The following is a 57,496-nucleotide window of genomic DNA, read 5'->3' on the forward strand; positions in this document are numbered from 1 at the left end:
GCACCAGCAGCAGGACGCCGACTGTCGCGGCGCACACGTCGAAGGCACGTTTCAACATGGCAGCAGCTCATGCAGGGCATGGATGACGCGCTCCTGGCTGGCGTCCGTCATGCGGGTGTAGAGGGGCAGCGTCAGCATCGCGCCGAAGGCGGCTTCGGCGACCGGGAAGCGCTCGGGTGCGGACACGCAGTTGTCGCGCCAGTAAGGCTGGCGGTGCAGGGGAATGAAGTGCACGCTGGTACCGATGCCGAGTTCCGACAGCCGCACGATGAGTTCGTCACGCTGCAGCGCCGCGTCCTCGCGCAGGCGCACCACGTACAGGTGCCAGGCATGGGTACTGTCGCCCTCGGGGCGCGGCGGCAGGACCAGGGGCAGTCCTGCCAGGGCTTCGTCGTAGCGCGCGGCGAGACGCTGGCGCTGCTCGAGGAAGCGATCGATCTTCTTGAGTTGTTCGATGCCGATGGCGGCGGCAATATCTGTCAGGTTGTACTTGAAACCGGCCGCCACGACTTCGTAGAACCAGGCGGGCGTCTTCGAGACATAGCGGTCGAACGCATCCTGGCTGATGCCATGCAGGCGCATCAGGCGAATGCGGCGGGCAAGCTCGGGATCGCGCACCACCACCATGCCGCCTTCGCCGGTGGTCATGGTCTTGTTGGCATAGAAGCTGAAAACGGTAATGTCGCTCTCGAGCGTACCCACCAGGCGGCCGCGGTAGCGCGTCGGAAAGGCGTGCGCCGCATCTTCGACCACGCGCAACTCATGGCGCCGTGCGAGCGCGAGCAGGGCGTCCATGTCGCAAGCCATGCCGGCGTAGTGCACTGGTACGATGGCACGGGTGCGCGGCGTGATGGCCGCCTCGACGGCGCGTGGGTCCATGTTCAGCGTGACAGCGTCGACGTCGACCAGCACCGGCTGCGCGCCCAGGTAGCGCACTACCTCGGCGGTGGCGGTAAAGGTCAGGGTCGGGACGATCACCTCGTCGCCTGGCCCGATGCCCAGGCTCTCCAGCGCCAGGTGCAGGCCGGCGGTGGCCGAGTTGACCGAGATCGCCTGCACGTCGGCGCCGAGATAGTCGCGAAACGCCGCTTCGAAACGGCGTGCCGTGGGGCCGGTGGTGACCCAGCCCGAGCGCAGGCATTCAACCACGGCGGCGATTTCTTCCTCGCCGATGTCGGGCAGGGCGAAGGGCAAAAATGGAGGAGCGGCGGTAGCGGTGGCAGGCGCGGCGGCGAGCGTAGTGGCAGGCGTCGCGGCGGGTTCGGCAAGCTGGTGGTCGTCCATGGTCAGTCTCCTGCGCATGCAGTCAAAAAGCGTTCCCCGAGTACCGGGTAGGTAAGGTTGTCGAGGGCGTAGCGCTGGCCGCGCTGTCCCATGGCCTCGCGTTCGGTCGCGCTGCACCCGGCCAGCTGCACGATGGCGGCTGCCAGCGCATGCGGGTCTTCGGGCGCGAGCGTGATCCCGCAGCCGGCATCGGCAACCGGATCGTTGCCGGCTTCGACGGCATGCAGCACCGGGCGCGCCGCCATCATGTAGTCGATCAGCTTGTTCGGCGCAATGCCGAAGCGGTACAAGGGCTGGCGCTGCCAGCCGATATAGGCGAGGTCGAAGCGGCGCAGCAGGGCCGGCACCTGGTGTTTCGGCACCGGATCGAGGAAATGCACGTAATCCAGGCCCATGGCCCGGGCGCGGAGTTGCAGGCGCTGTTTCTCCGGTCCGCCACCAGCCAGCACGAAGGCGACACGGCGGCCGCGCAACAGCGCCGCCGCCTCCAGCAGGGTGTCGAGGGCGTTGGCCAGGCCATGGGTGCCGGCATAGCCGAGGATGCAATCGGCCGAGGCGCGCGCCGCTGTCAGGACCTCCTCCGCCTGCTGGGGCAGGCCCGTGTCGATGCCCAGCCACTCGGCCGGATCGGCGCCGTTCGGGACAATGTGCAGCTTGTGTGGCGCCATGCCGTGCGCCTCCAGGTGGGCGCGCACTTTCGGCAGGATCGACACGACGGCGTCGGCATGGCGGCAGGCATGGTTCTCCGCTGCCTGCAACAGCATGATGAACGGATGCCAGCGCGAATAGCCACCCAGCTCCATCGGCGACAGTGGCCACAGGTCGTGCACTTCGAACAGCAGGCGGGCGCCGGCCAGGCGCGCGATCCGGTGAGCGGGCCAGATGTCGAGCGGATAGGTGCTCGAGGCGATAACGACGTCGGGGCGTTCGCCGCGCGCCAGCGAACGTCCTTCGCATACCAGGCGCCACACGAAGCTGAGCATGTTGAGGATGCGCTTGATGCCGTTGCCGCGGTAGGGGGGGGTGGCAAACCAGGTGTAGTCGACCCCGTCGATATTCTGGTCGAGCCGGTCGCGGCCCGCCATGTCGGGCGCCTGCGCGCGGATGTGCGATTGCGATGACGCGACGATGCGCACCCGGTGCCCCTGGCGCACCCATTCGCGCGCCAGGTAATACGGCCGGAACTCCATGCCATGGCGTACCGAGCCCGCATAATGATTGATCAGGAGGATGTTCAGGCGCGCCATGCGATCTCCTCGGCCAGTCGGCGCAGGTTGCAGCGCGTCGTTTCCACCCAATTCGTTTCCCACTGCAGCGGGTGGGTCAGGAAGCAGATACGGCCGTAGCGGCCGAACGCATCGAATGGCGAGAGCGGCGTGTAGTAATGCGGATGCTCGCGGTCGCTGATGTACATGTCGAAGTGACGCAGCAATTCGCTATCGTAGGACTCGCATTCGATGCCGCAGCGGCGGCGCACGGCGGGGTCGCGCAGCAATTCGTGGTTGATCACCTTCAGGCGGCGGTTGGCGAAATCGCCATGGCTGGCGACGGTTACCATTTGCATGCCAAGGCGCTCGGCGATGCTCTGGAAATTACGGACGAATTGTTCGCGGATTTCAGGAAAGCGGCGCCTGATTTCGTCCGCGCAGCGAATCCGGTGGCGCTTGGCATAATCCGCCACTTCCTCGTAGTGGTAGCTCGCTTCGCTGCCGGCAGCTTCAATCTCGCGCATGAAGCCGAAATCGAGCGTACTCAGGCGAAAGTAATAACTGGCTTTGACGCCGTACTTCGCTTCGATCGCGAACATTTTCTTCGCCGTGCGCAGGTCGCTGTCGATGTCGTGCCGGTGCACCAGTACCTTGCGCGCGCCGGCCCCAATGGCGGGTTCGCGATGAAAATCGCGCACCGACAGCTGGGCATAGCCGGCATCGCGCGCGCGTTCGAGTAGTGCCGCATAGATACCGAGGCGCGATGGCATCAGGTAATCGGCGTACAGCCGGTGCAGGACCCTGTTCATTGAAGGGCGTACTTCGCGCGATAGGGGCGGAAGCCGAGGATCTTCTTGAACGTCTGCAGACCGGGCTGGGCGCCGAAGAAGGTGTCGTACATCAGGTAGCGCACGCGCTGTTCGCCGAGCAGCTCGGACACGATATCGACCACCATCATGTGCATGATGCCGTCGTTGTTGCGGATGCCAATCAGTTGAGAGAAGGAAGCAAAATTGCCGTAGTGACCGAGATTGGCATAAGCAACCATCCGGCCTTCCGGATTGAATACGCCGTAATAGCGGAAGTGTTTGAGCGTCTCGAAATGCGACGGTTTTTCGCGGTATTTCGTATCCATCGGCCGCCCCTGGCGTTCTTCCAGCGAGGTATTGATGGCATAGATATCGTCGATATGGGCGTTACGGTCGATGTGGCGCAGCTGGTAACCGCGGTTACGTGCGCGCTTGGCGTGATGGGCGCCGGCGTTCTTGCCCTTGATGAGTTCCAAATATTGCTGCTCGTTGGGGACAGCGTTCAGGTCGAGCAGCGCCGCGCCGACTGTTTTGTTTCGTATCAGCTTATAGCGCGGATGCGGTTTGGTGTAATAGCGGTAGGTCGCTCGGATATCCGCCGGATCGAGCGCTTCATGAAAATGCAATTCGGCCACGGGAAGGCGCAGTATTTCAGTGAGCAGCTTGTAATGATGGGAAATAATTTTCATGTTGTACGCTCGATAAGATGAGACACACGATAAGACTGAAGGTACGGGTACTTATTGAAACGGATTAAATAAGGCGCTTTCCACGAAAAGATATTTCTGCTCCAACCATCCAGTGAATTCTTTCTCCGAAGAAGTTATGATGATTGGAAATTATTTCTTCTTGTGTTGAAAATAGCGATCCCGGAGGCCGGTTGCGTTTTTATCGCTGTGATGAAAAACGGTCAGGAAAGCTTGGCAATACCAATGCCATGCGGATACGCTGACGGCCGGGCAAGCGCTACACGCTCTCGTAGAAACTGATCAGCTTTTTTGATTCGCGCCTCCAGTTGTAATGCTGCTCCACCGCGCGCCTTCCGTTATCGCCCATGCGCGCCGCAAGTGCCGGGTGCAAGACCAGGTGATCGATGGCGGCGGCAATCGCCGCTGGATCGCCCGGGTCGACGCAAACGCCGCAGCCGTGGCGTTCGACGATGTTGCGCCACAGGGGAAAGCGCGAAGCGATGACTGGAATGCCGGCTGCCATGTACTCGAACATCTTGACGGGCAATGCATCGAGATAATTGGCCACGGGATGCAGCGTTACCAGCCCGGCGACGGCGCGGCGCATGACACCGCTGACACCTGCGCGGTCGAGGTAGCCATGGCGCAGGATGCGCTCCCATCCTTCATAGCCGCGCACCTCGGATTCGAGCGCAGGCTCGGCAAACTGGCCGGCCAGTGCCAGGCGTGCATCGGAACGCAGCAGGGCGCAGGCACGTACCAGTTCGCGAATGCCGCGGATCGCGGAGATGCTGCCGACATAGCAGACCTCGTTTCCTTTCTCGCTCCAGTCCGGCTCGCCTTCGAATTCGCTGACGACCGGGTAATTGTTGATGTCGATCGAACGTGCATTGATGGGTGCGAATTTATTGCGGATGGTCGGAGTCGCCGCGATGACGCCATCGAAGCGGCGGCAGGCGAAACGTTCATACGCGCCGAAGGAATTCGACAGCAGGCGTGCCGACGCCTTGCCGAGATACGGTTTGGCCAGTAATTGCGTCGGTACGTCTTCGTGCGAATCGAAGATGACCTTGCGTCCCATGCGCTTGAGGCTCAGCCCGACTGGGATCAGTTCCGGGTCGTGCAACTGGTACACCTCGGCGTCAGCCGCGACCGCGGCCTCGAACACCCGGCGCGTGGTGCGCAGCATGCGGTTGACCCGGCCCGACAGGCGTCCGACGTCGACGATGCGGACGCCATCGCGCTGTGCCGGACCGGCGCCATCGGCGACCACCAGCGTTACGTCGAAACCATGCTCGGCCAGGCTACGGCACTGCTTGACGAAAATCCGGGTGTCGTGGCGCGGATGGGCGGAGGTCAGGTGTGCGATTTTTCGCATATTTCCTCTCATAAAAATAGCGGGAGCTGGCACCGAGCGTGGCGCCGATCAGCATGTCGGTGAAATAGTGCGAGGTCAGCAACAGCAAGACGGTGACGCAGGCCATCGAAAAGCCCAGCAGGAAGATGCCGCAGTGGCGCGGCGCGAAGTATTCGCGAATGAACATCGGGATGATCGGTACCACGGTGACCAGGCACAGGTACGCGATGCCGAAAAAGCCGAGGTCGACCCAGGCCGACAGTACGTTGTGCGAGTAGTAGCCCGGCTTGTAGCTGGCGTAATCGCCGAGCAGGGGATGCGCCAGGATGGTCTGGACCGCGTGCACGGTCAGGTGATGGCGCTTGTTGGCCGAGGTCGACTGCGACAGGTCGAGCAGTTCGAGGATGCGATTTGCGGGCAGTGCGGCGAGGATCTGGTCGAAGTACAAATGGATGACGAAAAACAGGATGATTCCGCACAGCAGGAAGTGCAGCTTGTGCCGCGAGTAATAGAACTCGATGATGGGAATGGCGAACATCAGGGCGGCGAACTCGCTGCGGGCGGTATTCAGGAACAGCGTCATCGCTCCCGAGGCGTACAGCACCAGGCGCAGCGGCATCGCGCGGGTAAAGGAAATGACGGTGAGAAAAGTAATCAGGTAGGAACGGGCGAAGCCCTGGTAGGTCGCCAACGCATCGGCGTCCTTGGCGATGCCCATCGCGCCCAGGTAGAACACGCCGTCGACCGAGAACGAGACGGCGATGGTCGTCATCGCGGCCAGGCTGAGCAGGCCGACGATGCGAAAGCGCGCACTGTCGAAGTCGAGGAAGCTGGCGATCACGAACATGTTGAAGATGAACAGGATGCCGAGGATGTGATTGCCGACGATGGTGCGGTTGGCGCCGGCGGCGGCGTTGACCACGATGACGGCGACGAAATAGATCAGGAACAGGCAGAGGTGCAGGTCGACGGCATGGAAGCGGCGCGGGTCGCGCTGCATCCGCTTCAGGTAGATCAGCCCGAGCGGCACGGCGAACAGCAGTGAGATCGGTGCGAAATAGCCGCCCAGGAAAGCACCGGTGGTGCCGGTTCCGAGCAGGGTGTGATAGAAGAAGAATCCCGGGAACAGCAGGAAAAACGCGGCGAGCAAGATCCACTGTTCGCGCCGCGCGATCTTGAGGGAACGGGCGGAAGTCATGCTGCGGCCAGCCGGTTCTGGGAGCACTGCCACGACATGTGCAGGTAGACCAGGTAGAGCGTGGAATAGCCGATCGCGAACCAGAGCAGGTTCTGATGCAGGGTTCCCGGCATCAGGAAGGCCGTGATCGTCACTGCGCACAGGGTCAGCTGCCACCACAGGTCGACGTTCTGTTTGCCGGTCACGAAAAACACATAGCTGAGCGGACTGGCGACGAAGTTGAGGAAGTAGAGCGGCGCCAGGATCTGGGCCAGCTCGCCCGCTTCACGCCAGGCGGGGCCGAACACCCAGGCGAACAGGGTGGGCGAAAACAGCAGGAGCACGAGCGACGGCGCCAGGCCCAGCAGCATCAGCACCTTGAAGGTGTAGCGGTACGCTTGCTTGCAATTGCCATGCGTTTCGAATTCATGCACCGACTGGCGCTTGAATACTTCCAGCACGGAAGCGGCCAGCAGCGAGATCGGCGCGGCCAGCACGCGCTGGGTCAGCGCATACAGCCCGGCGGCCAGCGCGCCGTGGCGTACGCCGATCAGGAACAACGGCAAATGCCCGACCATGTTGTTGAGGAGGTTCGACGGCAGGGCGAAGCGCCAGAACTTGCGGTGACGCACCAGGTAGGCGCGGGCATCGGCGTCGAGCGTCAGGCCGATACGTGGCGCCGGCGGATGCAACAGCCGGCGCGCCGCGACGAGACCGATGCTCAGGCCGATCAGCTGGCCGGCCAGCAGGCCCGCTCCGCCGATCCCCGAGGCCAGTAGCAGCAGTTGCGCCAGCGCGATCGTGCCGGCGCCGACGACCTTGGCGCGCGCGGCGGCACCGAATGCGTTATGGGAAGTCGCATAGGCCAGTGTCGTCTGCATGTGCGCCGTCAGCCAGGTGCCGATGCCGACCGTCAGCAGTGCCGGCCAGGACAGCTGGCTGATGCCCGGCACGCCGAGCAGGTGCGCCAGCGCCGCCAGCAGCGTCACCAGGAAGGCGGTGATGGTGGCGGTGTAGAGGACGAGACTGAAGCAGGTGCGCTGCTGTTCGTGCTCGTGGTCGAGGATCATTGCCGTTTCCATGCGCAAGGTGGCGCCGATGGCCGCGACCGCGACCATGGCAACCCACAGGCTGAACGCACCCATGTCGGCGGGTGTGCACATGCGCGTGATCAGCGGTGCGGCCAGCAGCGGCAGCGCCTGGGCGCCGAGGGCGCCGCCCAGCACGGTGATCACGTGTTTCCAGAAAGTCGGCAAGCGCAGCTTCATACCGATTCGTCGGCGAAGTCGAGGGTTGGAACGGGAACGCGCAGGGCACGCAGCAGGGACTGGGCTACTTGACGCGCCTCGGCATCCGGGAGGTAGGGGCCCATCGGCAGGCTCAGCACGCGCGCGGCCATGCTGCTGGCCACCGGGCAGGCGTCCGCGCGGCTCAGGTGGGCATAGGCCGGCTGCAGGTGCATCGGCACCGGATAGTGGACGGCCGTCGGGATGCCCGCCGCATGCAGTTCGGCCTGGATGCGCTCGCGCTCTTCGACCACGACCGTGTACTGGGCATGGACGTTGGTGCGGTCGCGCGCCTGCCCCACCAGTTGCACGCGCCCGGAGAGCAGGGCTTCGTAGCTGTCGGCGGCGCGCTGGCGCTGGGCCAGCTCCCAGTCGAACCGTTCCAGCTTGGCCAGCACGATGGCGCATTGCAGGGTATCCATGCGCCCGCCGACGCCCACGCGGGTATGCACGTAGCGGCGCGACTGGCCGTGCACGCGAATCTCGCGTGCCGCCGCGGCGATCGCATCGTCGCTCGTGAACAGGGCGCCGCCATCGCCATAGCAGCCGAGCGGCTTGCTGGGAAAGAAACTGGTGCAGCCGACTGTCGAGAGGTTGCAGCTTTTCTTGCCGCGGTAGGTGGCGCCGAAGCTCTGGGCCGCGTCCTCGATCACGGCCAGTCCATGGCGGGTGGCGATCGCGTTGATTTCTTCCATGTCGGCCGGCTGGCCATACAGCGAGACCGGCATGATGGCGCGGGTACGCGGGGTGATCGCTTCCTCGATCAGGCCGGGGGCGATGTTGCAGGTGGCCGGATCGATGTCGACGAATACCGGCACGGCGCCCAGCAGTACGATGACTTCGGCGGTGGCGATGAACGAGAAGGGCGTCGTGATGACTTCGTCTCCGGGGCGGACACCGAGCGCCATCAGCGAGATCAGGAGCGCTTCGGTACCGGAGGCAACGGTGATGCAGTGGCGCGCACCGGTGTAGGCGGCCAGCCGTGCTTCGAGCTCGGCCACTTCCGGCCCGAGGATATACTGGCCGTGGTCGAGTACGGCCGTGATGCGTTCGTTGATCCGCTCGCGCGAGGCCTGGTACTGGGATTTCAGGTCGATGAATTCCATGGTGTCCGCTATCAAGGTTGAGCTGCAGGAACGAACATGCAAACGCCGTCCTGCAGCAGGTAGAGGTCGCCCGAATGCGGGCACAGCGCTTCGCCATTGCCTTCGATGTCCAGCGGCAGGCGTTCGCCGAAGCGGCTCATCCAGCCGATCTGGCGCGCCGGCACGCCCGCCATCAGGGCAAAGGCCGGTACGTCGCGCGTGACCACCGCTCCGGCACCGATGAAGGCGTACTCGCCCACCGTGATACCGCAGACGATGGTGGCGTTGGCGCCGATGGTGGCGCCGCGCCGCACCAGCGTGCGCCGGTATTCGTTCTTGCGCTGCACCGCCGCACGCGGATTGTGGACATTCGTGAAGACCATGCTGGGGCCGCAAAAGACGTCGTCTTCGAGTGTGACAGCGTCATAGACCGAGACGTTGTTCTGGATCTTGACGTTGTCGCCGATGCGGACGTCGTTGCCGACGAAGACGTTCTGCCCCAGCGAGCAGCCGGCGCCGATGCGCGCGCCGCCGCACACGTGGGCGAAGTGCCAGACGCGGGTGCCGGCGCCCAGCGTGGCGCCGGGGTCGACGATGGCGCTGGCGTGGACCGGGGAATCGATGATGGGCCGGTCCATCTCAGTACTCCAGCGGCAGCGCGACGCGCTTGCCGTCGCGCGCGGACATGTAGGCGGCGACCAGCACCTCGAGCGATTTCAGGCCTTCGCGCCCGTCCGTTTCGGGTTCGGCCTCGCCGCGCAGGACCTTGATCACGTTGTCGTAGTAGAGCGGATGGCCGAAACCGTAGACCGAGGTGGTTTCGTAGCTGGCGTCGCGCACCTTGGCGTCGTCCGGGTCGGGCTGGGCGAATTCCCATTGCTGCACTTCATTGACGGCCACGCCGCCGATGCGCACGGTGCCGTGCTCGCCCAGGATCGTGATCGAGCCTTCCAGGTTGCGCGGGTAGGTGAGCATGGTGACGTTCATCGAGCCGAGCGCGCCATTGCGCCAGCGCAGGCTGATGACTCCAGTATCCTCGACCTCGATGTTGCGCGCCAGCGTGGCGGTATAGGCTTGCAGGCTTTCGACCGGGCCGATGATCCAGTCGATCAGGTCGACATAATGGCTGGCCTGGTTCATGAAGGCGCCGCCGTCGAATTCCCAGGTGCCGCGCCATTTGGCGCTGTTGTAGTATTCGTCGGGACGGGTCCAGAACACGTTCAGGTTGACCATGTAGATGCGGCCGAAGCGTTTTTTCTCGACCGCGCTCTTGAGCAGCTGCAGGGTGGCATTGCGGCGGTTCTGCTTGACCACGAACAGGCGCACACCGGCGGCGTCCGCGGCCGCGACCATGCGCTTGCCGTCTTCCCAGCGCGTGGCCATCGGCTTTTCGGTGATGATGTGGCGGCCGGCGCGGGCGATCTGGACGGTCTGCTCGGGGTGCAGGCCGGACGGCGTGGTGACGATAAAGGCGTCGGCGTCGCAGTGGGCCAGCATCTGGTCGAGGCTGCCGTAGGCTTCGGCCCCGGTCTTCTCTGCAGCCTCGGCAAGCGCACGCGGATCGATGTCGCACACGCCGACCAGTTCGCAGCGATCGCGGTGCTGGCGGATGGCGTTGAAATGGTTGTTGGCGATGCGGCCGCAGCCCACGAGGGCGAAGCGGATCTTGCGGTCGACGATAGCAGGGGGGTAGTTACGCATGATCTTCTCCGGTAGATGGGCTCAGGCCTTGACGACGTGGGGCAGGCGTTCGAGGTACACGCCCCGGGTGTCGACGATCAGGTTGGCGTAGCGGCGGATCATGTCGTAGTCGAAGGCGCTGTGGCTGGTCGCCAGCAGCACCAGGTCATAGGAGGCGAGCGCATCGGGCGTCAGGGCCACGCTGGAGAGCTCGAAGCGGTGTTCGCGCATGCGCGGGAAGACGGGCACGTGCGGGTCGGAGTAGTCGACGTGGGCGCCCTTGTCGCGCAGGATCTCCATCAGCTCGACCGAAGGGGACTCGCGCATGTCCTCGACATCCTTCTTGTAGGCGATGCCCAGCACCAGCACGCGGCTGCCCATCACCGAGCGCCCGCGCTGGTTCAGCGCATCGGTCACCTTGCCGATCACCCAGTGCGGCATGTCGCTGTTGATCTCGCCGGCCAGCTCGATGAAGCGGGTGTGGACGCCGTACTGGCGCGCCTTCCAGGTGAGATAGAACGGGTCGATCGGAATGCAGTGGCCGCCCAGGCCGGGACCCGGGTAATACGGGGTGAAACCGAAGGGCTTGGTGGCGGCGGCGCGAATCACCTCGTGGATGTCGATCTCCATCTTGTCGGCGATGATCTTCATCTCGTTGACCAGGCCGATGTTGACCGCGCGGTGGATGTTCTCGAGCAGCTTGGTCAGTTCAGCGGCGCGGGTCGAGCTGACCGGCACCACGCGGTCGATCGCGGCGCTGTACAGGGCGACGCCGGCTTCCAGGCAGGCGCTGGTACTGCCGCCGCACACCTTGGGAATGGTGCGCGTTTCGAAATGCGGATTGCCCGGGTCTTCGCGTTCCGGCGAGAACACGAGGAAGATTTCGCGTCCCACCGCCAGGCCGCGCGACTCCAGGCGCGGACGCAATTCTTCCTCAGTGGTGCCGGGATAGGTGGTGCTCTCCAGCGAGATCAGCTGGCCCGGGCGCACGAAGGGCAGCAGCGCGTCGGTCGTGTCGAGCACGAACGACAGGTCGGGCTCGCGATAGGCGTTGAGCGGGGTCGGCACGCAGATGATCAGGGCATCGGGTTCGTTGGCGCGGGTGAAATCGGTCGTCGCCTCGAATCCCACCGTACGCGCGGACTCGATCGCGGCCGCCGGGATGTGCTCGATGTAGCTTTCGCCGCGATTGAGCTTGTCGGCCTTGGCCGTGTCGATGTCGATCCCCAGCACGCGGAAGCCGCACGCCGCATAGCGCAGCGTCAGGGGCAGCCCGACGTAGCCGAGTCCGATGATGCCGATGACCGCGGTGCGGTCGCGCAGTTTTGCCGTGAGTTGCTGCAGGTGGGCCGATTGTTGTTCGTCGCGCATGTGTTCCTCGCCAACTATTAATGGTGGGTGGGTGAAGATGAAGAAGGGATGCTGTCGCTAGATGCGAAAGGGCACGAATTTGTGGATGAGGCTCAGCCGCGCCTTGCCGGCTTCGAGTTCGGGTTCGGGCGTCTGGGCCGGGGTGCCGGCGGGTACCTGGGGCGTGTATTCGCTGACGATGGCCTTGACCATCGATTCGATCATGCCGCGCTCATGCGTTTCGCAAGCCATCATCAGGCAGGTGATGCAGGTCTCGAGCACGCTCGGGCGCAGGGCGTTTTCCTTCATGCGCATGATGCGAGGATGCTCGCTCGGGAACACGGTGCCGTCGGTCAGCAGTTCCTCGTGCAGCTTTTCGCCCTGGAACAGCCCGACGAACTTGACTTCGATGTCGCCGTCCGGGTTTTGCGGGGTTTTTTCGGTCAGGCCGGACATGGCGAGCAGGGTGCGCGCCAGTTCGACGATGCGTACCGGTTCGCCCATGTCGAGCACGAAGACGTCGCCGCCCTTGGCCATGGCGCCGGCCTGGATTACGAGCTGGGCCGCTTCCGGGATCAGCATGAAGTAGCGCGACACCTCGGGATGGGTGATGGTCAGCGGCCCGCCACGGGCGATCTGGCGCTGGAACAGCGGAATCACCGAACCGGAAGAGCCGAGCACGTTGCCGAAGCGGACCATGCAGAAAGTCGTGCTCCCGCCATGCTTGGCAGCGGCCGCCTGGAAGATCAGCTCGGCGATACGCTTGCTGGCGCCCATGATGTTGGTCGGGCGCACCGCCTTGTCGCTCGAGATGAGCACGCAGGTTTCCACGTGGTGGCTGGCGCAGGCGGCAGCGACGACCTGGGCGCCGAGCACGTTGTTGCGCAAGCCTTCGACGATGTTCGATTCGACCAGCGGCACGTGCTTGTAGGCGGCGGCGTGGTAGACCGTGTCGACATGGTTGTCGGTCAGGATGCGCTCGACCAGGTCGGCATTGCAGACCGAACCGAGGTGGGCGTCGATGCGCAGGTCGGGAAAGCGTGTGCACAATTCCTGGCGAATCGTGTACAGCGCGAACTCCGAGTGGTCGAGCAGGTGCAGGCGGCTCGGGGCCAGGGTGACGATCTGGCGGCACAGTTCGCTGCCGATGGAGCCGCCGGCGCCGGTGACGAGCACCGTCTTGCCGCGCACGCAACGGGCAAACAGGTCGAGCCGCGGCGGCACCGGCGGGCGGCCTAGCAGGTCTTCGAACTTGAGCTCGCGGATCGAGTCGCGTGGGCGTACCCGGTCGTCGGCCAGGTCGACCAGCCGGCTCAGGATCTTGGTGGTGACGCCGGCGCCGGCCAGGCGCTGCATGATGTCGCGCAGGCGTTCGGCCGGCATCCCGGGGACGGCGATGACGACGGTGCGGATGCCGTGCGCGGCGACCAGGTCGGCCAGGCGGTCGGTATGGAACACGCGCAGCCCGGCGATGGTGCGGTCGTTCAGGGCGCGCTTGTCGTCGAAGAAGCACACCGGGCGGTATTCGTCGCTCGAGCGCATCGTTTGCGCCAGGCGCGCACCCGGCTCGCCGGCGCCGTAGATGGCGACCGCATCCGAGGCGGGACGGCGCGTGCTGTGGTTGCGCAGGAAGTTGCGCATGCCGATACGCGAGGTGACGACATAGGAAAAGACGATGAACCAGTAAATCGCCAGCGCACTGCGCGGAAACATCGCGTCGTTGATCGCAAACAGCACCACGTACGCGCACAGCACCGCAATCCCGAGCGCCAGGCCGGTGGCGCTCAATAAGCGGCCGTCGATAAAACGAATCACGGCGCGATACAGGTCGGACATTGAAAATGCGGCGATCGTGACCAGGGCGACAATCAGATACGACGCCGGTCCGTAATGCGATGCGAGTTTCAGGTCGCCGCCGCGTAATAACATCGCGATCAGAAAACAGAGCGGCAATGCGACCAGGTCGATACAGACCATCAGCGCGATTTTGGTAGTCCGATGCAGCGATACCATTCCGGCGCAAAATTGGCTCAATACTCGGGTGGATATAGTTGGCATGGTGCGCGTTACTCGGTCGGGTGGATGGCGATAGCAGCGGTTATTAAATAAAAGGCTAATGAATAAACGACCAGTGAATAAACGACTGGTAAATGAACAAATGCGTAAAATCGAACAATGTATTAAGAAAGATGCCGCCGGAAATAATTAATGCGCAAACGGATTAATGGCGGCACTTAGACTTATGGCTGTTGAGTAAGTTTATTATCTGCCTCAGTGAGATTGCTGAGTTTGACCCTGCTCAACCGACAATTCCGAATTAAAACGAAATAGGCTGTTTATTTAATTTAGGAAATGCAATTAAGAAATAATCGCATGGCCATCGGCAATAGATTTCCGATAGGAATATAAAACGATGGAAATTGCGCTTGTAAAGACAGAAAGCGAATGTGCGGTGGGCGAGGTGCGCGGAAAGGAGAATCGGCGCGGAACTCAGTCCGGCATGGAGGCGAATGCGCAGTAGTTCTGGGAAGGGGCCGCGCGGCAGCCTGGAAGGAAATGGAAACAGGCGCGCACCGCCGGCACGCGCCTCGGCGGCGTCAGGTACCGGGACGCGGCTGCGGCGCCATCGGCGGCACCACGATGTTGTCGTTCAGGCGCAGGAACTTGAAGCCGGCCAGGCGCTGGCCATTCTTGCCCTCGCGCGCATTGCGTGCTTCGCGTTCGGCGGCGCGGGCGATGAACGAATCGAAGCTTTCCTCGCGCACCTTCGGCTCTTGCGAATGCAGGAAGTGGCGTTCGCCGTTCGGGCCCAGCACCACCAGGCCGACGTGCGAGGCCCAGTGTTCGCCGTTGCGGGTCGAGATCACGTTGACGAAGTCGCCTTCCTGCAACTGGCTGGCGATCGCCGCCACCTGCTCCTTCGGCACATAAGTCTGGCGGCTGGTTTCGACCGGGATGGCGCGCTCGGTGTTGTGGCGTGTCTTGAGGAAGCGCGCACGGTCGACGCGCATGGCGTAACTCGGTCCATTGGCCCCGGCCAGCGCGGCGCTGACGTCGGTGACGAGCCAGCGGTTGGCGACGTTCCAGTCCATCTCGGTGTAATGGTTGCGCGTGGCTACGCCGATCACGCCGTCGCGGTAGCGGATGCGCTGCAGCATCCAGAAAAATTCTTCCCAGGAGCGCGACAGGGCCATCGCGTAAGTGTGTTCCGCGAAGACGACGCAATCGCTCTGCTGCAGGCTGAACATCGGCAAATCGTCGTGCACTTCGAACGGGAACTCGCCCAGCAGGTTCAGCACGTAGGGCTGGCCCAGGTTCTTGCGGCCGATTGCGGCGATCCGTTTGCGCAGGTCGGGCTCGGCCTGCTGCGCCCAGGCGACGTAGCGCCCGGCCTCGACCGGCGTCATCTGGAAGATCTGCTTTTGCAGCACGGCCTCGATGGGCGGCGCCGCGGTCGGCGCGGCCGGCGTGGTGGCAGGTGCGGGCGTGGAAGTCGCCGCCGGGGGCAGGGTGGACTGGCTGGCGCAACCGGCGAGGGCGGCGGCAAAGATCAGGGGGGCGAAGCGCATGCAAAGGTCTCCATGTTGTGTTTGCAAGACGCTAACGCGGCTGCGCGCCGTTTGACAATCACTATTTGTCGTCCACCTATAACTTGAGTGTTGCGTAGGTCAAACATTCCTTCAAGTTATGGCTCAAGGCTTACAAGTAATTTTCCAGTTATTTACTTATAGCTAATACTATCAATATGGCAGGGACCGCCTGCCGCCTGCTGCACACCATACCTATATCCAGGAGAGAGAAGAATGTTCAAACAGAAGCCGCTGGCAGCTGCCGTTTCGATGGCGCTGTGGAGCCTGACCGCCTTGCCGGCCATGGCCCAGACGACAAGCGCGGAAGCCCCGGTGCAGACCGTCGAGGTGACCGGCATCCGCGCCTCGATGGCCAAGTCGCTCAGCGTCAAGAAGAACGCAACGGCGAACGTCGAGGTCATCACGGCGGAAGACGTGGGCAAGATGCCCGACAAGAACCTCGCCGACTCGCTCCAGCGGCTGGCCGGCGTGGCCGTGCGTACCGATTACGACGAAGCCGAAAAAGTGTCGATGCGCGGTACCAATCCGGACATGTCCCTGATCCTGTTCAACGGCCACACCGTGTCCGGCGGCGACTGGTACGTCGCCGACCAGGGTTCGAGCTCGCGCTCGACCAGCCTGTCGCTGATGCCGTCGTCGGTGCTGAACCAGGCACTGGTATACAAGACCTCGCAGGCCAACATCGTCGACGGCGGCCTGGCCGGCACCATCAACGTGACGACGCGCAAACCGTTGTCGCAGAAGGAACGCCTGTCGGGCCTGGTCAGCGTCGGCGCCAGCCATGCCGAGTTGCCCGGCAAGACCGCACCCGACCTGAATGCCTCGGTTACCTGGAAAAACGAAGCGAACACCTTCGGCGTGATCGCCCAGGGCTTCGCCGAAAAGCGCTTCGTGCGCCGCGACTCGGTGTCGCGTTTTGCCTACGGCACCAGCAGCGGCTGGGGCGAGATCAATACCGCGACCATGCTCGGCATCACCGATGCGTCGCTGGCCGGCACCGGCTACAAGGCGGCCGACCTGAACGGCGTACGCCTGCCGGGTTCGATGAGCTCGGAATTCGTCGAGTCCGTGCGTGACCGCAAGGGCGGCATGGTGTCGATGCAGTACAAGCCGAACCAGGATCTCGACGTCACGATGACCGGCTTCCATTCGCAGATGAATGCGAACAACAATGGCCGCCTGACCTCGGGCGCCATCTACTCGATGCTGCTCGGTAAGAACGAACCGCTGGGCGCCACCGCGGCCGCCTCGCAGAACACGTTCTCGAATGGCCAGCGCGTCTATGCGCAAATCCGCAATCCGGTGATCGTCACCGAACGCACCATCTACGGCCACGACCTGAAAGTGCTCAAGGCCGCCGACATCGTGTACCCGAACGGCACCGTGCCCCAATACATCGGCAACTCGGAAGGCTTCTACCGCGACGGCGCGCAGGCGACCAGTTCCTTCCTCGACCTGGACGCCAAGTACCGCGTCAGCCAGGACCTGACGGTCAAGGGCCTGTTCTCGGCCACGCGCGGCGTCGGCAAGACCGACCTCGACCAGGGCACCACGTTCGCCCGCTACGGCACTGGCGTCTCGTACGCGCTGGGCAGCCTGCACGATGCGCCTTACGTCAAGTACCAGGGCGCGGGCGAGAACCGTCCGGGCATCAATCCGGACGGCAGCGGCTACATGATCGTCGGCCGCACCGCATCGGGTATCAAGACCACCGACAAGGAGTTCAGCGGACAGTTCGACGCCGAATACAAGCTGAACGGCGGCTTCGTGCAGTCGATCGAGAGCGGCCTGCGCCACGCCGACCACAAGCGCTTCAGCGGCCGCTTCGGTCCGGCTTTCCGCACCCCGCTGACCTACAGCTTCAACCCCACCACCGGCGCGATCGTCCAGCCGACGCCAACCCCGACCGAGGGCTGGCAGCCGTATCCTAGCGATTTCGGCGACGGCCTGGACGGCGGCTACTGGGACAACACCGGCTTCACCTACTCGCCGGAAGCGCTGAAGGCCTATATCGCGGCCAACACCAAACCGACGACGGCCGCGTTCGAACGCCGCGTCAGTTCCGAGATCGACATGCGCGAGCGCCAGAGTTCGGCTTACATCATGGCCAACCTGGAACACGACCGCTGGTCGGGCAATGTCGGCGTGCGCTACGTGCGCACCGTGGTCGATGCCCAGATCGCCACGCCAATCCCGAACCCGCGTACCTGCCAGCGCACCGAACCGGGCAAGACGCCGGTGCCGTGCGCGGCCTATCCGGGCGCGATCGTGGATGCGGGCGACGCCGTCGCTTACTACGACAACACCGCGTTCAATCCACTGTCGGGCACCATGTACTACAAGACGCCGACGCACAAGATCTTCAAGAACGTGCTGCCGAGCCTGAATCTGCGCTACGAGATCACGAAGGACATGATTGCCCGCTTCGGCGCCAGCCGCACCATCGGCCGCCAGAACTACAACGTGCTCGGCAGCGGTTTCGGCACGCCGGGCTGCGATGCCAGCGGCTGCAAGGTGACCGGTCCCAATCCTGACCTGAAGCCTTTGACCTCGGACAACGTCGACCTGTCGTGGGGCTGGTACTTCGCTCCGCGTTCGGCCGTGACGGTCAGTGCCTTCCACTCCAAGATCGACGGCTACGTGAAGACCGGTACCGTCGGCACCTCGACCATCGAGCTGACCGATCCGCGCGACCAGGTCGTCAAGACCTTCTTCATCAATACCTCGTCGCAGCAGGGCGCCAAGATCACCGGCCTGGAACTGTCTTACGAGCAGCCGTTCGGCTCGTCGCCGTTCGGCTTCACCTCGAACGTCAGCCGCGCCAAGACGAAGGTCGATGACGGCCGTCCGATGGTGGGCGCCTCGGAATGGGCGGGTAACCTTGGTGTGTACTTCGAGAACGACCTGCTGTCGGCACGCCTGGTCTCGAACTACCGCGGCGAGTACGTGAACTCGTCGACGGCGCCGTCGCCGACCGCGAACAGCCAGGGTCTGTCCGTCATCAATGGCGTGACGATGCCGACAGCGCCAACCATGGCCGCGCCGGTAACGACGCTGGCCTTCAATGTCAGCTACAACATCATGAAGAACCTGCAACTGACTTTTGATGCCACCAACCTGACGAACGTCAAGCGCGCCTACTATCGCTACAGCGAGGAAGAGCAACAGAAACTGGACGTCAGCGGCCGTCAGTTCTACCTGAACCTGAAGTACAAGTTCTGATGGAACGTCGGCTGTAAATGACAAGGGGAGCCTCGGCTTCCCTTTTTTTCAACCTTGTGTATGCCCAGTCCTACAGTACAACGCGCCCTACCGGCAGCTCATCCTTACCGCCAGTGTGCGCCACCTAACGGTGCAGCGGCTGCCGCAGGGCTATGATGAAGCCGTGTGAGTGAGGCGCCAGCGAATTCGTTCCGCAGGCCCCAAATATCTCAACAGGTTAGCCGGTCGCCTCGAGGATCGGCACCAGAATACCGGTCGATGCCAGTGGCACCGACCCTCTATAACCGGAAGCGGAGGACCGATGTCTGCATCGACCAGGAATCCACCGAAGCACCTGGTGCGCGAATACCTCGCCCGCCGGACGCGCGACTCACAGCCGCCGCCGACGCCCGAGGAAATCCGGCGCCAGCTGGGGTGGGGGATGGTGGACGAGGAGGCGCATGACAGCCGCCGCCAGGCGCAGGCAGAGGTCGTTTTCGGATAAATTGTTTTCACAGAGGAGAAGCACATGACCAAGCGTATCGGTAACAAACACGAAGCCCAGCACCGCGGCCGCGAAGAGCGCCTCGACATCCGCCGCACCAACATCGCACGCGAGGCCGTCAAGCAAGCCACCGCCCGCGCCAAGTACCGCAACCAGGTCCGCAACCAGCCGGCGATTGCAGCGGCCGCCTGATCGCTCCCGGATCTTAAAAAAGCCCGCCCGGCAACGTGGCGGGCTTTTTTTCGTCCCTCGCCGCCGTTTGCCGATTCCTTCGCCGTTCGCCGATCCTGCGCCGTCATTCGCCGAAAGGCGCTTTTCCTGCACCCGACTCCCCGCTATCGTGTATACATCACAACACGGAGGGCGACATGGGTAGCGACAACAACTATACGACGCGCAAGCAGATGATGTGGGGCCTGGTTCTGATCGTGCTCGGCGTCATCTTCCTGCTCGACCGGCTGTACATCGTCGACGCGGAAACGCTGTGGCATTATTGGCCGCTGCTGCTGGTCGTGGTCGGCATCAACCAGACCATCGGCTATCCGACCGCGCGCCAGTTCCGCAATGGGCTATGGACGATCTTCACCGGCCTGTGGCTGTTCGCGGTGTTCGAGGGCTTGTTCGGCCTGACCTTCCGCAACAGCTGGCCGCTGTTCCTGCTGGTGTGGGGCGTGCTGATGGTGCTGACGCCGGTCTTCAACCGCCGCTTTCCGCAATCGAAGGAGAATGACCATGCTCAATGATACCCCTAAGGACACCCTGGAAGACCGCCGCGCCGCGCGCCAGGCACGCCGTGCCGCCCGCCGCGCCGACCGCGCCGACCGCGGCGCCACCAGCCAGGTCTTGATGGGCGTGCTGGTGATCGCCGTCGGCCTGCTGTTCCTGCTCGATAACCTCGACATCATCGACGTCCACGACGCGCTGGCCTTCTGGCCGCTGGTCTTCATCTTCGCCGGCGTGGCCAAGCTGCTCGATACCACCTCGCCGAACGGCTACCTGGTCGGCCTGGCCGGCATCGGCATCGGCGTCACGATGATCCTGCATCGCCTCGGCATCATCTATTTTTCGTGGCGCGCGGCCTGGCCGCTGGTGCTGATCGCGGTGGGTGCGCTGGTGGTCTACCGCGCCATGACCGGACAGCGCACGGCGCGCTTCGGCATGGTCGTGGTGGGCGAGAAGGACGAGATGCGAGACAAGCTGCAGGACGTACCCGGCGCCGGGATGCAAACCGTCGACGTGACCGCGGTGCTGGGCGGCTTCGAGCGCCGGGTGCATACCCAGGACTTCCGCGGCGGCGAAGTGACGGCGGTGATGGGCGGCTGCGCGCTCGACATGCGCGGCGCCTCGATGACGGGAGAGGCGGTGCTGCACGTGTTCGCGTTCTGGGGCGGCGTGACCCTGAAGGTACCGCCCGACTGGACCGTCGTCCTGCAAGGCACGCCGATCATGGGCGGCTTCGACGAGAAGACGGTGGCGCCGCCCGACAACAGCAAGCGCCTCGTGGTGCGCGGCTACGCGATCATGGGCGGCGTCGAGGTACGTAACTAATGATGCATGGCGCGTTCGGCTCCCGCCGCAGCACCGCGCTCTATTTGGCGGCCTGGGGCCTGCTCGGGGTGCTGCTGGCCGGCCTGATGGTCGCGGCCGACGCCGCGCCCTGGGGCACGAGCCTGCTGTTCGCGGTCCCGCTGGCACTGGTCTATGGCTGCGCCAGCGGGTTTTCGGCCTATTACCTGTGCCGCGCCTATCCGCTCGCCAGCCGGCCGCTGCTCTCGGTGCTGGGCGTGTTCACCTGCACGGCAGTGTGCGCCGGCGCGCTCTGGCTTGCTGCCGGCAGCGGCTTCGCCGAAGCCCTGCGCCCACTGGTGCCGGGCCTGCCGCAGATGACGCGGGCCTTCGCCGCCCTGATGTTCGGCCTGGGCGTGATCCTGTACGGCTTGAGCGCGGTGGCGCACTACCTGGCGCTGGAATTCGAGCGTGCGCGCCTGTTCGAGCGGCGCGAACTGGAGATGAAGCTGGCGGCGCAGGAAGCCGAGCTGCGCATGTTGCGCACCCAGATCGATCCGCACTTCCTGTTCAACAGCCTGAACTCGATCAGCGCGCTGACCTCGATCGACCCCCAAGGCGCGCGCGGCATGACCTTGCAGCTATCGAGCTTCCTGCGCCGCAGCCTGGGCATGGACGCCCAGCGCAAGGTGCCGCTCGACGAAGAGATCGCGCTGGTGCGCGACTTCCTGGCGATCGAACAGGTGCGCTTCGGCGCGCGCCTGCGCTTCGAACACGCGATCGGCGCCGGGGCGGGGCAGTGCCTGCTGCCGCCGATGCTGCTGCAGCCGCTGGTCGAGAACGCCGTCAAGCACGGCATCGGCAACCGGCTCGATGGCGGGCTGGTACGGATCGACGCCGAATGCGCCGGGTCGCTCTTGCGCATCCGCGTCGAGAACGACGCCGACGAAGACGCTGCCCCTGCGGCGGCCGGCTGCGGCATCGGTCTCGCCAACGTGCGCCAGCGCCTGCTGGCGACCTATGCCCATGAGGCGAGCGTGCACTGGACGCGCCTGGATGCGCGCTTCCGGGTCGACATCGCCCTGCCTGTCGAAACCCCATCCCTGACGGAGGCTTGAATCCATGCGTGTCATCATCGTCGACGACGAATTCCTGGCGCGCGCAGTGCTGCGCGAATACCTGGCGAGCTTCCCCGCCATCGAGATCGTGGCCGAATGCGCGAACGGCTTCGAGGCGGTCAAGGCGATCGGCGAACTGCAGCCGGACCTGGTCTTCCTCGATATCCAGATGCCGAAACTCGATGGCTTCGAGGTGGTGGAACTGGCCGGCGCCCGTACCCGCTACGTGTTCGTGACGGCCTACGACCAGTTCGCATTGAAGGCCTTCGAAGTGCGTGCGATCGACTATCTGCTCAAGCCATTCAGCCGTGAACGGCTGGCGCAGGCGCTGGAGAGCGCCGTGGTACGCGCCACGCCGCCGGAGCAGGTCGAAGCGGTGGCGCTGGAAGCGGCGCGCCGCAATGGCCCGCTCGAGCGCATCCTGATCCGTGACGGCGCGCGCGTACACGTGGTGCCAACCGCGCAGATCGACTGGATCGAAGCCCAGGACGACTACGTGCAGATCAGCGCCGGCGGGCGCCCCTACCTGAAGAACGGACGCATGGCCGAACTCGAACAGGGACTCGACCCGGCGCTGTTCGTGCGCGTGCACCGCTCCTATATCGTCAACGTCGGCGCCATCGAGCGCATCGAGGCGCCGACCAAGGACAGCTGGTGCGCGGTGCTGCGCGACGGGCGGCGCGTCCCGGTCAGCCGCAGCGGCTACCAGAAACTCAAGGACCTCATGCGCTGATTATGCGATTAGCCGTTCGACCTGCCACCAGCGCGGCAGCAGCTCGCGCACCGCGGGCTGGTCGAAGCGGTCGTCGATCAGGTAGACCACGCCCAAGTCCTGCTCGGTGCGGATCACGCGCCCGGCCGCCTGCACCACCTTCTGCAAACCGGGATACAGATACGTGTAGTCGTAACCGGCGCCGAACATTGCCTGCATGCGCGTGCGCAGCTGCTCGTTCACCGGGTTCAGTTGCGGCAGGCCGAGGGTAGCGACAAAGGCGCCGATCAAGCGTGCACCGGGCAAATCAATGCCTTCGCCGAAGGAGCCGCCCAGCACCGCAAAGCCAATGCCGCGGCCATCGGGCTGGAAGCGATCGAGGAATGCGGCGCGTTCGCCTTCGCTCATGCGCCGCTCCTGGCGCCAGATCGGCACGTCGGGATACTGCTGCGCGAACAGGCTGGCCGCCTGTTCCAGGTAATCGAAGCTGCTGAAGAAGGCCAGGTAATTGCCGGGCGCCTGCGCGTACTGCTCGCCCATCAGGCGCGCGATCGGCGCCAGCGAGGCGCTGCGGTGCTGGTAGCGCGTCGAGATGCGGTTCGCCACGTGCACGGCAAGCTGGCCGGCCGTGAAGGGCGATTCGACGTCGATCCAGCCGGTGTTTTCGGGCATGCCGAGCAGGTCGGCGAAATAATGCCAGGGGCTGAGCGTGGCCGAGAACAGCGTCACCGAATGGGCGCCCTCGAAACGCGGTTTCAGGAACGGCGCCGGCACCACGTTGCGGATGCACAGCAGGCTGTCTTTACCCTGGCGCGTGAGGTCGCACAGCGAATGCTCGCCAAAGGATTCGGCCAGGCGCGCGAAGGCCATGGCGTCGAAATGAAAGCGCTGCAGCGCCGCGTCGAGCGGACCGGGATTTTCGGCGACGAAGTCGTTGATGGTGCTGGTGGCGTTGGCGAGCGCGGTGAGCAGCTTGTCGTTGGGGACGCCCAGCACCTGGTAGGGCAGCGGCGCATCCGCGTCGATCTGGCCCCAGGCGCGCGCGATCTTCGACAGCGCCTTTTTGACCAGCGGTGGCGCGGCGGCGCGGGCCGCGCGCAGGACGGTGCGATCGAGTTCGCACGAATACATCGAACGCGCGCGCGACACCATGTTGTGCGCTTCGTCGACCAGCACGCTGGCACGCCAGCCATTGGCCTGGGCCAGCGCGTACAGCATCGCGCTGCCGTCGAAATAATAGTTGTAGTCGCCGATCGCGACGTCGGTCCAGCGCGCCATCTCGCTGCCCAGGTAGTAGGGGCAGACGTCGTGCGCCAGGCCTATATCGCGCAGCGCGGCGCGGTCGAGGACTGGCACGCCGAGCGCGGCCTGGCGCGCGGCGGGCAGGCGGTCGTAGAAGCCGCGCGCCAGCGGACAGGACTCGCCATGGCAGGCTTTGTCCGGATGCTCGCAGGCCTTGTCGCGCGCGGCCAGTTCCAGCACGCGCAGCGGTAACCCGGGCGCCGCGCTGCGGATCGCTTGTGCCGCGTCCAGTGCCAGCTGGCGGCCCGGCGTTTTCGCGGCGAGGAAGAAGATCTTGTCGATGCGCTGGGCGGGCGCCGCTTTCAGTACCGGGAACAGGCTGCCGATCGTCTTGCCGATGCCGGTCGGGGCCTGGGCCAGCAGGCAGCGTCCCGTGCTGTTCGCCTTGAACACGGTTTCGGCGAGCTGGCGCTGGCCGGGGCGGAAATCGGCGTGCGGAAAGCGCAGGCCGGCCAGGGCTGCGTCGCGCGCCTCGCGGTGGCGCAGTTCCTGTTCGGCCCAGGCGACGAAGCGTCCGCAGGCGTCTTCGAACATGGCCTCCAGTTCGGCGGCAGTGCGCGTTTCGCGCAAGGACGTCTCCAGGCCGCTGCCGATCTCGTAGTAGACCAGCGCCAGGTTGACGCTGTCGAGTCCGCGCGCGGCGCACAGCAGGTGGCCATAGACGCGCAACTGGGCCCAGTGCAGGTGGCGGTGGTTGTCCGGCATCGACGACAACTGGCCGCGGTAGGTCTTGATTTCTTCCAGCAGGTGCTGCGCCGGGTCGTAGCCGTCGGCGCGGCCGCGCACGTGCAGCGGACCGAAGTCGCCTGCCAGGCTCACTTCGGCCTGGTAACCGTCGCCGCGGCGCGCGGTCACGACCTGGTGGCCGGCGATGCCTTCCTGCGCGGTGGGCGAGGGCGTGAAGCGCAGGTCGAGGTCACCGCGCTTGGCCGTGAATTCGCATAGTGCGCGCACGGCGACGACATAGGCCGGAGCGGTCAAGCAGCCTGCTCCCACTGCAGGTAGCACACGGCCACCGGCATCTCGTGCGTGGCGCAGTAATCGATCCAGCGCAGCTGGTTGTCCTGCAGGCGGTCGCCGGGGCCCTTGACTTCGATCATGCGGTAGCGCTTCTCGAGCGGCCAGAACTGGATCAGGTCCGGGAAGCCGGTGCGGTTGGCCTTGACGTCGGCCAGGATGCGCTCGCACCAACGCTTGACGTGCGTGGCCGGGATGCAGTCGAGCGCCAGTTCGAGCAGCGCGCGGTCGAGGTATTCCCAGGACACGAAGGGCGCCGAGATGCCGGCCTTTTCCTCGAAGTGCGCGAGGATGGTGGCGCGGTAGCGGCCGTCGTCGCACTGGGCCAGGCAATCGGCGAATTCGGCGGCGCGGCGCTGGTGGAAGTCGAGGCTGTGCAAATCGGCCGGCGCGCGGTGGAACGGATGGAAGAAGGCGCCCGGAATGGCGGCGAAGATGGCGCGCCAGCACAGTAGCCCGAACAGGGCATTCGCCAGCATGTTCTCGACATAGAACACGGGTGCTTCCTTGCAGCCCAGGTGGTCGCGCACGGCGCCTTCGACCCAGGGACCATCGCAGGGAACCGGCAGGCACAGGTCCAGGCGCAGGGGGGCGGCGGGGCGGGGCACGATCGCCTTGGGATGGCCGAGTTTGCGTGCCAGGCGCGGCTTGACGCGTGACAGGTGCTGCCGTTCGGCGTCGTTCTCGGGCGCGCGCTCGGCTTCCTGCAGCAATTGCCAGGCCTCCGGATAGCGCTCGGCCTTTTCCAATACCCGGATCGCGCGCCCGCGCGAACCCGGATAGCCGCAGCGCGTGTAGACATCGATGGCGCGCTGCCAGTCTTGCTGCTTTTCGAAATGCTGGCCGACCTGGAACAGGAATTTCTCGCGCCGGCCTTCCAGCCAGTCGTTGTCGAAGGCGTGGATCGGCAGCTCTTCCATGACATCCTCGATCGGCGCGAGGCCCTCGGCGAAGCGCTCCTTGCAGGCGTGCAGGTGCAGGTAATGGTCGATGTCGCGGCGGTCGCGGAAGCCGCGCGAGGCTTCGGAAAACTCGACCTGTTCGTAACGGAACAGGCCCAGGTCGGCGAGCACGAATTCGGTCCAGTCCTGGCGCAGGTTGCCGAAGAAAATCAGGCGCAGGCGGTCGCACAGCGGTTTCACGAGGATGCGCAGGGCGACGTCGGTGCAGCCGGCATACCAGTTCGAAAACGCGCGGCAATCGGCAAAGGATGCACGCAGGGCTTCGAGTTGATCGGCCTTGCGTGCAGTCTTTTGGAGCAGATGGGAATGGAAAGCGTCGGCGATCTCGGGCTTGGCCAGCAGGTCGAACAGTTCGTCGAGCGAGAGCACGGGGTCGATCTCGATCCAGCCTGAGGGCAGCAATTGCTGCGCCGCTGCGACCGGGCAACCGATCTCCGCATAATTCATTTTGCTGGCGCGGAACAGGTTCCCTTTTCGCATCACCATGCGCACGAACAGCGCACGCGCCGCCTGGGGCAGCGCCGGGAAGGCGGCGATGAAGGCTTGCTCTTCATCGGTGAGCAGGTCGGCATAGCGCCCGCCGATCCAATCCAGGACCTTCTGGAAATTATCCAGATAATAAAACTCGTTTTCCAGAACCCTGTTCATGATGTGCGGCGACAACTGTGCTTATGTACAGTATAGCCGCAGGGCCTGTCCAGGCCCAGACCTTTCGGCCGCGTTCAGCTGCGGCCGTGGTTTTTTGCCACATCAGGGCTTGCCCGGCTTGCGCGCGCAGTGCGGCCCCTTGCAGGCGGCGGCTGCTTCGCGCTCGCCGCGATGGCGTTCCGAATGCTGGATGATGGCCGAGATCAACGCGACGTCGCTGTCAACCGCCGTCTCGCCACTGGTAGCGGCCTTGCGCTGGCGGGTGGCGTCAGGCTTCGCTTTTGCCGTGGCGACGGGGCGCGCCTTGGCCGGCTTGGCGGCGCGGCTTGCGCTCTTCGCTGGCTTGTCCGCCTTTTTAGCGGTCGCCGGCGCTGCGGCCTTGGTCACCTTTTTCTCCGTGGCCGGACGCGCAGGAGCCACCGGCGCCTCGGCGTTGACGACCTTTTTCTCGGCAGTGACATGCTTTGCCTGGGCTGGTGGCGTCTCGGCCTTGGCGAGTGTCGGTTGCACGCTTTCCGGCGCTGGGCGCGGCGTTGGCGTCGGCCTTGCGCCCGCGAGTTCATGTGGCGGCAGCATGACCAGCGGCGGCAGGGCGCTCGCAACCGCCGTGTCCCGCGCCGGTGCGGACTCGTCGACAATGACGGCCGTGCGCGGCGCGTCGGCGGCGGGCGCCGGGGCCGGCACGGTCGGCGACGGCGGGGGAGCGTCGGCCAGCAACGGCGGCACTGGATTGGCCAGCTCGTGTTGCGCAATCAGTTCCTGCCCGGTCTGGTGATTGTCGTAGGCGAGCCACGCGACCCCGCCGGCAAGGATGCCGACCAGCGCCGCCGCCGCGCCGTAAGAGGCCAGGCGCACCCCGGACATGCGCGTGCCCGGACGGCGGGCGGAATCGCGTTCGAGCATCGCCAGAATGTTTTCCTCGCCGGCGGCGCGCCGCGACGACATCAGGTTTGGTCTTGTCGAGCCTGCTTGATTTTCGTCTGTAGGGCGCACTGCATACCTCCTAAGATGGTCGTTTCTGCTCTGATTAGAAACAATCTGGGAGAATCCATGCTGATCTTTGTCGCACTTCTGTATTTTTGCGTCGCTTGCAGCCTGATTTGGCTGGCATGTTTCCCGAGCGGCCGGACATTGATCAATCAATTGGTGGTTGGCTTGCGCAGCCGGCTCGGGCGCGTGGCGCTGCGGCGTCCCGGCGCGGGAGCGAACCTGCTGCCCGGACGGCGCGCGTTGCGCGGCCACGTCGAGGGGTTGTCGCAGTGGCTGCGCAAACACTGGATCGTACTGGCGCTTGTCGTGCCGGCGGTGGCGATTCCCTCGCTGCTGGCACTGGCCCTGCGCACGCCCGACATGCTGCCTGGCTACGAACCAATCGCAGCCTTGCCCGACGCCCAGATCGCCGCGCTCCTGCAAGGCGAGCAACTGGTGCCGCCCAGCGATCCGCCGCCGCTCGCCTTTGGTACCCAGGAAGTGGTGCAGGTGCGGCCGATGCTGGTCAACGCGAGCCGCAACTGGGGTCTGATGCATCCGGAGTTCAACCAGCGGTTGCTGCTGGCATTCAAGATCATGAAGGAAAAGCATGGCTACGACATGGCCTTGCTCGAGGGTTACCGCAGTCCGGCGCGCCAGGATCTGCTGGCCTCGATGGGCGGCGCGGTGACCAACGCGCGCGCCTTCCAGAGCTGGCACCAGTATGGCCTTGCAGCCGACTGCGCGTTCTGGCGCGACGGCAAGCTCGTGATTTCGGAAAAGGATCCCTGGGCCATGCGCGGCTACCAGCTCTACGGCGAGGTTGCCGAACAGCTTGGCCTGACCTGGGGCGGACGCTGGAAGATGATGGATTTGGGCCATACCGAGCTGCGCTTGCGGGGTGTGATGCGCCGATGAGACGCCCGTCCGAGGTTGCGAAAAGTCAAATTTTCGATAGGCAATAAATGCGAGCATTGCCTGTCTGACCTTTCCCAACTTCACACACTCCCGCCATGGCCCGTCTCTGGAAGTTCCTCATCGACAGCCGCGTGCTTGTCGTGATCGGTATCACCGCCTGCCTCGGTATCTTGTTCCTCACCGCGGAGACTTTCGAACTCGGCCTGATCTGGGCCGTCATTGTGGCGCTGGCCTTGCTGGCCCTGTGGGGCAGCTACTGGGGCTTGCGCCAGCTGTGGCGCCGCCACGCCGCCGCACGCCTGACCGCCAGCCTGGCCGCCGGCAAGGATCCTGCCGGCGAGCACGGCAAAGGCGAAGTGGCGGTACTGCGCAATAATATGTTGCAAGCAATTGCCACCATTAAGACCTCGAAGTTGGGACTGACGCGCGGCGCCGCGGCCCTCTACGAGCTGCCCTGGTACATGATCATCGGCAATCCCGCGGCAGGGAAAAGCAGCGCCGTCGCCCACTCGGGCCTGACCTTCCCGATCCCCGGCAGCAAGGCGGTGCAGGGCGTGGGCGGCACCCGTAACTGCGACTGGTTCTTTACCACCGACGGCATCCTGCTCGATACCGCCGGGCGCTATTCGGTACAGGACGGCGACCGCGCCGAGTGGTTCAGCTTCCTGGAACTGCTGAAAAAACACCGCCGCCGCGCACCGATCAACGGCATCCTGATCGCCGTCAGCGTGGCCGAGCTGACGGCCGGTCCCGCCAGCGCCTCGATGGAGCTGGCGAAAAGCCTGCGCACCCGCGTGCAGGAACTGACCGAGCGCCTGGGCGTGTACGCGCCGGTGTACGTGGTGTTTACCAAGGCCGACCTGATCGCCGGCTTTTCCGACTTCTTCCACGACGCCGAGCGCAGCGAGCGCGATCGCGTCTGGGGCGCGACGCTGCGCTACAACCGACGCAGCACGCCGCAAGACGTACTCGCCTTTTTCGATACCCACTTCGACGAGCTGCACGATGGCCTTAAGGAAATGAGCCTGGCGAACATGGCCGGCAACCGCAGCGCGCGCATGCGTCCGGGGGTATTTACCTTCCCGCTCGAATTCGCCGCGATCCGCAGCCCGCTGCGCGCCTTCCTGTCGACCCTGTTCGAGGAAAACACCTACCAGTTCAAGCCAGTGTTCCGTGGCTTTTATTTTACGAGCGCGCTGCAGGAAGGCCAGGTGCAGGATTTGTCGTCGAAGCGCGTGGCGAGCCGTTTCGACCTCGAACTGAACGACCGCAAGGACAACGATGCCGAGAAAGCCGGTGCGGGCGAGGGTTACTTTTTGCTCGAGCTGTTCCGCAAGGTGATCTTCGCCGACAAGGACCTGGTCAAGCGCTACACGAATCCGGCCAGTGCACGCCTGAAGTACGCGGCCTTCGCCGTCGCGACCGTGCTGCTGGGTGCTGCGCTGGGCGGCTGGAGCTGGGCCTACATGGGCAACGCGCAACTGGTGGCCAACGTCCAGGCCGACCTCGACAAGGTGGTAAGGCTGCAGGAGAAGCGCATCGACCTGCAGTCGCGCCTGGAGGCGCTCGACATCCTGCAAGACCGCATCGAGCAGCTCGACCAGTACCGCGAAGACCAGCCGTGGGCGCTCTCGTTCGGCCTGTACCAGGGCGAAAAGCTGGAACGCAAGTTGCGCGACGAATACTTCGCCGGCGTGCGCGCGGTGATGGTCGAGCCGGTCGCGGGTGCGCTGGAAGCCATGCTGGCCGAGGTGAATGCGAATGCCGCCGCGCTCGATCCGAACGCCAGCGCCGCGCCCGCGGCGAAACCGGGCCAGCCCTACCAGCAGGTCTCGCCGACGAATGTCCCGGATGCCTACAATGCCCTCAAGACTTACCTGATGCTGGGCGATAAAAGCCATGCCGAACCCGGGCACCTGAACGACCAGCTGACCCGCTACTGGCGTACCTGGCTGGTCGCCAACCGCGGCAGCATGCCGCACGAGCAGATGATCCGCAGCGCCGAGCGCCTGCTGACCTTCCACCTGGCGCAGATCGATGACCAGGCCTGGCCGCAGGTGACGCTGAAACTCAGCCTGCTCGATGCGGCGCGCGAGAACCTGCGCCGGGTGGTGCGCGGCACGCCGGCGCGCGAGCGCGTCTACGCCGACATCAAGACCCGCGCCGCCACGCGCTTCCCGGCGGTGACGGTGGCGCGCATCGTTGGCGATGGCGACTCGGGCCTGGTCGCCGGCAGCCATGCCGTCAGCGGCGCCTTTACTCGCGCCGCCTGGGACAAGTACGTGCAGGGCGCCATTCGCGACGCCTCCAACCGCGAGCTGCAAAGTACCGACTGGGTTCTGAAAACCGTGGCCAAGGACGACCTCACGCTCGAGGGCAGCCCGGAGCAGATCCAGAAGACCCTGGTCGACATGTACAAGGCCGACTATGCCAGGGAATGGGCCCGCTTCGTGCAAGGCGTGACCGTTACCGACCTGCGCGGATTCGAAGGCAGCGTGGTGGCGATGAACCGCTTGGGTGATCCGCAAGCCTCGCCGATCGCGCGCCTGCTGAAAGTCATCTACGACGAAACCTCCTGGGACAATCCCGCCGCCGCCCGCGCCAACCTGGGCAAGACCGAACGCACGCTGGCTGCCTGGTTCAAGGAAGTCGTGCTGCGCCGCGCGCCGGCCGATGCGCGCACCCTGGCCGATGCGGCTGGCCCGCTGGCGATGAACGGGCAAGGCGGGATGGGCCCGATCGGCCGCGAATTCGCCGGCGTCGCGCGCCTGGTCGGCACCCGCGAGAAGGAAGCGTCGCTGATGACCGGCTACCTCGACTGCCTGTCGCGCCTGCGCACGCGTTTGAACCAGCTGAAGAACCAGGGCGACCCCGGTCCCGGCGCCAAGCAGTTCATGCAGCAGACGCTGGAGGGCAGCGGCTCCGAACTGGCCGACGCCCTGAAATATGTCGACGAACAGATGCTGACCGGGATGAGCGACGCCCAGAAAGCGGCGTTGCGCCCGCTCCTGGTGCGCCCGCTGGTGCAGACCTTCGCCATGATCGTGCTGCCATCCGAGTCGGAGATCAACAAGACCTGGCAGGCGCAGGTGCTCGAGCCGTTCGAGAAGACCCTGGCCGACAAGTATCCGTTCTCACCTAGCAGCAAGATGGAGGCGACCAGCGCCGAGATCGGCCAGGTGTTCGGTCCCGAAGGCGTGGTCGCGAAATTCATCAACGCCTCGATGGGGCCGCTGGTGATCAACCGCGGCAGCATGCTGACGGCGCGTACCTGGGCCGACATCGGCATCACGCTGGCGCCGCAGGCGGTGTCGGGCTTTCCGGGCTGGGTAGCGCCGCTGTCGAGTAATGGCGTGGCGCCCTCGAACGGCGGCGCACCGCAGACCGTATTCCAGCTGCAGGCCCATCCGGCGCCCGGCGCCACCGAATACACGATCGACATCGACGGCCAGCAGCTGCGCTACCGCAACACGCCGCCGGTCTGGACCAACATGGTCTATCCGGGCCCGGGCACGGCCGGCGCGCGCATCAGCGCGGTGACCTTCGACGGGCGCACGGTGGAGCTGTTCAATGAGCCGGGCCAGTTCGGCATGCGCAAGATGATCGAGGCCTCGACCCAGCAGAAAAAGAGCAGCGGCGTGAACGAACTGCGCTGGGTCAGCGGCAACCTCGCCATCGTGGTCGACCTGCGCCTGGTCAGCAACGCGGCATCCGCCGGCAACAGCAAAGGCTTCCAGGGCTTGCGCCTGCCGACCACCATCGTCGGGCGTCCGGTGGCCGAGCCCACCATCGCCAGCCTGCCGGCCGGAGGCCAGTGATGCGCGCCGCCACGTTTGACCGCATCGGCTACTTCGGCAAGATTCCGGCGCGCAGCGACTTCGTCAAGCTCGCCCACGACGCCGCCGCCATCAGCATGCTCGACGACTGGCTCGCCGTCGTGATGCAGCGCCTGCCGTCGGATGCGCGCTGGAAGATCAACTACGATGCGATGGCACCGGTCAGTTTCGCTTTCGTCGGGCCGGCGCGCCGCCACGCGGTCGCCGGCCACCTGGTTGCCAGCCGCGACGCGCCCGGACGGCGCTATCCCTTCCTGATGATGCGCACGCTCGACGTGGTCGATCCGGCCGCCTTTGTCTCGCGCTGTCCGCTCGCCTTTGCGCCGCTCTGGTCCTTCCTGCAAGCGGCCGCGCCAAAGGTGCTGGACGCCGCCGACCCCACGCTGCACCTGGCCGGCATCAGCGATGCGGCGATCACGCTGGGCGAATCCGACGAGGCGTTGGCGGCTTTCCTGGCCAGCGGCACCGTCGGCTCGCTCTCGCGCGTGCTCGGCGGCGAAGACGCCAGCCGCGTCATCCTCGCCCTCGGCCTGCTGCTGCAGCCGGTCATGCACAGCAAACCGGCCCAGCTCGACAAGAGCCTGGTACTGCCGCTGCCCGAGGAAGAAGCGTTGCGCGCACCGGTCGCCGCTTTCTGGCTCGAACTGGTGGCGCCCTTCGTGCGCCGCGCCGCCTTCGACCTGGCTTTGTTCCTGACGGTGCAGGAAGAGCGGCCGGTGCTGGTGATCGGCTTTTGCGGCGCGGCCTCGCAGGCACTGCGCGGCATCATCGATCCGCTGGTCGGGCAGGAGCTGCAGGTGCGCCTGGAAGACACCGGCTGGATCGACGAGCAGCTGGGCCTGGACGTCGACGTGCGCGCCCTGGCCAGCTACCTCGACCAGCCGCAACTGCCCCTGAAAATGGCGCGCGAACTGTTCCTCAAGACCTTCATCGGAGACGCAACGTGAGCAAACAGATTGTCATGGCCGCCATCCTGCTGGCGGCGGGCGTGGCGCAGGCGCAGGTGCCTTCGCCACCGGCAGCCGTTCCGGCCACTGCGCTGGCCGCAACGACGGCGCCGATCGTCGTCGCCGGCACGGTGGCCGACGAAGCCGCCAAGGCGGCACTGCTGGCGCGCCTGCGCGCGGTATATGGCCACGAGCGCGTGGTCGACCAACTGGCGGTCGGTACCGTGGCGACCCCGGCCAACTGGAACGACTACGTCGGCCGCCTGATCAACCCGAACCTGAAAATGATCAGCCGCGGCCAGCTGAAGGTCGACGGCAGCACGGTCAGCCTGCGCGGCGACGTCGCCAACGAGGCGCAGCGCCAGCAGATCGCCGGCGACATCGCCAACAGCCTGAACCCGACCTACACCGTCAACAACGGTTTGCGCGTGGCTGCCTCCGAGCAGAGCGTGCTCGACGCCGCGCTGGCCAACCGCATCATCGAATTCGAGTCGGGCAAGGCGGCGCTGACGCCATCCGGCATGGCGATCCTCGACCAGATGAGCGAAGCCTTGAAAAAGCTGAACGGCATCAAGGTCGAGGTGATCGGGCACACCGACAACGCCGGCTCACGCGCCGGCAACCTGTCGCTCAGCCAGGCGCGCGCCGAAGCGGTCAAGACCTACGTCGCCGCGCACGGCATCAAGGCCGATTCGATCGCGGTGTCGGGCGAGGGACCCGACCGGCCGGTGGCGGATAATCGTACAATCGATGGCCGCGCACGTAATCGGCGCATCGAATTCAAGGTTGTCCAATGACCGCAGGCCCAGGCAAACGACACTTCCACCCTCTCTTCCTCCTTCTCTGCCTTGGCGCCGCGCCGGTACAGGCCAGCACCTGTTACGGCCGCGTCGCCCAGGGCAGCATCGCCGGTGCGGTCGTGCTGCCGGGCACCGGTCCCAATTTCGAAGCGTACAGCCAGCTCGGCGTGCGCCTGGGCCGCACCTTCGTGCACGAACGCGTGCGCGACGTGATCGACGATGCATATGCGGCGCTGGCGCAAGGACGGCCGGGCACGCGCTACGTCTATGGCGAGACCGGCCTCGCGGCGGGCGGCAGGATGCGCCCGCACCGCACCCACCAGAACGGCCTGTCGGTCGACTTCATGGTGCCCGTCCTCGACGGCCGCAACCGCTCCGTGCCCTTACCCGCGTCGCTGACCAACAAGTTCGGCTACGGCCTGGAGTTCGATGCGCAGGGCCGGGCAGGCGCGCTACGCATCGACTACGACGCGCTGGCCGCACATTTGCACGCCCTGGCCGAAGCAGCGCGGCGCCACAAGGTCGGCATCGCACTGGTCATCTTCGATCCTGCCCTGATGCCGGGATTGTTCAAGACCGCGCACGGCGAGGCCCTGCGCAAGCTGCCGTTCATGCAGGGCAAGCCGTGGATCCGGCACGACGAACACTATCACGTGGATTTTGCCGTCCCGTGCGAGCCGCTCCGCGAGGGAGCGGCCGCCAAGGCTAGGGCAGGGTGATCGTCACGTTCGCTGCGCGCGGCGGCAGCTTGACGAGGTCGTTGTAGCTGGCCAGGGCCGTCGTCGTGTCGCTCGAGAGCTTGGCGCGAAAGCCGACATAGGCCCCGAGGCCTGCCAGCGCGAACACCGAGAGCAGCACCCACAGCGACAGGTCGCTGCGCAGCGTGTTGGTGATCTGGTCGGGACGTTCGGCGTGCGGTGCGAAGCCGCGGTTCTTGCCGCGCATGCGGGCGATCTCGTCGCCCAGGCGCGCCACCAGGTAGTTCAGCTTGTCGTGGCCGTCGAGCGCGTAGCGGCCTTCGAAGCCGAGCAGCAGGCACATATGGAACACTTCGAGCGCCTGCAAGTGCACGCTGCCTTTGGCGCGCAGGTCTTCCAACCGGTGGAAGAAGTGTTCGCCGGCGAGCTGGTCGCCGAACACACGCAGCTGCAGCGGGCGCGTTTCCCAGGCTTCGCGCACCTCATAGTTCGAGCGCAGGATGATTTCGTCGACCGCCGAGCAGAAGGCATACTTGGCGGCGGTGACGTCTTCGGCGGCCACGCCGATGGCCTTGGCGTTGCGGTCGACGTCGCCGAGGAAGGCGGTCATGTGGTCGGCGAAGGCGGCCTTGTCGTGCGGGCCGCAGCCATTCTTCAGCAGGAACAGCGCATAGAAACCTTCGTACATCAGGTCGACCAGCGATTGCGGTGCGCTGCCGGCGGCGCCGCGCGACGGCGTGGGTGCGGTGCGGCGTTCGACGAGGGCGTTCATGCCGCCACCCCGACCAGGTCGAGCTGCAGGTCGCGGATCCCGTTCGGCACGTAGATCGAGATCGCCTGGGCCTTGAGCATGTTTTCGTATAACACGCCCCTGTTCTCGAGCGCGAAGTAATGGGTGTCTGGCCGCACCGGCAGCGCCGCCGGCACCTGCGGCGCATGGACCAGCTTCACGCCAGGCAGCGCCGAGAGCACGAACTTGTCGACGTCCTGCGGCGCGCCGAGCTTGAAGCGCAGCGGCACCACGTCGATCAGCTGCACGGCCGGCATGTCGGCCGACACGGCGAGATACAGCATGGTCTGGCCGTTGATCTTGCCCGAGTCGAGCGCGCCGACGTGGTAGGACGGGCGCTCATTCGACAGCGCGATCGAAAAGTAGCGGCTCGAGACGACGGTATCGAGCAGGTCGCGCAGGATCGCATCGAGCCGCGCGAACGCCGGACCGGGATCGAGGTGCGAGTAGGCCGGCAAGTCTTCGAGTTTATAGTTGCGCGAGTAGGCCATCAGGCCGCCGGCCAGCATCAGCATGTCGCCGAACAGGCGCTCGGGGTGCAGCTCCGGATGGTGCAGGTAGTGCGACAGCGCCGCATAGCCGCTGCTGGCCGTGTGCAGCAGCCAGAACGAGGACATGTCGCCGCCGCGGATCTCGACCACGTTGCGGCTCGGCTCGCGCATGTGGCCGTACAGCGCATTCACCTTGGCCAGCAGCTTTTCCATCAGGCGCGCGACGGCGCTGTGCAGGCCGGGCGCGCCGTCGATCGATACGCTCGGGGCGATGAAACCCGGGTCGACCTCGAAGCCGCCGGTGGCCACGCGGCGCAGGCGCACCAGCGGAAAACTCTCGTACGCCGCCAGGGCGTCGACGTCGGACACCAGGCGCACGGTCTTGTTCAGGTAAGTGACGCCGGCGTCGGCGGCGTGGGTGAACAGGTCCTGGGTGTCGCGCTCGTGCTGGACAAAACGGGCGTCGTCGCGCCGGGCGTCGCCACGCTCGGCGTCCATCTCGCCGCAGTTTTCGCCATGGGGTTTGAGCGCCGGCAGGGCGGCGTGGAAGGTGATCGACTGGGTGGTGGGGGGCAGGGCGCCGAGCTTGACCTGCAGCGGCAGGGCGTCTCCCTCGGGCGCGCGGTAGATTTCGCCATCGGGGAAGACCAGCGATAGCGCGTCGATGCGCAGCAGGTCGCTGGCCAGCGCCTCGTGGTCGATTGCGAGTCGGCGCACGCCCCAGGCGTAGGGATGCAGGGCGCGCGCGGTCTGGTTCAGGCGCGCCTCGTGGTAGCGGTCCTGCTGCTGGAAATGCTGGGGGCGCAAAAACAGCCCTTCGCCCCACAGCAGTTTCGATGGCATGTTCACTATGTCCTCGCGAAGAATGTTGACAGGAAAAAGTTGAGCTTGCTGGAAGGGCGCCGCGCCTCTATTGACAGCGCACAGAGCCCGGCGCCATGGTCGCCGCCGCGCTCGGCTTGGCTCCCGCGCCGGGTGACAACGCGCAGGCTTGCACCGCTACGTTGACGCCCGCGCTTTCAGCCTCGGTGGTGGCAAAGGACATGCGCCAGCGCTGCGGCGCCGGCGAGTGAAACAGCGCCACGATGCCGACGTAGGCCGCTTCGCGCGGCAGCTTTTCGACCGTGTCGTAGCGCTGGCCGGGCACCAGCGTCACGTCCTTCACCTCGAGCAGGTCGGCGCCGAAGGCTTCGCGGTCGCGGCCCGGGGTGAGAAAGGTGGCGTAGGGGGCCGCGTCGAAGGCGGCGTTCTGGCGCAGGGTATAGATGCGCGCGACCACGGCCAGCGGCCGACCGCGGGCATCGACATTCAGTTTGGGAGCGGCGTGCAGGCGCAGGGCGACGTTGCGCGGTGCTTTCAGCTGCTCGGCCTGGGCCGCCTTGCGTGCGGCATCGCCTGCGCAGCCGGGCAGGGCAGCGAGGAGCAGCGACAGACAAAAAGAGGACAGATAAAAGGAGGGAAGGGCGGGCATCAGATTCTTGCCTTTCGTAAATAACGCAAACGCCCATTTAACAGTAACGCCGCGCATGTCTTCTGCGCCGGCGCAAGGACCACCGCCTTCGCACGCCGAAACGTCGAGATGTTCCATTATTGACTAGGCGCAACTCTCGTGAAATTGCTTCCCGAAATAATGGCGGCTGGTTCAACGTTCTGGAGACCGAAATGATGTTCACACGACTGATGCCGGCCATGGCGTGCGTCGCCCTGCTGACTGCTTGCGCCGCGCCCGGCGAAGGGTCGGCCAACGTGCCGAAGGCAACGATGGAGGCGTCCATGGCCGCGGCCGACGCCGCGATTGCCGCGGGCGATCCCGCCAAGGCTTACGCGCTGCTCAAGGGCGCCGGCCAGGCCTTCCCGGCCGACAAGACGCCCTGGGTGCGCATGGCCCAGATGCGCTTCGACAGCAAGAGCTATGGCGAAGCGATCGTCGACGCACTCGAAGCGATCGAGCGCGATCCGGACGACACGATGGCCAACAGCATCGCCGCCGTCAGCGGCTTGCGCGTGTCGAGCAAGGCGCTGGGCGAGCTGACGCGCAAGAGCCGCCTGAGCGGCAACGTCAAGACCGAAGCCGAAGAGCTGGCCAAGCTGTTGCGCACGACCCTGAACGAAGACACGCTGGTGGGGGGGGGCGGAAAGAAACCCGCGCCGCGACCGAAGCCAACGTCGACAACAACTGCTGCCGCCCCTGCGAAATCCGGTTCCGGCGCGAGCGACCCGTTCGGGGCGCTCAAATAAATCTCGCGGGCCGGCGTCCGCCGGCCTGTCATCCCTTGGAGCAGCCATGGCTAAAAGTGAAAGCGTCCAGAAACGCTTGCAGAAGGTGCGCGCGCCGCGTGTGCAGATGACCTACGACGTCGAGATCGGCGACGCCATCGAGAACAAGGAATTGCCCTTTGTCGTCGGTGTGCTGGGCGACTTCGGCAACGACCCGAACGCGGAAAAGAAGCGCCTGAAGGACCGCAAGTTCGTCAGCGTCGACGCCTCGAATTTCGACGAAGTGCTGGGCGGCGTGGCCCCGGCCGTACAGTTCCGCGTCGAGAACCACCTGTCGGAAGAGGGTGGCCAGTTCGGCGTGCAGCTGCAGTTCCGCGAGATGGCCGACTTCCGGCCCGAGTCCGTGGTGCAGCAGGTCGCGCCCCTGAAGGGGCTGCTGGAAGCGCGCACCAAGCTGGCCGACCTGCGCAACAAGCTGGCCGGGAACGACAAGCTCGACGACATCCTGAGCGAAGTGCTGGGCAACACCGAAAAGCTCGAAAGCCTGCGCAAGACGGAGGGTAAATAAATGGCGGCGATACTCGAACAGGCGGTGCAGCCTGCCCAGGAACATGGAGTGGCACCTGAGCTCGACAACTCCCTGCTCGACCAGATCGTCGAGCAAAGCCGGGTGGCCGCGTCGCCCAGCGAACATGCGCGCGCACGCGACCTGATTTCCGAACTCGTCACCCAGGTGATGTCGGGCACGATGGTGGTGTCGAACAACCTGTCGGCGATGATCGACGCGCGCCTGGCGGAACTGGACCGCATGATCTCGACCCAGCTCTCGGCCGTCATGCATGCGCCCGAATTCCAGAAGCTCGAGCGCAGCTGGACCGGCCTGCAATACCTGGTCAAGAATTCGTCGACCAGCACCACGCTGCAGATCCGCATGTTCAACGCCAGCAAGCGCGAACTGGTCAAGGATTTCCAGGCTGCGGTCGAATTCGACCAGAGCACGCTCTTCAAGAAGATCTACGAAGAGGAATTCGGCACCTTCGGCGGCGCGCCCTATGGTTCGCTGGTGGGCGACTTCGAAATGAGCCGCCAGCCCGAGGACATGTACTTCCTCGAACAGATGTCGCACGTGGCTGCGGCCAGCCATGCGCCCTTCATCACCTCGGCCGCGCCCGAACTGTTCGGCGTCGACAGCTTCGGCGACCTGGGCAAGCCGCGCGACCTGGCGAAAGTATTCGACACCGTCGAATACGCCAAATTCAAGGCCTTCCGCGAATCGGAAGACTCGCGCTACGTCGGCCTGACGCTGCCGCGCTTCCTCGGGCGCCTGCCGTATAACCCGGTCGACGGCATGACGGTCGAAGGCTTCAATTACGTCGAGGACGTGGACGGCACCGACCACAGCAAATACCTGTGGTGCAACGCCAGCTACGCGTTCGCCTCGAAGCTGACGCGCGCGTTCGAAGACTACGGCTGGTGCGCGGCGATACGCGGCGTCGAGGGCGGCGGCCTGGTCGAGAACCTGCCGACCCACACCTTCAAAACCGACGAAGGCGAGGTCGCGCTCAAATGCCCGACCGAAGTGGCAATCACCGACCGCCGCGAAAAGGAGCTGTCGGACCTCGGCTTCATCTCGCTGGTGCACTGCAAGAACACCTCGTACGCCGCCTTTTTTGGCGCGCAGTCGGCGCAAAAGGCCAAGAAGTACAACAACGAGGCGGCCAACGCCAACGCGATGTTGTCCTCGCAGCTGCAGTACATCTTCGCCGTCTCGCGCATCGCCCACTACATGAAGTCCATGATGCGCGACAAGATCGGCAGCTTCGCCGCCGCCTCGAACGTCGAGGATTACCTGAACCGCTGGCTCACCCAGTACGTCCTCCTGGACGACAACGCCAGCCAGGAACAGAAGGCGCAGTTCCCGCTGCGCGAAGCGAGCGTGCAGGTGTCCGAAGTGCCGGGCCGCCCCGGCTGCTACCGCGCCGTTTCCTTCCTGCGCCCGCACTTCCAGCTCGACGAATTGTCCGTTTCCCTCCGACTGGTCGCGGAGTTGCCGCAGTCGACCAAAAGCTGATTTCCAAACCAAACCAGGAGTAAGCAAACATGGCAATTGACGTATATCTGCAGATCGATGGCATCAAAGGCGAGTCGATGGACGACAAGCACAAGGACTGGATCGAATGCACCTCGGTGAACTGGGGCGTGAGCCAGCCGCGTTCTGCGACCGCGTCGACCGGCGGCGGCCACACGGCCGAACGTTGCGAGCACAAGGAAGTCGTGTTCACCAAGCTGGCCGACCTCGCCTCGCCGATCCTGCTGCAGACCTGCTCGGCCGGCAAGACGATCCCGAAAGCGAAGCTGGAATTCATGCGCGCCGACGGCCAGGGCGACCGCATCAAGTACTTCGAGATCGAGCTGGAAAACGTCCTGATCGGCGCCATCATGCCGACGGTCGAGGAAGGCTCGATCATCCAGGAGAAAGTCGGCCTGAAATTCTCGAAGATCAAATGGAAGTACACCCAGCAAAAAGTCACCGGTGGCGCCGGCGGCAATACCTCGGGCGGCTGGGACCTGGCGACCAACAAGATCGCCTGATAGCACCAGAAGAACAGCCCTGGTACGCCGCCCGCGCGGTGCTTCGCCAGGGCATCCCATCCCGCAGGAGACCCCATGAAAGGCTTCACCCCCGGCCTGCTCGACCGCCTGATGGACGAGCGCGCCCAGGCGGGCGGCGCTTCCATGACCGCGCAAGGCTTGACGATCGACCAGATCAAGGACCACGTGGCGCGCGACCTGGAAGCCTTGCTCAACACCCGCGCCGCGCTGCCGGCCGCGCTGTTCGACCACTTTCCGCTGGCACGTGCCTCGATCCTGAATTACGGGCTGGTCGATTTCGCCGGCTTTTGCCTGAGCAGCGACGAAGACCGCGCCGCGATCTGCGCCAGCCTGACCCGCGCCATCGAAATCCACGAGCCGCGCCTGAAGGAAGTCAGCGCCAGCCTGGAATTCGTGGAGGGCAGCGTCAACCGCCTCGACTTCGCGATCCACGCGCGCCTCGAGCTCGATGCCGGCGGCGACAGCGTCGACTTCAGCGCCGTGCTGCAGCCCTCGTCGCTGCATTACGCGATCAGGAAAACGGCGCGGGCACGCACGCCCGGCGGCAAGCGCTAGCGCATTCACCGACACCGACACAAAGGACCCGACCCGCATGGACATCAATCTCAAGACCCTGATCGGCAAACTGAACGACGCCACGCGCACGGCGGCCACGCGCGCGGCCAACATCTGTGTCGGACTGGGACAGTACGAAGTCGATATCGAACACCTGTTCCTGGCACTGCTCGAGCAGCCCGATTGCGACGTGGTGGTCGCGGCGCGCGCCTGCGACATCAGCCTGTCCCGGCTGGAAAGCGACCTGCGCCAGGAAGTGGCGCGCTTCGCCTCGGGCAGCGCGCGCACGCCGGTGTTCTCGAAGCACCTGCCGATGCTGCTCGAGCATGCCTGGCTGATCGCTTCGTTGGGTACCAATGGCCCGAACACGATCCGCAGCGCGCACCTGCTGCTCGCCTTGCTGACCGAACCGAGCCTGGCCCAGCTGGCCCAGCGCGCGTCAACCCTGTTCGCCGATTTCCCGCTCGAGCGCCTGAAGCACGACCTCGACAAGTTCACGCGCGGCTCGCGCGAAGCGGTGGCCCCTGCTTCCGGCGCTTCACAGCAATACCTGCCGGGGCAGGGGCAGGGCGGCGATCCGGTCGGCGAACTCGAAGCCCAGGCGGCCGGCAAGACCCCGGCGCTGGACCAGTTCACCACCTGCCTGACTGCCCGTGCGCGCGACGGCAAGGTCGATCCGGTGATCGGGCGCGACCCCGAAATCCGCCAGGCGATCGACATCCTGATGCGGCGGCGCCAGAACAATCCGATCCTGACCGGCGAAGCCGGCGTCGGCAAGACCGCCGTGGTCGAAGGACTGGCGCTGCGCATCGTGCAGGGCGACGTGCCGGAAGTGCTGCGCGGGGTCGAGATCCACACGCTCGACATGGGCCTGCTGCAGGCCGGCGCCTCGGTGAAAGGCGAGTTCGAGAACCGCCTGAAAAACGTGATCGAAGAAGTCAAAAAGAGTCCGCATGCGATCATCCTCTTCATCGACGAGGCGCACACGATGATCGGCGCCGGCGGCCAGGCCGGCCAGAACGACGCCGCCAACCTGCTGAAACCGGCGCTGGCGCGCGGCGAACTGCGCACCATCGCCGCCACCACCTGGAGCGAATACAAGAAGTATTTTGAAAAGGATGCGGCGCTGGCGCGGCGCTTCCAGGTGATCAAGGTCGAGGAGCCGGACGAGGAAACCGCCAGCGCCATGCTGCGCGCGATGGCGCCGCTGATGGAAAAGCATTTCGGCGTGCGCGTCTACGACGAAGCCATCACCGAGGCGGTGCGCCTGTCGCACCGCTACATCAGCGGGCGCCAGCTGCCCGACAAGGCGATCAGCGTACTCGATACCGCCTGCGCCAAAGTCGCGCTCGGCCAGAGCGCCACGCCGGCGCTGCTGGAAACCGTCATGCGCCGCATCGAACGCATCGACGCGCAAATTGCCGCGCTCGAACGCGAGCAGAGCGCCGGCGGCGAACACGCGGCGCGCCTGATGCAGCTGCGCGGCGAGCGCATGGCCGCCCTGACCGAACAGGAGCGCCTCACCGCGCGCTGGGAACAGGAACGCGCGCTGACCGCCGACATCGGGCGCATGCGCGGCGAGCTCGAAGGCGGCTCGATCACCGGCACGCCGGGCCTGCGCGCCGCGATCGAGGAATTGCGCGCACTGCAGGGCGAGGCGCCGCTGGTGCCGGTGCAGGTCGACGGCCACACGGTGGCGGGCATCGTCGCCGCCTGGACCGGTATCCCGCTCGGACGCATGGTCAAGGACGAGATCCGTACCGTGCTCGGGCTGCAGTCGCTGCTCGATGAACGCATCCTTGGCCAGTCGCACGCCACTGCCGCCGTGGCCCAGCGCGTGCGCACCGCGCGCGCCAACCTGGACGACCCCAACAAGCCGAAGGGCGTATTCCTGTTCGTCGGCACCTCGGGCGTCGGCAAGACCGAGACCGCGCTGGCGCTGGCCGACCTGCTCTACGGCGGCGAGCGCAAACTCGTCACCATCAACATGAGCGAATACCAGGAAGCGCACAGCGTCTCGGGCCTGAAGGGTTCGCCGCCGGGCTATGTCGGCTATGGCGAAGGCGGCGTGCTGACCGAAGCGGTGCGGCGCAACCCGTACAGCGTGGTGCTGCTCGACGAAGTCGAAAAGGCCCATCCGGACGTGCTCGAGCTGTTCTTCCAGGTCTTCGACAAGGGCGTGCTGGACGATGCCGAAGGGCGCCAGATCGACTTTCGCAACACCATCATCATCCTCACCTCGAACACGGCGTCGAGTACGATGATGCAGGCTTGCCTGAACAAGACGCCCGCCGAGATGCCGAAACCCGATGCGCTGCTCGACGCCATCCGCCCGCAGCTGATGAAGCAGTTCAAGCCGGCCTTTCTCGGGCGCCTGGTCACCATCCCGTTCTATCCGATCGCCGACGAGGTGCTGGCCAATATCATCCGCCTGAAGCTGAACCGCATCGGCCAGCGCGTGCGCGACAACCATGGCGCCACCTTCGAGTACGACGAGGTGCTGGTAAACGCGGTGCTGGCCCGCTGTACCGAAGTCGATTCCGGCGCGCGCAATGTCGATACGATCCTGAACGGCACCCTGCTGCCCGAGATCGCCGACAGCGTGCTGGCGAATATGGCTGCGGGCGGCGCGATCGCGCGCATCAAGGTCGGCGCCACCAGGGCCGGCAAGTTCAAGTACGCGATCGAGCCGGCTTAAGGAGCCGCCATGTTCAAGGTCGAACAGTGTCTCACTCCCGTCTCCGCCGCCGCCCCGTGCGGCGAGGACCTGGCGTTCTCGCCCGAACTCGACGCCATTGCCCAGGCGCGCAAGGCCGACGATCCCTCGATCGAGCAGGGCGCCTGGGTCACCACACTGAAGGAAGCGGACTGGAAGTTCGTCACCAAGCGCTGCGCGCAACTGCTGGAAACGCGCAGCAAGGATTTACAACTGGCGGTCTGGCTGGCCGAAGCGAGCGTCAAGACGGGCGGCCTGCGCAGCCTGGGCAACGCGCTGCTGGTGCTCGCCGGGCTGTGCGAGCGCTACTGGGACGACGTCTATCCGCTGGCCGACGAAGACGGCTTCGAGCGCCGCATCGGCAACCTGGGCTGGATCGCGGCGCGCGTGCCGCAGTTGGTCGCGGAATGCCCGCTGACCGAAGGCGCGGCCTTTTCGATGCGCGACATCGAGGCGGCGCGCGCGCACGGCGCCGAGGCGATCGCCAACGTCGAAGCGGCGCGCAGCCGTACCTCGAAGGCCTTCCAGGCGGCGCTGCTAGACGACGCCAACCACTGCCTGGCGGCGCTGGGGGAGCTGGAAAAAGCAGTCGATGACCGCCTCGGCGCCGATGGTCCGGGTTTTACCGCGGCGCGCACGGCGCTGCAGAACCTGGCGCACTTCGTCACACCCGCCGCCGGCGCTGCTGCCCCGTTAGCGACCGCGTCACAGGTAGCGCTGCCGATCGCACATGCGGACGGCGCCCTGATGCCGGTCACGACGGGCCTGCCGGTGTTGGCGGGCGCGATCGCCAGCCGCGCGCAGGCGCTGGGCCAGTTGCGGGCCGTGGCCGACTTCTTCCGCCGAACGGAACCGCACAGCCCGGTCGCCTACCTGGCCGACAAGGCGGCCAATTGGGGCGAGCAGCCGCTGCACCTGTGGCTGAAAACGGTGGTGAAAGATGCGGGCGCGCTGGCCCACGTCGAAGAACTGCTGGGGATCGTGAAGGAAGAAGGTTGAAATATTCTTTCATCCAATAGCCTTGGATGAAAGAATATTGCAGGGCGGCGGTGGCCGCCCTGTTGCCGTTTACTGCGCCGGCTTGTTGTCTTGCTGCGTACTGGCTTGGGCAGCACCTGGATTGAACTGCGACGACGCCTTGGCGATCTGCTCTTCGACGTTCTTGACCGCCTCGCGCGTGGCTTGTGTCACCTGCTCGTAGCCCTTGAAGGCATTGTCGATCGCGGCCTTGATGATCTCGACCGCGTTTTCCGAACCCGGCTTGACGTTTTGCGTGACGTCGTAGATCAGCGCCGACAGCGTGCTTTTCGCTTCGGCCACGTGGACGTCGGCGGCGCGGCGGAATTCGCTTTGCATCTCGTCGATGATGACTTTCATCTGGTCGCGGTACTCGACGTTGCCGGCCATGTCCGGCGTCATGCGTGCGGAGAGGGCGTCGAAGGCGGCGCGCGCGTCGCGTGCCTGGGAAAGGTCGCGGCTGGCAGCGAGCGTCTTGTCCATGGTGCTGCGGGCGGTCGCCATGTTCAGGGCCATCACCTGTTCCAGACCCTTGACCGTTTTATTGGCCAGCATGTCGAAGGTCTGCATTTGCAGGTCGAACAGGGTTTTGGTGGCGGATGCGAATTGTTCCGGACTTGTGAACATCAATGTCTCCTCGGTGTTATGAATGCTGCGATGGGCGACGTACGGCGTGCGACGCGCGGTCTAACCACCCCATTATTTAACAACGATGCGCTTTTCGCAACGGCTGTCCCGTTGAGGAGGGAGAAGAGGGACGCAACAACGCAAAACGCCGCAAACCTTTTGCAAGGATTGCGGCGTTTTGCGCCGGCCATATCGACCAGAAAAGCTTTTGGTGCCCACGGAGGGACTCGAACCCCCACACCTCGCGGCACATGGACCTGAACCATGCGCGTCTACCAATTCCGCCACGTGGGCCTACAAATACTACGGTGCTGCTATTGCCAACAACATTCCAACAATGAGTCGTGCGCTCAAGAGCACACGCTACATGCTTACAACATACCATTTACAACGGGGTACAACATATATTGCGGAGTACTGCCAGTAGATGGTGCCCACGGAGGGACTCGAACCCCCACACCTCGCGGCACATGGACCTGAACCATGCGCGTCTACCAATTCCGCCACGTGGGCATTTAGTACAGCATTACATCGACAACGGTACTGCAAAACTTCACTACAGTTACAGCGGAGTACATCCAGTAGTTGGTGCCCACGGAGGGACTCGAACCCCCACACCTCGCGGCACATGGACCTGAACCATGCGCGTCTACCAATTCCGCCACGTGGGCATTTGTGCTTCAAACCACCGAAGCTGATACAATATCAGGCTTTCCTGTTTTTCGCTAGATCAACTTTCGCTGCTCTGGCACAGAACTTCCTGCTACCGCTCCTGCTTTTCTTCCCCTCGCACATTGCTGTCGTTGCGAAAGAGCCGAGATTATAGCGGAAGGTTTGCAAAAGTCAAAGACCCGCCTGCCTCGATTCGGAGCCGGCTATATAGCCCGACCTGCAGCCCGCACCGCAGCACGCTTCGTTAGGCGAATCCCAGGGTCCTCCGTTACACTACGCCTGACAAGGTGTCAATCCAACCATCGTGCCGGGTGCTCCGGCGTTCATCAAAAAGAATTCAAGAAAACGATTTGAAGCAACCTACTCATACCATTCCTAGCCGAGAGGAAATCCTCGGTGTCTTCCGCGATGCAGGCACGTCGCTCGATGCGGCCACGCTCGCACGTGCCCTGGGCGTCAAGCCCGCTGCCGAAGAAGTCCTCGGGCGCCGCCTGAATGCGATGGAACGCGACGGCCAGATCCGTAGCGAAGTCAACGGCAGCTATGCGCTGGCGGACGGGAGCGGCTTCATTGCCGGCAAGGTCAGCGCGCACCGCGACGGTTTCGGCTTCGTCATTCCGGACGAACCGGGCAGCGACCTGTTCCTGAACGATAAGGAAATGCAGAAAGTGCTGCATGGCGACCGCGTGCTGGCGAAAGTCAGCGGCACCGACCGCCGCGGCCGCCTCGAAGGCACGATCGTCGAAGTCGTCGCGCGCGCCAATACCCACATCATCGGCCGCCTGCTGAACGAAGGCGGCGTCTGGATCGTGTCGCCGGAAGACCAGCGCATGAACCAGGACGTGCTGGTTGCCGGTTCGCCCGGCAAGGCCAAGTCGGGCCAGGTGGTCAGCGTCGAACTGATCGAGCAGCCGGCGCGCTTCCAGAAGCCGACCGGCCGCATCGTCGAAGTCCTCGGCGAACTCGACGACCCCGGCATGGAAATCGAAATCGCCGTCCGCAAGTTTGGCGTGCCGCACGTGTTTTCGCCGAATGCGCTCAAGCAGGCCAACCGCTTGCCGAACGAAGTCGTCGACAGCGACCTGCTTGATCGCGTCGACCTGCGCGACGTGCCGCTGGTGACGATCGACGGCGAAGACGCGCGCGACTTCGACGACGCCGTGTATTGCGAGCCGATCAAGCTGGGCCGTGAAGACGGTTTCCGCCTGCTGGTCGCGATCGCCGACGTCAGCCACTACGTCAAACCGAACGACGGCCTCGACGTCGACGCCATCGAACGCAGCACCTCGGTCTATTTCCCGCGCCGCGTGATCCCGATGCTGCCGGAAAAACTGTCGAATGGCCTGTGTTCGCTGAATCCGGCGGTCGACCGTTTGAGCCTGGTGTGCGACATGGTCGTCAGCAGCGCAGGCGAGGTGCAGGCTTACCAGTTCTACCCGGCCGTGATCCACTCGGCCGCGCGCCTGACCTATAACCAGGTCGCCGACATCCTCGCCGAGCCGCAGGGCGAGGAAGCCGGCCGCCGTCCGGCCATCGTGCCGCACCTGCAGAACCTGAACGGCGTGTTCCAGGCGCTGCTCGGCGCGCGCCAGCAGCGCGGTGCGATCGACTTCGAGACCACCGAAACCTATATCGTCTGCAATGCGATGGGCAAGATCGAAAAGATCATCCCGCGCACCCGCAACGACGCGCACCGCCTGATCGAGGAATGCATGCTGGCCGCGAACGTCTGCGCCGCCGACCTCTTGATCCGCCACAAGCATCCGGGCACCTTCCGCATCCACGCCACGCCGACCGAGGAAAAGCTGAACCAGCTGCGTACCTTCCTCAAGATGACCGGCCTGAACCTGGGTGGCGGCATGAAGCCGGCCGCGAGCGACTATGCCGCGCTGATGCGCGAGATCAAGGAGCGCCCGGACGCGTCCCTGCTGCAAACCATGCTGCTGCGCTCGATGCAGCAAGCGGTCTACAGCCCGGACAACGTCGGCCACTTCGGCCTGGCCTACGAGGCCTACGCCCACTTCACCAGCCCGATCCGCCGCTATCCCGATTTGCTCACGCACCGCGCGATCAAGGCGGTGCTGGCCGGCCGCAAGTACGAGCCGAAGGGCATCGACCTGGCCAAGCTGAACACGACCATGTCGAACGCCGGGCGCAAGCAGGCGGCGAAAGACAAGGCCGAAGGCACCGCTAAGGACCCGAAAGACCTGACCATCTGGGACGCGCTCGGCGTGCACTGCTCGGCCAACGAACGCCGCGCCGACGAAGCCTCGCGCGACGTCGAGAACTGGCTCAAGTGCTACTTCATGCAGGACAAGCTGGGCGAGTCCTTCACCGGCATCGTCGCCGGCGTGACGACCTTCGGCATCTTCGTGCAGCTCGACGAGCTGTACGTCGAAGGCCTGGTCCACGTGACCGGTCTCGGCGAAGATTACTTCCAGTACGACGAAGCGCGCCACGTGCTGCGCGGCGAACGTACCGGCAAGACCTTCGGCCTGACCGACCGCGTCACCGTGCAGGTGGCCAAGGTCGACCTCGAAGCACGCAAGATCGACCTGGTGCTGGCGCAGGAGGGCAGCGTGGCAGCGACGCCTGAGGTGCAGGAACAGGGCAGCGGCCGTCGCGACGACAGCAAGGCTGACCGCAACCGTTCGAACGCCCAGCCGGCACAGCAAGCGCCGCGCATCGCCGCGCAGGAAGAGGGCAAAGCTAGCCGTTCCAAGCGTTCGCGCCGCGGACGCAAGGAACGTGCGGCAGCACGCGAACTGGCGGCGCAACTGCCGGACGCAGGACAGGAAGAACCGCAGGTGCAGCCACAAACGCAAGCACAGGAACAGCCGCAATTCATCGGTAACGATGATGTGGTCGAGATGGCGAGCAAGGGCGACGCGAAGCCTTCGCGCCGTTCGCGCAAGCGTGCAGCGGCACGCGTGGCTGCCAACGAAGCAGCACTCGAGGCAGCAAGCGCCGCGGCGAATGCGAGCGGCTACGAGACCGGCAACGGCTTGACCGATGCGCAGTCCACCGCAGCCGAGGAGGCAGCCGCAACGCCGTCCCTGCTGGAAGACATCGGCCAGGAAACGGGTGCTTCGAAGCGTGCACGCCGTGCGCGCAAGGGGGAGGCGCCGGCACAACCAGCTGCTGAGCCAGTCGAGGCGGTCGTGCAAGCTGCACCGGAGAATGGTGAAGCCAAGCCGGTGCGCCGTTCGCGCAAGGCGGCAGCCGTGCCGGAAGCCGCAGTACCAGCAACACCAGCACCAGCAGCACCGGAACCGGCAGCAGTCGCCACCGAAACCGTTGAACCGGTTGCCGCCAAGCCTGCCCGCAAGGCCAAGGCACCGGTGCGCGCCGCCATCAAGGCCCCGGCTGAGGCGGCACCGGCTGCAGCGCCGGTAGTCGAAGCAAGCGCGGAAGCAGCACCCGAGGCGGCACCGAAGCGCGCACGCCGTGCCAAGGCACTCGATCCGGCAGTTGCAGCATCCATCGCAGCACCGGCGCCTGCAGTAGTGGAAGTCGCGGAACCGGCAATCGAAGCGCCAGCCAAGCCACGCCCCACCCGCGCCAAGGCCGAGGCAGCACCGGTGGTGGAAGCCGAGCCGGCACCAGCACCAGTACCAGCAGCAAAAAAGAGCGTCGCCAAAAAGAGCGCCGCCAAGAAGCCTGCAGCCAAAGCGGCCAGCAGCACGTCCAACACCAGCAGCAAGAAGAAAAGTAGCGAGAAAAGCAAGGCATGAAAAATAAAATGATTTTCGGCTTCCACGCCGTGACCTCGCGGTTGCGCCACGAAGCCCAGTCGGTCGAAGAGATTTTCGTCGACGCCGAACGCAACGACGGCCGCATGAAGGACCTGGTCGCCAACGCCAAGGCGGCCGGCGTGCGCGTCATGCCGGTCGAAGCGAGCCGTCTCGACAAGATCGTCGGCACGCGCCGCCACCAGGGCGTGATCGCCTTCGCCAGCCAGCTGGCGCTGGCGCGCAACCTCGACGAACTGCTCGACGCCATCGAAGGTCCGCCGCTACTGCTGATCCTCGACGGCATCACCGACCCGCACAACCTGGGCGCCTGCCTGCGCGTGGCCGACGGCGTCGGCGCGCACGCGGTCATCGTGCCGAAGGACCGCGCTGTCGGCCTGAACGCCACCGCCGCCAAGGTGGCGAGCGGCGCCGCCGAGACCGTCCCCTACATCACGGTGACCAACCTGGCGCGCACCATGCGCGAGCTGAAGGAGCGCGGCATCTGGCTGATTGGCACCTCGGACGACGCCGACAAGGGCCTGTACGAAGCCGATTTCAAAGGCCCGGTCGCGCTGGTGATGGGTTCCGAAGGCGAGGGCATGCGCCGCCTGACGCGCGAAACCTGCGACCTGCTGGTCAACATCCCGATGTTCGGTTCGGTCGAGAGCCTGAACGTCTCGGTCGCCTCCGGCGTCTGCCTGTACGAAGCCCGCCGCCAGCGCGGTGTGCCGGCTTAAGCAATCAGCCTGGTTTGAACGCGTGGACGGGAAGACCCGTCCACCCTACATTTTGTAGGATGGGCACCCCGTGCCCATGCGGATCACGCATCCCACCGGCAGGGCAGGCAACAGCCCCACCCACGCCCGCATTCGCCCGAATGCAGCCATCATCCACAAGATCCCTCAAATTGATACCCTGCCAAGCAGACGCCCGGCGGATACGCTACCATCTGCCCTTGTTTTCCTTCTGTACTTATTATGTTTTCCTCGTTGCGCGAAGATATCAACAGCATCATCGAACGCGACCCGGCCGCCCGTAACGGCTGGGAAGTGCTCACCTGCTACCCCGGCTTGCACGCCATCGTCATGCACAATTGGGCGCACGCCTGCTGGAAGCGCAACCTGAAGTGGCTTGGCCGCTTTGTCTCCTACCTCGCACGTGTCATCACCGGCATCGAAATCCATCCCGGCGCCACCATCGGCCGGCGCGTCTTCATCGACCACGGCTTCGGCGTGGTGATCGGCGAAACCGCCGTGGTCGGCGACGACTGCACCATCTACCAGGGCGTCACCCTCGGCGGTACCACGCTGGTGGCCGGCACCAAGCGCCACCCGACGCTCGAGCGCGGCGTGATCGTCGGCGCCGGCGCCCAGGTGCTGGGGGCGTTCACGGTCGGCGAATTCGCCAAGGTCGGTTCCAACGCCGTCGTCGTCAAGCCGGTCCCGGCCGGCGCCACCGCGGTCGGCAACCCGGCCCACATCATCCGCAAGGAAGACCAGTCGAGGAGCGCGCGCATGTTCGCCGCCTACGGCGTCACGCCGAACGGCGACGATCCGCTGTCGAAAGCCCTGCGCGGCCTGATCGACCACGTGGCGCGCCAGGACGAGCAGCTCGAACGGCTGACCGCCACCATCAAGGCGGCCGGCATCGCCTGTCCGAACGTGCTCGAGGGTGATAAACTCGATTCGGTGACATTGAACCGGCTGGTGGATTGAGAACTGAGTAAGGAGCCTTTGAACCCCATGACTGAAGAAATCATTGCCGGCGTCGGCAGCGCACCGGTGCTCGACCCGTTCGAGATCCGCGTGCTTGCCGTGCTTGCCGAAAAAGAAGCGCTCACGCCCGACAATTACCCGATGTCGCTGAACGCCATCGTCAACGGCTGCAACCAGCTCTCCAGCCGCGACCCGGTGATGCAGCTGTCGGAAGAGACGGTGCAGGACACGCTGCAGCGCCTGATCGAACGCCGGCTGGTAAGCGGCATCAGCGCCGCCGGCGCGCGCGTGACGAAATACGAGCACCGCATGCGCATCAAGTGGACGCTCGAGCAGGACAAGGTGGCCGTGTTGACCGTGCTGATGCTGCGCGGCCTGCAGACCGCCGGCGAGATCCGCACCCGTACCGGCCGCCTGCACGAATTCAAGACCGTGGCCGACGTCGAGGCGACGCTGCAATTCCTGGTCGACAAATACCCGCCGCTGGTGGCGCGCCTGGAACGCGCACCCGGTACCAAGGAGCCGCGCTACGGCCAGCTGCTGGGCGGCGAGATCTCCACCGCGCGCGACGATTCCGCCTTCGGCGCCGCCGCGGCGCCGGCCCCGACCAGCCGCATCGGCCAGCTGGAAGAAGAGGTCGCCGCCTTGCGCGGCGAGCTGAACGAACTCAAGGCGCAGTTCGAGGCGTTTCGCCAGCAGTTTCAATAAGCGCCGAACCCGCCGTGCTCATCGCTGCGGCGGGTTCGACAAAGTTCGATTTACCCACGCTTCCACATCAAGCGCGATCAGCCCTCATCGCGCCAGCGGCGCAGCCGGATCGCCGCGAAGATCATCGCCACGCCCGCCACCACGCCGCCCCAGAGTGCCGGCTTGGCCAGGGTCGACCACGAGTAGCTCAGCATCGGCAGCAGGGGAACGCCACTCGACGTCGGCTGCGGCAGGTCGCTGGCGCCCATGAACCAGGTGCCGGGGATCAGGCCGAGCAGGATCGCTTCCAGCACGTTGTTGATGAGCCAGTCGGCATTGATGGTGAGGCCGCCGGTCATGCCCAGCAGGAAGTCCAGCCATTTCAGCAGCACGGCGGCCATCAGCGGCACGCCCACGGCCCACAGGAAGACCTTCGACTTCGCCCAGCTCGACACCAGCAGCAGCCAGCCCGCGGTCGGCAGCGCCCACAGGATGTAGATTGGCAGCATGCCGACCAGGTAGAAGGGCGCCAGGTAGAAGTTGACGTCCGTAAGCACCGCGCCGAACAGGTTGACGCCGTGGAAGCTGGTCGCAATGCCGGCAAAGAGCAGGATCGCCAGCGCCGCCGCCGTGGCCACGCCAATCGTGATCAGGGGCGCCACCACCAGCACCGTGACCAGTTTGGAGAGCACGGTAGCGGCATCCGAGATCGGCAGCGACTTCCAGAACAGGATGCTGCGGTCGCGCCGGTCGTCGTAGAGCGCGGCCAGGCAGTAGAAGAAGGCGACGATCGGCAGCACGAAGAAGATCGGCGCGCCGACGGCGATATAGTTATTCGCGGCGACGCTCGCCATGCGCTCGCGGATTTCCGGCGTGACGGCCTTGGCCATGGAGATCGAGGTCGTGTGGACTTCCTCGCCCTCGACCCGGATAGTGACGTTCTCGGTGCCCATCTTGCCGCTGGCAAGGCCGTAGCCGACCACGCCGCCGACCAGCAGCACCATGATCGCGGCGGCGACCAGCGGCGCCCAGACGAAGCCGCCCTTGTTCTCCCAGAACTCGCGGCGCAGCAGCCATTTCATCGTATTCATGCGTAGGTTCCTTTCATCGTTGCCACGAACAGGTCGGCGACGCTCGGATTGCGCGTCTCCCCAAGGGCGGACAGCTGGGCGCGCGAGACGCCGCCGGCACGCGCCGAATCGAACAGCATCACCGATTTGCCGAACACGGTGCGCTGGTCGAGCGGCTGCAGCGCGTTGGCGGCATTGACCTTGTCGGCGGCGACCATCACTTCGACATAGCGTTCGCCGACTTCGTCCATCGAGGCGGCCAGCACGATCTTGCCGTCGCGGATGAACAGCAGGTCGGTCAGGATGTGCTCGACTTCCTCGACCTGGTGCGTCGTGATGATGATCGTCTTGTTCTCGTCAAAATAGTCTTCCAACAGGTTCTGGTAGAACTGCTTGCGGTAGATGATGTCGAGGCCCAGCGTTGGTTCATCCAGCACCAGCAGCTTGGCGTCGATCGCCATCACCAGCGCCAGGTGCAGCTGGACGATCATACCCTTCGACATTTCCTTGACCTTCATGGTCGGGCGCAGGCGGGTGTTGGCGATGTATTTCTCGGCACGGGCGCGGTCGAAGCGCGGATGCACGCCGGCGACGAAATCGATGGCGTCCATCACGCGCAGCCAGCGCGGCAGGATCGCCACGTCGGCGATGAAGCACACGTCCTGCATCAGGGCGTCGCGCTGGGTGCGCGGATCGCGTCCCATCACGGTCAGCTCGCCGTCGAAGGGGATCAGGCCCAGCGCCGCCTTCAGGGTGGTGGTCTTGCCGGAACCGTTGGGGCCGATCAGGCCGACGATGCGCCCGGCCGGGATGTCGAAGTCGATGCCGTCGATGGCGGTCTGCTTGCCGTAGCGCTTGCTCAGGCCGCGTGCGGAGATCACGGCGCTCATGCTGTGCCTCCCGGCTGCGAGGTATGCAGCAACTGTTCGACGTTCAAGCCCAGCAGGCGGATGCGTTCCACCATCGCCGGCCATTCTTCGCGCAGGAAGCGCTCGCGTTCGCTTGCAAGCAGTTTCTCGCTTGCCCCTTCGGTAACGTACATGCCAATCCCCCTTCGTTTTTCTACTAGGTTTTCGTCCACCAGTTCCTGGTACGCCTTGGAAACGGTGATCGGGTTCAGTTGGTATTCGGCCGCGATCTGGCGGACCGAGGGCAGGGCGTCGCCGGCCTTCAGGACGCCGTCGAGCATCATTTCGATGACCCGGTCTTTCAACTGGCGGTAAATCGGTGCGTTGTCGTTCCAGCCGATGTTCATGGATGGCCCCCCTGTCGCCCTGGTGCTGCGGCATGTTCGCGCATGTCTGCCTCCTGTGGATGAATGTCTTGGTGTTGTAGTGAACTATAACAGTGACATTTTTTAAGGCAGCAAAAATGCGACGAACTGCACGAATGCGGAGGTGAGCGGCATGGAAGCAGTACCGGGCCGAGCCACGAAGGTCGAGCGACCCCCGGCGCTCCTTCAACGAAATCGTTTCATTTAAGCATCATAAATGAAATTTGGCCGGCAAAAGTCACCAACTGTCTCAGGATCCGGAGACACGACATGAGAAGCAAGGTTTCAGAGGCCGGGACTGTGTGCTGGCCGCCGTACTCGCCGCCCTTGTCGGCGGCTGCGGCGGTGGCGGCGGTGACAAAGGCAACAACGTCATCCTGATCGGGCCCGTCGTGCCGGTACCACAATTCACGCTGGGCGGCACGGTGTCCGGCCTCGGTCCGGGCGCCGTGGTGACGCTTGCCGACGGCAGCGCGACGCTCCCGGTGGCGGCGAACGGACCGTTTACCTTCCCCATCAAACGGCCGACCGGCACCGCCTTCGCCATCACGGCCACGGCACCCGACGGCTACACCTGCAAGGTCAGCGATGCCAGCGGCACCATTGCCGGCGCCGACAGCACCAAAACGACCGTCAACTGCGCGCCGGTCGTGCTGGCCGGGACCGTCAACCGCCTGCAACTGCCGCTGGCGCTCACGAGCGACGCTAACGGCAACGTCTACGTGCTCAACCGGGGGCGACCATTCCGTGATGTGCCTGTCCTCCACGGGTACCCAGGGCATGGGGCGACGCGGCGCCGCGCCCTCTTTGCATTTAGTAACATTCTGATACAAAAATTATCAAGATTTATTTACATTTTTATATCATTCTGCGAGTATATTGCTATTTGGTATGGCGCAGCTCGCGCCGTAAGTGCTCAGGGAGATGGATATGCGAGTCAAACAGTTTGAATATGCAGTTGCAACGGCGCTGCTGGTCTTGGTGGCGGGTTGTGGCGGCGGCGGTGGTGGCGGCGGTGGCGGTGGCGGCAGTACGCCCACGCCGCCGCCGACCGGCGGCACCCCCGGAACTGGTACTCCTCCTGTGACGACGGACTACACGGTCGGCGGCACCGTCACCGGCCTGCGCGCCGGCGCGGCAGCCGTCACCCTGAGCAACGGCAGCGAGACCGTCCCGGTCACGGCCAACGGCAGCTTCTCTTTCCCCGCCCGGCTCCAGAACGGCGCCGCCTACGACATCAAGGTGGCGTCGGCGCCGGCTGGGTATACCTGCAAGGCCTTCGATCCAACCGGCACGATCGCCAGCGCGAATGCCACCAAGACGGTCGTCGACTGCGCACCGCAAGTGCTGGCAGGCGTACGCGGCGCGTTGCAGGCGCCGCTGGCTGTCGCCGGCGACGGCAGCGGCAACCTGTACGTCACCGACGGCAGCCTGCACGGCGTGCTGAAGCTGTCGTCGAACGGCCAGCTTGGCATGGTCGCCGGCGGTACCGGCCAGCCAGGCCTGGCCAACGGCACAGGCAGTGCGGCGCGCTTCTGGCTCAACGCCAGCGGCGCCGCCGTCGACGGCCAGGGCAACCTGTTCGTCGGCGACAGCTGCAACGGCGCGATCCGCAAGATGACCGCCGCCGGGGAGGTCACGACGCTGGCAGGCAGCAGCTCGACCGCCTGCTACAACGTCGAGGCCGCCAAAACCACGCCGACCAAGGCCGACGGACTCGGCGCCGCCGCGCGCTTCGAAGGCCCGCAATCGATCGCCTCCGATGGCGCGGGTGGCGTGTACGTGATCGACCGCAGTGCCGGCCTGACGATTCGCCAGGCTACCGCGGCCGGCGTCGTCACCACCACGACCTATCCCAACCCGGATCCGGTGGCCCCGGTCATCCTGTTGCAGACGATCGCACGCGCCGCCGACGGCACCCTGTACGTATCGGACGATACCGACCGCATCTGGAAAGTCGGCAACGGCGTACTCACGCTGCATGCCGGCGGCGTGCTCGGCGCGACCAAGGATGGCACCGGCGTCGCGGCGCGCTTCGGCGCGATCACCGGCATGGTCGCCACGCCGAACGGCGACCTGTACGTGACCGACTTCGCATCGGTGCGCAAGGTGACGCCGGCCGGTGTCGTCACCACCCTGGCGGGCAGCCAGGAACGCGGCGACGTCGATGCGACCGGCACCGCGGCGCGCTTCGGCAACCTGCTGTCGATCGGTTTCGACGGCACCAGCCTGTTCGTGGTCGACAGCGGCCAGGAAGTGCTGCGCAAGGTGACGCTCGACGGTGTCGTAACTACCGTCGCTGCAACCCCGGCGGTGCGCAAGACCATCAACGGCGATGCCGCCACCGCGCGCTTCGGCTCGTTCAGCTCGCTCGCGGCCGATGCCGACGGCAACATGTACTTCGCCGACCCGGTGACCCACGTGGTGCGCAAGGCAACGCCGGACGGCACCGTAACCACGCTCGCCGGCGTGGTCAACAGCGCCGCCCTGCCTGGCCAGGGCGATGGCACGCTGGCCACGGCCCGGTTTGCCGCGCCGACGCGGGTTGCCGTCGGCCGCGACGGCAGCATCTGGATCGCCCAGAGCCTGGGCCTGCGCCGGATCAAGGACGGCGTCGTGACGACGGTCGACGCGGCGGTGCGTCCGATCGGCCTGGCGGTCGATC

The 57,496-nt window shown here is 65.2% G+C and carries 48 protein-coding genes, 3 tRNA genes and 1 pseudogene (2 of these 52 only partly in view); 25 read left to right on the forward strand and 27 right to left on the reverse strand.

Features of this window, described 5'->3' with window-relative positions:
- From IFT60_RS16565 to IFT60_RS16630, 14 genes are all read right to left on the reverse strand, one after another.
- A protein-coding gene (locus IFT60_RS16565) for a sugar transferase (RefSeq protein ID WP_192053495.1) crosses the window boundary here: on the reverse strand, positions 1-58 show its 5' portion. The gene continues 557 nt to the left of window position 1, outside the view; only the first 58 of its 615 coding nucleotides appear in the window; the start codon lies at positions 56-58; its stop codon lies off the left edge, out of view.
- On the reverse strand, positions 52-1,284 hold the full coding sequence (locus IFT60_RS16570) for a DegT/DnrJ/EryC1/StrS family aminotransferase (RefSeq protein WP_192053497.1): 1,233 nt from the start codon (positions 1,282-1,284) through the stop codon (positions 52-54). The genes IFT60_RS16565 and IFT60_RS16570 overlap by 7 nt, the downstream gene beginning before the upstream one ends.
- A gap of 2 nt (positions 1,285-1,286) precedes the next feature.
- Positions 1,287-2,531 carry a glycosyltransferase family 4 protein gene (locus tag IFT60_RS16575; RefSeq protein ID WP_307729691.1) on the reverse strand — a complete coding sequence of 415 codons (1,245 nt, stop codon included), beginning with the start codon at positions 2,529-2,531 and terminating at the stop codon, positions 1,287-1,289.
- Complete coding sequence (locus IFT60_RS16580) at positions 2,519-3,301, reverse strand: polysaccharide deacetylase family protein (RefSeq protein WP_192053499.1); 783 nt, start codon at positions 3,299-3,301, stop codon at positions 2,519-2,521. Before IFT60_RS16580 ends, IFT60_RS16575 begins: the two co-directional genes overlap by 13 nt.
- Complete coding sequence (locus IFT60_RS16585; RefSeq protein ID WP_192053501.1) at positions 3,298-3,990, reverse strand: hypothetical protein; 693 nt, start codon at positions 3,988-3,990, stop codon at positions 3,298-3,300. The genes IFT60_RS16580 and IFT60_RS16585 overlap by 4 nt, the downstream gene beginning before the upstream one ends.
- Before the next feature lie 277 nt (positions 3,991-4,267).
- Entirely contained in the window at positions 4,268-5,368 is a 1,101-nt protein-coding gene (locus tag IFT60_RS16590; RefSeq protein ID WP_192053503.1) for a glycosyltransferase family 4 protein, read from the reverse strand.
- A complete protein-coding gene (locus IFT60_RS16595) occupies positions 5,295-6,545 on the reverse strand; it encodes a hypothetical protein (protein ID WP_192053505.1) in 1,251 nt (416 codons plus the stop codon). Before IFT60_RS16595 ends, IFT60_RS16590 begins: the two co-directional genes overlap by 74 nt.
- Positions 6,542-7,792, reverse strand: a complete 1,251-nt coding sequence (locus tag IFT60_RS16600) for a lipopolysaccharide biosynthesis protein (RefSeq protein WP_192053507.1) — start codon at positions 7,790-7,792, stop codon at positions 6,542-6,544. Before IFT60_RS16600 ends, IFT60_RS16595 begins: the two co-directional genes overlap by 4 nt.
- The gene (locus IFT60_RS16605) at positions 7,789-8,916 is read right to left on the reverse strand and encodes a DegT/DnrJ/EryC1/StrS family aminotransferase (RefSeq protein WP_192053509.1); all 1,128 of its coding nucleotides are present in this window, start codon (positions 8,914-8,916) and stop codon (positions 7,789-7,791) included. The genes IFT60_RS16600 and IFT60_RS16605 overlap by 4 nt, the downstream gene beginning before the upstream one ends.
- Positions 8,917-8,927: 11 nt before the next feature.
- Positions 8,928-9,533 (reverse strand): acyltransferase, encoded by a 606-nt coding sequence (locus IFT60_RS16610; protein WP_192053511.1) that lies wholly within the window; start codon positions 9,531-9,533, stop codon positions 8,928-8,930.
- A 1-nt stretch (position 9,534) separates the two neighbouring features.
- Positions 9,535-10,596, reverse strand: a complete 1,062-nt coding sequence (locus IFT60_RS16615) for a Gfo/Idh/MocA family protein (RefSeq protein WP_192053513.1) — start codon at positions 10,594-10,596, stop codon at positions 9,535-9,537.
- Positions 10,597-10,617: 21 nt separating this feature from the next.
- Positions 10,618-11,946, reverse strand: a complete 1,329-nt coding sequence (locus tag IFT60_RS16620; protein WP_192053515.1) for a nucleotide sugar dehydrogenase — start codon at positions 11,944-11,946, stop codon at positions 10,618-10,620.
- Between the two features lie 57 nt (positions 11,947-12,003).
- Entirely contained in the window at positions 12,004-13,902 is a 1,899-nt protein-coding gene (locus tag IFT60_RS16625) for a polysaccharide biosynthesis protein (RefSeq protein WP_229510929.1), read from the reverse strand.
- 620 nt (positions 13,903-14,522) lie between these two features.
- Positions 14,523-15,494 carry an N-acetylmuramoyl-L-alanine amidase-like domain-containing protein gene (locus IFT60_RS16630; RefSeq protein ID WP_192053519.1) on the reverse strand — a complete coding sequence of 324 codons (972 nt, stop codon included), beginning with the start codon at positions 15,492-15,494 and terminating at the stop codon, positions 14,523-14,525.
- A 234-nt stretch (positions 15,495-15,728) separates the two neighbouring features.
- Here IFT60_RS16630 and IFT60_RS16635 point away from each other — a divergent pair, with 234 nt between their 5' ends.
- The 7 genes from IFT60_RS16635 (at position 15,729) to IFT60_RS16665 (ending at position 22,578) form a co-directional block, all read left to right on the forward strand.
- Positions 15,729-18,737, forward strand: coding sequence for a TonB-dependent receptor (locus IFT60_RS16635; RefSeq protein ID WP_192053521.1), 3,009 nt, complete (start codon positions 15,729-15,731; stop codon positions 18,735-18,737).
- 301 nt (positions 18,738-19,038) lie between these two features.
- Positions 19,039-19,221: a hypothetical protein gene (locus IFT60_RS16640; RefSeq protein WP_192053523.1), complete on the forward strand. Its 183-nt coding sequence runs from the start codon at positions 19,039-19,041 to the stop codon at positions 19,219-19,221.
- A gap of 24 nt (positions 19,222-19,245) precedes the next feature.
- Positions 19,246-19,413 (forward strand): hypothetical protein, encoded by a 168-nt coding sequence (locus tag IFT60_RS16645; protein WP_192053525.1) that lies wholly within the window; start codon positions 19,246-19,248, stop codon positions 19,411-19,413.
- Between the two features lie 176 nt (positions 19,414-19,589).
- Entirely contained in the window at positions 19,590-19,964 is a 375-nt protein-coding gene (locus IFT60_RS16650) for a LiaF transmembrane domain-containing protein (RefSeq protein WP_192053527.1), read from the forward strand.
- The gene (locus tag IFT60_RS16655; protein WP_229510931.1) at positions 19,954-20,769 is read left to right on the forward strand and encodes a LiaI-LiaF-like domain-containing protein; all 816 of its coding nucleotides are present in this window, start codon (positions 19,954-19,956) and stop codon (positions 20,767-20,769) included. Before IFT60_RS16650 ends, IFT60_RS16655 begins: the two co-directional genes overlap by 11 nt.
- On the forward strand, positions 20,769-21,845 hold the full coding sequence (locus IFT60_RS16660) for a sensor histidine kinase (RefSeq protein ID WP_307729692.1): 1,077 nt from the start codon (positions 20,769-20,771) through the stop codon (positions 21,843-21,845). Before IFT60_RS16655 ends, IFT60_RS16660 begins: the two co-directional genes overlap by 1 nt.
- 4 nt (positions 21,846-21,849) lie before the next feature.
- Complete coding sequence (locus IFT60_RS16665; protein WP_192053529.1) at positions 21,850-22,578, forward strand: LytR/AlgR family response regulator transcription factor; 729 nt, start codon at positions 21,850-21,852, stop codon at positions 22,576-22,578.
- Here IFT60_RS16665 and IFT60_RS16670 read toward each other — a convergent pair whose 3' ends face one another.
- From IFT60_RS16670 to IFT60_RS16680, 3 genes are all read right to left on the reverse strand, one after another.
- The gene (locus IFT60_RS16670; protein WP_192053531.1) at positions 22,579-24,840 is read right to left on the reverse strand and encodes an ATP-dependent DNA helicase; all 2,262 of its coding nucleotides are present in this window, start codon (positions 24,838-24,840) and stop codon (positions 22,579-22,581) included. It abuts the gene before it with no gap.
- The gene (locus IFT60_RS16675; RefSeq protein ID WP_192053533.1) at positions 24,837-26,486 is read right to left on the reverse strand and encodes a VRR-NUC domain-containing protein; all 1,650 of its coding nucleotides are present in this window, start codon (positions 26,484-26,486) and stop codon (positions 24,837-24,839) included. Before IFT60_RS16675 ends, IFT60_RS16670 begins: the two co-directional genes overlap by 4 nt.
- Positions 26,487-26,588: 102 nt before the next feature.
- On the reverse strand, positions 26,589-27,479 hold the full coding sequence (locus IFT60_RS16680; RefSeq protein ID WP_192053535.1) for a hypothetical protein: 891 nt from the start codon (positions 27,477-27,479) through the stop codon (positions 26,589-26,591).
- A gap of 57 nt (positions 27,480-27,536) precedes the next feature.
- On the opposite strand from IFT60_RS16680, the gene IFT60_RS16685 reads away from it, so the two are divergent.
- The 5 genes from IFT60_RS16685 to IFT60_RS16705 all read left to right on the forward strand — a co-directional run bounded on the left by IFT60_RS16685 (position 27,537) and on the right by IFT60_RS16705 (position 34,675).
- Complete coding sequence (locus tag IFT60_RS16685) at positions 27,537-28,373, forward strand: M15 family metallopeptidase (protein WP_192053537.1); 837 nt, start codon at positions 27,537-27,539, stop codon at positions 28,371-28,373.
- Between the two features lie 95 nt (positions 28,374-28,468).
- Positions 28,469-32,191 (forward strand): type VI secretion system membrane subunit TssM, encoded by a 3,723-nt coding sequence (gene tssM / locus IFT60_RS16690; protein ID WP_192053540.1) that lies wholly within the window; start codon positions 28,469-28,471, stop codon positions 32,189-32,191.
- Positions 32,191-33,156, forward strand: a complete 966-nt coding sequence (tagF, locus tag IFT60_RS16695) for a type VI secretion system-associated protein TagF (protein WP_192053542.1) — start codon at positions 32,191-32,193, stop codon at positions 33,154-33,156. The genes tssM and tagF overlap by 1 nt, the downstream gene beginning before the upstream one ends.
- Positions 33,157-33,170: 14 nt before the next feature.
- Positions 33,171-33,953, forward strand: a complete 783-nt coding sequence (locus IFT60_RS16700) for an OmpA family protein (protein ID WP_192053639.1) — start codon at positions 33,171-33,173, stop codon at positions 33,951-33,953.
- Complete coding sequence (locus IFT60_RS16705) at positions 33,950-34,675, forward strand: penicillin-insensitive murein endopeptidase (protein ID WP_192053544.1); 726 nt, start codon at positions 33,950-33,952, stop codon at positions 34,673-34,675. The genes IFT60_RS16700 and IFT60_RS16705 overlap by 4 nt, the downstream gene beginning before the upstream one ends.
- Here IFT60_RS16705 and icmH read toward each other — a convergent pair.
- The 3 genes from icmH to tssJ form a co-directional block, all read right to left on the reverse strand.
- Entirely contained in the window at positions 34,662-35,426 is a 765-nt protein-coding gene (gene icmH, locus IFT60_RS16710; protein ID WP_192053546.1) for a type IVB secretion system protein IcmH/DotU, read from the reverse strand. The two genes, IFT60_RS16705 and icmH, sit on opposite strands and share 14 nt — an antisense overlap.
- Entirely contained in the window at positions 35,423-36,784 is a 1,362-nt protein-coding gene (gene tssK / locus IFT60_RS16715; RefSeq protein WP_374001071.1) for a type VI secretion system baseplate subunit TssK, read from the reverse strand. The genes icmH and tssK overlap by 4 nt, the downstream gene beginning before the upstream one ends.
- Before the next feature lie 61 nt (positions 36,785-36,845).
- Positions 36,846-37,406, reverse strand: a complete 561-nt coding sequence (tssJ, locus tag IFT60_RS16720; RefSeq protein WP_192053551.1) for a type VI secretion system lipoprotein TssJ — start codon at positions 37,404-37,406, stop codon at positions 36,846-36,848.
- A 191-nt stretch (positions 37,407-37,597) separates the two neighbouring features.
- On the opposite strand from tssJ, the gene IFT60_RS16725 reads away from it, so the two are divergent.
- The 7 genes from IFT60_RS16725 (at position 37,598) to tssA (ending at position 45,035) form a co-directional block, all read left to right on the forward strand.
- Positions 37,598-38,173, forward strand: coding sequence for a tetratricopeptide repeat protein (locus tag IFT60_RS16725; RefSeq protein WP_192053553.1), 576 nt, complete (start codon positions 37,598-37,600; stop codon positions 38,171-38,173).
- 46 nt (positions 38,174-38,219) lie between these two features.
- Positions 38,220-38,720, forward strand: a complete 501-nt coding sequence (gene tssB / locus IFT60_RS16730; RefSeq protein WP_192053555.1) for a type VI secretion system contractile sheath small subunit — start codon at positions 38,220-38,222, stop codon at positions 38,718-38,720.
- The gene (gene tssC, locus IFT60_RS16735; RefSeq protein WP_229510933.1) at positions 38,721-40,223 is read left to right on the forward strand and encodes a type VI secretion system contractile sheath large subunit; all 1,503 of its coding nucleotides are present in this window, start codon (positions 38,721-38,723) and stop codon (positions 40,221-40,223) included.
- A 29-nt stretch (positions 40,224-40,252) separates the two neighbouring features.
- Complete coding sequence (tssD, locus tag IFT60_RS16740) at positions 40,253-40,744, forward strand: Hcp family type VI secretion system effector (protein WP_192053557.1); 492 nt, start codon at positions 40,253-40,255, stop codon at positions 40,742-40,744.
- Positions 40,745-40,819: 75 nt separating this feature from the next.
- Positions 40,820-41,320 carry a type VI secretion system baseplate subunit TssE gene (tssE, locus tag IFT60_RS16745; protein WP_192053560.1) on the forward strand — a complete coding sequence of 167 codons (501 nt, stop codon included), beginning with the start codon at positions 40,820-40,822 and terminating at the stop codon, positions 41,318-41,320.
- Between the two features lie 37 nt (positions 41,321-41,357).
- Positions 41,358-44,018 (forward strand): type VI secretion system ATPase TssH, encoded by a 2,661-nt coding sequence (tssH, locus tag IFT60_RS16750; protein WP_192053562.1) that lies wholly within the window; start codon positions 41,358-41,360, stop codon positions 44,016-44,018.
- A gap of 9 nt (positions 44,019-44,027) precedes the next feature.
- Entirely contained in the window at positions 44,028-45,035 is a 1,008-nt protein-coding gene (gene tssA / locus IFT60_RS16755; protein WP_192053564.1) for a type VI secretion system protein TssA, read from the forward strand.
- A 69-nt stretch (positions 45,036-45,104) separates the two neighbouring features.
- On the opposite strand, the gene IFT60_RS16760 is transcribed toward tssA, so the two are convergent.
- The 4 genes from IFT60_RS16760 to IFT60_RS16775 form a co-directional block, all read right to left on the reverse strand.
- Positions 45,105-45,680, reverse strand: coding sequence for a phasin family protein (locus IFT60_RS16760; RefSeq protein ID WP_192053566.1), 576 nt, complete (start codon positions 45,678-45,680; stop codon positions 45,105-45,107).
- 209 nt (positions 45,681-45,889) lie between these two features.
- Positions 45,890-45,974 (reverse strand) — tRNA-Leu (locus tag IFT60_RS16765).
- A 134-nt stretch (positions 45,975-46,108) separates the two neighbouring features.
- Positions 46,109-46,193 (reverse strand) — tRNA-Leu (locus IFT60_RS16770).
- Between the two features lie 73 nt (positions 46,194-46,266).
- A tRNA-Leu gene (locus tag IFT60_RS16775) sits at positions 46,267-46,351 on the reverse strand.
- 351 nt (positions 46,352-46,702) lie between these two features.
- Between IFT60_RS16775 and rnr the strand changes: the two are divergent.
- From rnr to IFT60_RS16795, 4 genes and pseudogenes are all read left to right on the forward strand, one after another.
- A pseudogene (gene rnr, locus IFT60_RS16780) lies at positions 46,703-48,920 on the forward strand (ribonuclease R); the annotation flags it as partial.
- A 1,162-nt stretch (positions 48,921-50,082) separates the two neighbouring features.
- Positions 50,083-50,823 carry a 23S rRNA (guanosine(2251)-2'-O)-methyltransferase RlmB gene (gene rlmB, locus IFT60_RS16785; protein WP_192053568.1) on the forward strand — a complete coding sequence of 247 codons (741 nt, stop codon included), beginning with the start codon at positions 50,083-50,085 and terminating at the stop codon, positions 50,821-50,823.
- 240 nt (positions 50,824-51,063) lie between these two features.
- Entirely contained in the window at positions 51,064-51,801 is a 738-nt protein-coding gene (gene cysE / locus IFT60_RS16790; protein WP_192053570.1) for a serine O-acetyltransferase, read from the forward strand.
- A 27-nt stretch (positions 51,802-51,828) separates the two neighbouring features.
- The gene (locus IFT60_RS16795; protein WP_192053572.1) at positions 51,829-52,509 is read left to right on the forward strand and encodes a YceH family protein; all 681 of its coding nucleotides are present in this window, start codon (positions 51,829-51,831) and stop codon (positions 52,507-52,509) included.
- Between the two features lie 77 nt (positions 52,510-52,586).
- Here IFT60_RS16795 and IFT60_RS16800 read toward each other — a convergent pair whose 3' ends face one another.
- The 3 genes from IFT60_RS16800 to IFT60_RS16810 are packed head-to-tail and all read right to left on the reverse strand — an operon-like array spanning position 52,587 to position 54,813.
- Positions 52,587-53,579, reverse strand: a complete 993-nt coding sequence (locus tag IFT60_RS16800) for a hypothetical protein (RefSeq protein ID WP_192053574.1) — start codon at positions 53,577-53,579, stop codon at positions 52,587-52,589.
- Positions 53,576-54,448, reverse strand: a complete 873-nt coding sequence (locus tag IFT60_RS16805) for an ABC transporter ATP-binding protein (RefSeq protein ID WP_192053577.1) — start codon at positions 54,446-54,448, stop codon at positions 53,576-53,578. Before IFT60_RS16805 ends, IFT60_RS16800 begins: the two co-directional genes overlap by 4 nt.
- A complete protein-coding gene (locus IFT60_RS16810; RefSeq protein ID WP_192053579.1) occupies positions 54,445-54,813 on the reverse strand; it encodes a GntR family transcriptional regulator in 369 nt (122 codons plus the stop codon). The genes IFT60_RS16805 and IFT60_RS16810 overlap by 4 nt, the downstream gene beginning before the upstream one ends.
- Before the next feature lie 320 nt (positions 54,814-55,133).
- Between IFT60_RS16810 and IFT60_RS16815 the strand changes: the two genes are divergently transcribed.
- Both IFT60_RS16815 and IFT60_RS16820 read left to right on the forward strand, forming a co-directional pair.
- The gene (locus IFT60_RS16815) at positions 55,134-55,781 is read left to right on the forward strand and encodes a hypothetical protein (protein WP_192053580.1); all 648 of its coding nucleotides are present in this window, start codon (positions 55,134-55,136) and stop codon (positions 55,779-55,781) included.
- Positions 55,762-57,496 carry the 5' portion of an NHL repeat-containing protein gene (locus IFT60_RS16820; RefSeq protein ID WP_192053583.1) on the forward strand. The gene runs 506 nt beyond the window's last position, so the window shows 1,735 of its 2,241 coding nt (coding positions 1-1,735); the start codon lies at positions 55,762-55,764; its stop codon lies off the right edge, out of view. The genes IFT60_RS16815 and IFT60_RS16820 overlap by 20 nt, the downstream gene beginning before the upstream one ends.

It is taken from the genome of Massilia sp. CFBP 13721, assembly GCF_014842025.1.
In the GTDB taxonomy this organism is placed as follows: domain Bacteria; phylum Pseudomonadota; class Gammaproteobacteria; order Burkholderiales; family Burkholderiaceae_D; genus Telluria.

Excerpts from the sequence above, each read along its gene's own strand:
- tssA (WP_192053564.1), top strand. The coding sequence starts at position 44,028 with ATGTTCAAGGTCGAACAGTGTCTCACTCCCGTCTCCGCCGCCGCCCCG.
- IFT60_RS16810 (WP_192053579.1), bottom strand. The coding sequence starts at position 54,813 with ATGAACATCGGCTGGAACGACAACGCACCGATTTACCGCCAGTTGAAA.
- IFT60_RS16650 (WP_192053527.1), top strand. The coding sequence starts at position 19,590 with ATGGGTAGCGACAACAACTATACGACGCGCAAGCAGATGATGTGGGGC.
- rlmB (WP_192053568.1), top strand. The coding sequence starts at position 50,083 with ATGAAAAATAAAATGATTTTCGGCTTCCACGCCGTGACCTCGCGGTTG.
- IFT60_RS16595 (WP_192053505.1), bottom strand. The coding sequence starts at position 6,545 with ATGACTTCCGCCCGTTCCCTCAAGATCGCGCGGCGCGAACAGTGGATC.
- tssD (WP_192053557.1), top strand. The coding sequence starts at position 40,253 with ATGGCAATTGACGTATATCTGCAGATCGATGGCATCAAAGGCGAGTCG.
- tssE (WP_192053560.1), top strand. The coding sequence starts at position 40,820 with ATGAAAGGCTTCACCCCCGGCCTGCTCGACCGCCTGATGGACGAGCGC.
- tagF (WP_192053542.1), top strand. The coding sequence starts at position 32,191 with ATGCGCGCCGCCACGTTTGACCGCATCGGCTACTTCGGCAAGATTCCG.
- IFT60_RS16620 (WP_192053515.1), bottom strand. The coding sequence starts at position 11,946 with ATGCGCGACGAACAACAATCGGCCCACCTGCAGCAACTCACGGCAAAA.
- cysE (WP_192053570.1), top strand. The coding sequence starts at position 51,064 with ATGTTTTCCTCGTTGCGCGAAGATATCAACAGCATCATCGAACGCGAC.
- IFT60_RS16795 (WP_192053572.1), top strand. The coding sequence starts at position 51,829 with ATGACTGAAGAAATCATTGCCGGCGTCGGCAGCGCACCGGTGCTCGAC.
- IFT60_RS16630 (WP_192053519.1), bottom strand. The coding sequence starts at position 15,494 with ATGCGCTTCGCCCCCCTGATCTTTGCCGCCGCCCTCGCCGGTTGCGCC.
- IFT60_RS16800 (WP_192053574.1), bottom strand. The coding sequence starts at position 53,579 with ATGAATACGATGAAATGGCTGCTGCGCCGCGAGTTCTGGGAGAACAAG.
- IFT60_RS16610 (WP_192053511.1), bottom strand. The coding sequence starts at position 9,533 with ATGGACCGGCCCATCATCGATTCCCCGGTCCACGCCAGCGCCATCGTC.
- IFT60_RS16805 (WP_192053577.1), bottom strand. The coding sequence starts at position 54,448 with ATGAGCGCCGTGATCTCCGCACGCGGCCTGAGCAAGCGCTACGGCAAG.
- IFT60_RS16675 (WP_192053533.1), bottom strand. The coding sequence starts at position 26,486 with ATGAACAGGGTTCTGGAAAACGAGTTTTATTATCTGGATAATTTCCAG.
- IFT60_RS16580 (WP_192053499.1), bottom strand. The coding sequence starts at position 3,301 with ATGAACAGGGTCCTGCACCGGCTGTACGCCGATTACCTGATGCCATCG.
- IFT60_RS16665 (WP_192053529.1), top strand. The coding sequence starts at position 21,850 with ATGCGTGTCATCATCGTCGACGACGAATTCCTGGCGCGCGCAGTGCTG.
- IFT60_RS16640 (WP_192053523.1), top strand. The coding sequence starts at position 19,039 with ATGTCTGCATCGACCAGGAATCCACCGAAGCACCTGGTGCGCGAATAC.
- IFT60_RS16570 (WP_192053497.1), bottom strand. The coding sequence starts at position 1,284 with ATGGACGACCACCAGCTTGCCGAACCCGCCGCGACGCCTGCCACTACG.
- IFT60_RS16635 (WP_192053521.1), top strand. The coding sequence starts at position 15,729 with ATGTTCAAACAGAAGCCGCTGGCAGCTGCCGTTTCGATGGCGCTGTGG.
- tssJ (WP_192053551.1), bottom strand. The coding sequence starts at position 37,406 with ATGCCCGCCCTTCCCTCCTTTTATCTGTCCTCTTTTTGTCTGTCGCTG.
- IFT60_RS16605 (WP_192053509.1), bottom strand. The coding sequence starts at position 8,916 with ATGGAATTCATCGACCTGAAATCCCAGTACCAGGCCTCGCGCGAGCGG.
- IFT60_RS16655 (WP_229510931.1), top strand. The coding sequence starts at position 19,954 with ATGCTCAATGATACCCCTAAGGACACCCTGGAAGACCGCCGCGCCGCG.
- IFT60_RS16585 (WP_192053501.1), bottom strand. The coding sequence starts at position 3,990 with ATGAAAATTATTTCCCATCATTACAAGCTGCTCACTGAAATACTGCGC.
- IFT60_RS16705 (WP_192053544.1), top strand. The coding sequence starts at position 33,950 with ATGACCGCAGGCCCAGGCAAACGACACTTCCACCCTCTCTTCCTCCTT.
- tssC (WP_229510933.1), top strand. The coding sequence starts at position 38,721 with ATGGCGGCGATACTCGAACAGGCGGTGCAGCCTGCCCAGGAACATGGA.
- IFT60_RS16725 (WP_192053553.1), top strand. The coding sequence starts at position 37,598 with ATGATGTTCACACGACTGATGCCGGCCATGGCGTGCGTCGCCCTGCTG.
- IFT60_RS16575 (WP_307729691.1), bottom strand. The coding sequence starts at position 2,531 with ATGGCGCGCCTGAACATCCTCCTGATCAATCATTATGCGGGCTCGGTA.
- IFT60_RS16625 (WP_229510929.1), bottom strand. The coding sequence starts at position 13,902 with ATGGTCTGTATCGACCTGGTCGCATTGCCGCTCTGTTTTCTGATCGCG.
- IFT60_RS16600 (WP_192053507.1), bottom strand. The coding sequence starts at position 7,792 with ATGAAGCTGCGCTTGCCGACTTTCTGGAAACACGTGATCACCGTGCTG.
- IFT60_RS16645 (WP_192053525.1), top strand. The coding sequence starts at position 19,246 with ATGACCAAGCGTATCGGTAACAAACACGAAGCCCAGCACCGCGGCCGC.
- IFT60_RS16700 (WP_192053639.1), top strand. The coding sequence starts at position 33,171 with ATGGCCGCCATCCTGCTGGCGGCGGGCGTGGCGCAGGCGCAGGTGCCT.
- IFT60_RS16685 (WP_192053537.1), top strand. The coding sequence starts at position 27,537 with ATGCTGATCTTTGTCGCACTTCTGTATTTTTGCGTCGCTTGCAGCCTG.
- tssB (WP_192053555.1), top strand. The coding sequence starts at position 38,220 with ATGGCTAAAAGTGAAAGCGTCCAGAAACGCTTGCAGAAGGTGCGCGCG.
- IFT60_RS16660 (WP_307729692.1), top strand. The coding sequence starts at position 20,769 with ATGATGCATGGCGCGTTCGGCTCCCGCCGCAGCACCGCGCTCTATTTG.
- tssH (WP_192053562.1), top strand. The coding sequence starts at position 41,358 with ATGGACATCAATCTCAAGACCCTGATCGGCAAACTGAACGACGCCACG.
- tssM (WP_192053540.1), top strand. The coding sequence starts at position 28,469 with ATGGCCCGTCTCTGGAAGTTCCTCATCGACAGCCGCGTGCTTGTCGTG.
- IFT60_RS16615 (WP_192053513.1), bottom strand. The coding sequence starts at position 10,596 with ATGCGTAACTACCCCCCTGCTATCGTCGACCGCAAGATCCGCTTCGCC.
- icmH (WP_192053546.1), bottom strand. The coding sequence starts at position 35,426 with ATGAACGCCCTCGTCGAACGCCGCACCGCACCCACGCCGTCGCGCGGC.
- IFT60_RS16590 (WP_192053503.1), bottom strand. The coding sequence starts at position 5,368 with ATGCGAAAAATCGCACACCTGACCTCCGCCCATCCGCGCCACGACACC.
- IFT60_RS16760 (WP_192053566.1), bottom strand. The coding sequence starts at position 45,680 with ATGTTCACAAGTCCGGAACAATTCGCATCCGCCACCAAAACCCTGTTC.